The organism is Pseudocitrobacter vendiensis (assembly GCF_943590815.1).
In the GTDB taxonomy this organism is placed as follows: domain Bacteria; phylum Pseudomonadota; class Gammaproteobacteria; order Enterobacterales; family Enterobacteriaceae; genus Pseudocitrobacter; species Pseudocitrobacter vendiensis.
Window position 1 is genome coordinate 115112 of sequence record NZ_CALSBS010000009.1, and the last position, 57671, is coordinate 172782.

Below are 57671 nucleotides of genomic sequence, written 5' to 3' on the forward strand. Positions count from 1 at the left end.
GCTGAAGATGTTGTGGCGAACCATACGCTGAAGCATTACCTGCAAACCCGCCGGGATGTTGAATTCGCCATGGCGCAGAGTCTGCTGCACAACGTAACCGAAGCCACGCACCTACGCGAAGGCCCAACCATTCTCTGGAATGAATTTTGGGGAATTGAACAGCCGTCCACTGTTGTGAAGACTGGTGTTAGCGCCAACGTCATCACCGAACTACAGAAAGCAACTACGCTTCTGAAACAAAAACTTGGTGGTTGGTCATCCAGCATTAAGCAGATTTACCTGCTGGCGAGTCCGAGCCTATTCACTGCAATTCAGGCGAACCCGACCGCATATCAGGCCGCTCTATTTGGTGCTACGTCTCGCGATATCGTATTCCCGGAAACTCTGGGTGCTTATGACCGCTACAACATCGGGCGTGTAACTGTGGTTCAGGTTGATGATCCGCTATACGGCATTGCAGACGGGGAAGGTTATATGCTGGCGTCATTCTCCAACATCGTAGAAGGTGACCTGTCACCGTACATGACTTACCAGACTCCGGCGAGCCGTCATGCAGAGGTTGCAAATGGTCCGGTTTATCCGTCTTATCACTACGTTCTGCGTGATAAGTTCATGAATTATGAGGTGGTCAGCGAACTATCCCAGATTCAAATTCCTATGCGCCCGGACTTCGTTCTGAAAATCACGGGTGATTTCACCGATCAGGCTGTGATGTAAGAAGCGGAATTCCGCTGGCGGGTACATTGGGGGCGATTTGCCCCCACCGTAGCAAGGCCCTACGGGTGAACCTTTGGTTCATCTTGATTCTGTATTCCGGCATTTGAAGCCGGGGAATCAAGACCGGATGGCGAGGCAAAGAAGAGGATACATATGAAATTACAATTGATAGGCCGGGGAAACCAGCCTTTGCTCACATTCATTATGGATGGTGGTTCTGATGACTCCATTCTGAACATCAGCGCTTTGAGTCGGAAACTCGGTTGTAGTCGGTCATCATTTATTGACCGTTGTCGTGACTACGGCTTAGACAGTGCAATCAGGTACTACCTTGAAGAGCAACGAAAGAAGAAACTGAAAGAATAGAAGCCGGATTAATCCCGGCTTTTTTATGGGTTCTTGTTCGATTTTATTTACGAAAATTAACAAGATAGATAGTATGTCATATGAATTGTGATACCCCTGCCTCTGAGAGAGATAATATGAAAAGAGTACTAATGTTAGGTGGTTTTATTTGTTACCTTTTTTCAATGACTACTATGGCTTCACCTGAAACCGAGTTGCAAGTTGCTCAAGCGAAACATCAACTCGCTGAAGCCTTCATAAAAGGTGGGTTACTTACTGACTCATTAACAGAAAAGGCTCGTAGTAATCCTCAGGCCGCAGGCCAAGAAATTGCCAACAGCATGGCGCAAAATATTGATAGCATGGTTGTTCAAGGGATCAATAATGGGGAAAGCTGTGAATCAATTTCCAATCGGATATCTCAAAGAATGGCTAAGGCAATGGAGCATAGTCAACCGGATCAGCCGATATCTCCGGCAGCGAAGAAAGCAGCAGCAAAACTTCCACTGGCTGTTGCAAACTATGCAAGTGCCCAGTGTGCATATCTACTTGAGTAAACCAGAACACTTATAATGGGGTGTGTCACCACATCCTATCTCTCGATGAAGCCGGGTTAAGCCCGGCTTTTTTGTGTCTGTCGCATGAGAAACGGCTTGCCAGTGACACCATTTGGTGATACAAATTCATTGCCTCACTGCTTTTTAGTGCATTGAAAAACATAGGTTTTATTCGAAAATCCTTAGCTGGCAGGGCCCCCACCCAATTCAGCCCTCTGTCACCACGCCTCTATTCTCACATCAATAGCACGATATCTTTCACTACCCTGAATCGCAGCAACATCCTTTAAATGATTTTGCGTAATCGGCTGGTATTCTGCTGCCCGGCAAGGGTCTGCCAGAGCGGCTGTAATAATTCAAAGGCATCACGCAATGTTTCATCTGGCAGTGTAAAAGGCAGGCGCAGGTTGCGTTCAAACGCGCCCGCTAACCCGAAGCGCGTGCCTGTGCCAAGGTGTATACCCACGCTTTCCGCCCGGGCCGCAAACTGCGTGGCCAGCATCTCGGGCAGTTCAACCCAGAAAGAGAGGCCGCCTTCAGGCTGGGTAAAGTGCCACTGGGGAAAATAATCCTGCATCAATGCGGCACACATGTCGCGACGTTGCGCCAGCATCGCTCGTCTGGCAGGCAATAAATTGTCGGCGTTTTCCAGTAACCACAGGGCAGCTAACTGTTCCAGCAGCGGTGAGCCGAGATCGAGCGTATCGCGCGCCTGAATCAGCGATGCGAGCGTGCGTGTTGAAGCCCGAATCCATCCTAAACGTAACCCACCCCAGAAACTTTTTCCGGCAGAGCCGATGGTAATCACCGGGGCATCGGCATTGAATGCCGCCAGCGGCGGGGGAGGTGGGGCGTTGTACCATAAATCGACCATCGTTTCGTCGACCACCAGCGTGGTGCGCGTGCGAGCGGCGAGGTCAGCGATTGTCTGTCGTGTGGCGTGGTCCATACAGCGACCGGTAGGGTTATGAAAATCGGGCATCAGCCACGCCAGACGCGGCGCGGTTTGGGCGATGATCGCCGCCAGCCCGTCAGTATCCCAACCCTGTGGGGGCAAAGATAAGCCCACGGGGCGGCAGGATGCGCCCTGAATCGCGGCAATCGCTAACGGATAAGTGGGATTCTCAACGACCACGCGATCGCCAGGTCCGGTCATTGCGCGCAGAACCAGCGCCAGCCCGCTGAGCGCACCGTTTACCAGCATAATTTCGTCCGCTTTTGTCGGCAGGCCGCGCGCACAGTAGCGACGCGCGATGGCTTCGCGCAGTACCCTTAATCCATGCTGATCGTAGCCGGTGTGATGCAAATACTCCGGTAGCATGGTTAATGCATGGCTGTAGGCCTGATGTATTTCTGCACCGGCACTTAGCGCGGCGGTGGAGAGATCCAGCGCTTCCGGTGCCGACATGCGGGTTGGAATTTCGCGGCGGCCTTCTGGCAACATTACCCACGAGCCGCTCCCGTGGCGACTTTGCAGATACCCTTCATCTCTTAGCTGCGCCAGTGCGCTGGCGACAGTGGTACGACTGACGCCCAATACCGTGGCAAATTCACGTTCGCCGGGCAAACGGCTCTCCAGCGGTAACCGCCCATCGAGGATTAGCAAACGCAGCGCCTGTGCCAGCTGTCGCCACAGCGGGGTGCGTGAGTTGGCCTCCTGCCAGTGGCCAAGCAGGCGAACCAATGAGTGGGTGGCCGAGCGTCGTGGTGTCATATGCAGTCCACTTTTTAAAAACTGGTCATTAATCATAATGCCATTTTCACCGATGATGAAGTTCTGAACGCTTATTCTGAGGTGCATCATGCTCCGTCGTCTTATCCAGCTTTATATCGGTCTGGCCCTTTACGGTGTCTCCACAGCGATGTTTGTTCGTGCGGATTTGGGCGCCGATCCGTGGAACGTGTTTCATCTCGGCGTCGCCAGCCTGCTGTCGATGAATATCGGTCTGGTGATTATCGCCACCGGCGTCCTGGTGCTGCTGTTCTGGATCCCCCTGCGCCAGCGTCCGGGGCTGGGCACGGTCAGTAACGTGATTGTGCTGGGGCTGACCGCCGATGCGACGCTGGCTATTCTGCCGCCGCTGGAATCTTTGGTGGCGCGTAGCGCGCTGCTGGCTGCGGCAATCGTGGTGAACGCGCTGGCCACGGGGATGTATATCGGTGCGGGTTTCGGCGCGGGGCCGCGCGATGGCCTGATGACCGGACTGCACGCGCGTACTGGCTGGTCGGTACGGGGGATTCGTACCACCATTGAACTGTCAGTGCTGGTGATTGGTGTACTGCTGGGTGGAACATTTGGTGTAGGCACCGTGCTGTATGCTCTGGCGATCGGCCCACTCATTCAGCTTTGTCTGCCGTGGTTTCGTCAACCCAGCGGCACGCGCAGCGCGGCGGTAATTTCCTGAGTTCAGAGCGGCGGTTGAGCTACGCGTTTAGCTCGCAGCAGAACTAAACTTATCAACAGACGCAGTCAGGTTTTCTGGCTGCGCTGTCACTTCGGAGGATTATCTGATGAAGTATGTTGATGGTTTTGTTGTTGCTGTTCCCGTGGACAATAAGGAGGCATACCGCGAGATGGCCGCAAAAGCAGCGCCGCTGTTTAAAGAGTTTGGCGCAACCCGCATTGTCGAATGTTGGGCGGATGATGTACCCAACGGCAATCTGACCGATTTTCGCATGGCGGTGCAGGCAGAAGAACATGAAGAGGTGGTCTTCAGCTGGATTGAATACCCTTCCAAAGACATCCGCGATGCGGCAAATGAGAAAATGATGAACGACCCGCGCATGAAGGCGCTGGGGGAATCAATGCCGTTTGACGGACGACGCATGATCTACGGTGGCTTCCTGCCCATCGTCGACGAGTAGCCTGACTGGCTGTGCGGCGTGCCGCCAGCCAGATCCATGCCGGAGAATCTTCGGGCTTTCTCTTAAGCAGCGCCTGCTGAGTGCGAGCGTAAATTCTCCTCGGCCCAGAGAATAAAATCGGTTTTAGGCAGCGCTTTGCTGTACAGCCAGCCCTGGCCGTAATGCACACCGTGCTGATACAACCACTCCTGTTGGCAGGCCGTTTCAATGCCTTCCGCAACCACATCCAGCTTAAGGGTTTTCGCCATTTCGATGATGTACGGTGTTACCTGCTGATACTCCAGCGCATCCACAAATGACTTATCGATTTTCAGCGTATCGACTTCGAGATCTTGCAGGTAGCGAAGACTGGAATAACCGGTACCAAAATCATCAATATAGATAGCGTGCCCCGCTTTACGATAGCTTTCAATGGCGGGCAGTGTCGTTTTTGGGTCAGCAAATCCGCGCTCAGTCAGTTCAAGCGCAATTTGCGAGGGGGCGACTTGCCAATGGTTGAGTTGTTGACCTAGCAGCACAGGAAGCGTTGTCGACTGAATATCCTCAACCGAGAGATTAATAGAGATGTGGAGATCAGGATGAACATGCAGCCATTTCCCTAAATCCAAAAAGATATTCTTCACAACGGTTTCTGTCAGCATTGTGATGAGCCCGGTTTGCTCAGCAAGAGGAATAAAGATCTCCGGTGACAAATAGCTTCCGTCTGGTTGCTTCCAGCGGGCCAGCGCCTCCGCGCCAACAATTTTTCCACTTTTTAGTGAAACAATCGGTTGGTAGTGAACAGTAATTGCCGATTCATTCAGGGCGTCGAGCATCCGATGGTGGGGAGATTGCAAGCGTCGCAACAACCGCAGAATAAACCAGGCCGCGAGCAAACTGATTAGCATCCCGATTGGTAACCAAATCAAAAGTTGACGATGCCAGCTGGCAACCTTCGGTTGCACAGATGACCAGGTCATCACCGCCAGATCAAGCTCAGGATAATGTCGTACGGTATAAATGGTTTTGTTCGCCGTCAGCGTTTCAAGCCCCTCTTGTTGCATGCGTTTGAACACGGCGATATCAATAGGCTGGCTACTCGCCAGCACCCGATCTTTGACTGTGCCCAGAAGCGCGGACTGAATATTGCTGAGTTCAGAAGGGAGAACGTCGATAAACGATAAAGGGTCGATAATGACCATATGTTGCCTGCTTGCAATGGCAATCATGTGATAATCGAGCCCCAGATCGTTTTTTACAGTAAACCAGGTGCGGTAACCATCTTGTGTGACTCGATCGGGCTGCGGATAGGTCACGGGGGCACTTTTCACCTCCAGCGATGAGCATACCGGCGTTGATCCCTTTAGATAAAGAACCTCCTGAACATAGCGCCAGGAGTACGAAAGACGGCGCATCTCCAGAAGATGCTGCGGGTTACAACCTGGATTCTTTGAGGTGTCTATCTGAATAAGCGCGGCTTTCGCTTGATCCAGTACCCGCAGCGTGCGCGCCATCACCCGAGAAGCATAGAGTTCTTGTTCATCCCTGAACTGGGCATCTGCCTCGCGATGAGCCAGCCAGATGCTCAGTAAAATGGGCAAAAAAATCGCCAAAATGAGCACGCCCGTCACCAGACCCACCAGATGTCGTGTTGTCACAGCGTTGTCCTTAATGTGGCAAAGTACGACAAGTATATCTCATCCCAATAATAAGCTTATTAAACAATAGGGTTATTCTGAGATGGGTTGCGTAATTTATCACCAGTCAGGAAAGAATAATAACCCTGTTTTAATCAGGGTTGATCGATGTGAGAGGATGTCTTAGTATATTGTTATGTTATAACATACATGTTGAGGGCGTTATGAAAACCAATATCCATCCGCAATATCGTACCGTGGTCTTCCACGACACCAGCGCCAATGAATATTTTAAGGTCGGTTCAACGATCAAGACCGATCGCGAAATTGAACTCGAAGGAGAGACATATCCCTATGTCACTCTTGAGGTTTCTGCGAAGTCGCATCCGTTTTATACCGGGAAACAGAAGTCGTTTTCCAGCGAAGGCAGCGCCGCGAAATTCCGTCAGCGCTTTGGCCGTTTTCTGGATGTGAGAGGCCAATAATGCAGGTACTGAATTCATTACGCAGTGCAAAACAACGCCACCCGGACTGTCAGATTGTGAAGCGTAAAGGGCGGCTGTATGTCATTTGCAAGACCAATCCGCGTTTTAAAGCGGTGCAGGGTCGTAAAAAAAGACGTTAATCTTTCCCATTATTGCGCCACTGTTCCAGGGTTTTTTGCTGCTTGCCGTCGGCATCGAAGTTGTCGGCGGCAAGCCAGTGACGAAACGCCGTATCAAGCGCAGGCCATTCGCTATCCAGAATCGAAAACCAGTCCGTATCGCGGTTATGACCCTTAATCACCAGCGCCTGACGAAAGCGACCTTCAAACTGAAAGCCTAAACGTAATGCAGCATTGCGCGAGGGTTCATTCAGACTATTACATTTCCATTCGTAGCGGCGGTACCCGAGCGTATCAAAGGCGTAGCACATCAGCAGCCACTGCGCTTCCGTTGACATCGGGGTGCGGCTAAGCAGCGGCGAAAAGTGCACGTGCCCAACCTCCACCACGCCATGACTGGCATCAATGCGCATCAGCGACAGTGAGCCCACCGGCTTACCGGTTTTTTTATCAATTACCGCAAAATGAATAGGATCGCTGAGATTTTGCACACTGGCGACCCACTGGCGAAAATCGTCCACACAGCTGTCGGGTTCGCGCAGCAACCATGTCCAGCTGCGCGTATCGGCGGCAAGCTGGTGGGCGGCAAACAGTGCGTCAGCATGATGAACGGCCAGGGGCTCCAGCCGACACCAGTCGCCTTCAAGCACCACGCGTGCCGGATGAGAGCGCGGTTGCCAGTCGGGTAATGCATCACCAACGGGTTGATTAAATTGATTTAGCTGACTCATAACCTCTCCTTGCTGTAAGTGGACAAGATGAGAATAGAGACTTACTGGTTCCATAAAAAGTGCCATGGATGTATCTTTTTATGGTGCCACGAGGAGCCCTGATGAATATTCCTGACGATCCCTTTTTTACTTTCCTGCAACGCGCGCTGGCAATGCGTGGGCCGCAGACGCTACAGCGTGTCCTTTACAACGCGCTAAGAGACGCCATTTTGCAGGGGCAACTGCAGGAAAACAGCCGCCTTCCTGGTTCGCGCATCATGGCGCAGCGGCTGGCGATTTCCCGTAATACGGTCAATAGCGCGCTGGAGCAGCTGGCGCTGGAAGGCTATTTACTGCGCGACAGGCAGGGTACGCGTGTGGCATCACTCCCCAAATCGCAGGTGACTGCGTCATCGCCAACGTTACCCGCCTCCGTGGCCGGGAGGTTTCGCCAGCTACCGCCCGCGACGCCGCGTGAATCGCCGCCGATGCTCTTTACGCCGGGAACGCCCGCCATTAACTATTTTCCCTTACCGTTGTGGCGGCGGTTGCTCGATCGAACCTTGCGGGAGGAGGGGAGCTTGCTGCTGGGGTATGGTGATTCCGCCGGAGAAGCGTCGCTTCGCGAAGCGATTGCTCGTCACCTCGCGCTTTCTCGGGGAATCGATTGTGACGCCAGCCAGGTGGTTATCACCGAAGGCGCACTGGAAGGGATGAATCTTTGTACCCAGTTGTTGAGCGAGCCGGGGCAACTGGCCTGGGTAGAGGAGCCGGGTTACATTGGCGCTAAAAGCGCCTTTCTTGCGGCGGGTTTATCGCTTGAGGGGATTCCTGTGGATGATGAAGGCATGCAGTTTGCGAAGGTTTCTTCGACGCCACGTCTCATCTTCACCTCACCGTCGCATCAGTACCCCACGGGCAGCGTGCTGAGTGCGGCGCGGCGTCTGGCGCTGCTGGAGTTTGCGCATCGCGCTGGCGCCTGGATCATTGAGGACGATTATGACAGTGAGTTTCGCTACAGCGGTGAGCCGATCCCGGCGATGCGCGGAATGGTAAGAGACGCGCCGGTCGTCTATTTGGGGACCTTCAGCAAAACGCTGTTTCCGTCGCTGCGGTTGGGGTTTATGGTGCTGCCGCCTGCGCTGGTCGCTGCCGCACAACCAGCGATTCGCGCCCTGCTGCGCGGTGGGCATCGCGCCGAACAACGTACCCTGGCGACGTTTATTGAGGAGGGCCATTACGCGCGGCATCTGGCGGCGATGCGACGGCTTTATCGTAAACGGCAAACACAGCTACGCGAAGCGTTGGCGCAGGCGTTGCTGCTTCCGCATCAGGTGCTGGCCGGAGAGGGGGGACTGCACCTGACGGTACTTATCGACGGGATTGATGATGTGGCGGTGGTAAAACTTGCCCGCCAGCAGCAGATGTCACCGGCGGCGCTCAGCCAGTTTTATCTGAATGCGCAGCATCAACGTTCTGGCCTGGTGCTGGGTTATGGCAATACGTCCGCATCGCGCTTTATTCCAGCGATACGGACGCTTCAGCGGATTATTGCGTCGCTTCCGCGCGGGTCAGGGTGAAGACATCGTAGAACGAGAGTTCACCTTTTCTGGCGACCATTTTTTCAAGCTGCGCCCGGGCCTGCGCGCTGACGCGCGGTGAGTCCTTGATGGATTGAATTAACTCTTCCGGCACGAAGCGCGTGTTGTACCACTCACCGTTATAGCAGACGCGGAAATCCAGAACATCGATATCTTCGTAGTGATAACGTGGATAAACGTCGAAGAAGAAAAACGCATTCAGCAGAGCAAACAGCACCCACAAGAGCCAGACGGAACCTTCGAGTGTCTCTGAACGCATCATGACAATCAGCGTGGCGAAAAACGCCGCGTACATCGCCAGGAACAGGCCGGGGTGATTGCGGATAAAACTAATGCTAAAGCGCGGCCTGTTGTCGCGCTTTTCACGGATATTCAGTTCATTGATCGTTTGCGTAAGTAATCGCTGGATTTCTGTCATCATTAGGCTCTGCAACTCAGGGCGGATTCACCTATTCTATGTTGCATTAACCAATACAAAAAGTAACAGATTAGTTTCAAAAAAGCATAACAGTCGTATCAGCTCAGCATTTTAAGAATGCGGGCCGGATTACCCCCAACGACCGCGTTATCTGGCACATCTTTCACCACCACCGCGCCCGAAGCCACCACCACGTTATCCCCAAGAGTGACGCCAGGGTTTATTACCGCACGTCCGCCAATCCAGACGTTATTTCCGATAACCACCGGTTTGCCATATTCATAGCCGCTGTTGCGTTCAGTAGCATCCAGAGGATGGGTCGCCGTATAAATATGTACGCCCGGCGCGAGCATGCAATTATCGCCGATGGTAATGGGGCAAACGTCCAGCATTACGCAATCAAAATTGGCGTAGAAATTGGTGCCGAGAGTAATGTTATAGCCGTAGTCGCAGCGGAAATTGGGCTCAATATAAGCATCGTGGCTTTTATCGAAAAGTTCAGCCAGCAACTGATGGCGTAATGCTTTTTCGTCGGGCGACGAATGATTGTAGCGATGCAACAATTGTTTGGCGCGCAGACTATCGGCTCTGAGCGTTGCATCCGCCGGGCGATAGAGTTCGCCGGCGATCATTTTACGTTTCTCTTCACTCATTGTGACACTCCTCGTCAGTCAAGAGTGTTCACCATAAGAGGCACAGGAATAATTGGGAACGTTCCCTGTTAATCAGTGTGAAGTTAATCACAAACTTACCAGGGTAAGTGGAACGTAACGATCGTTAGTTGACTTAACGGACGCCTGAAGCAATTACAGAAAATAGCGATTAGCGAATGAATTTCCACACAGTGGATGGGATCTTGTCGTACAGCTTATTCATCGTCAATTCAGCCAGACGATGATCGGCAGCTGAGTAAAATACCGCCAGTTCATTGTCAGAAAGTTCATATTTATTTTTTTCAATGACGCGTTCCAGCGTATCAATTGACTGGCAACGGCGCAGTCGCATCAAATAATCCGTTTTAGTTAATGGTTTCTCAGACATAATTCACCCATGTGATTGTAATTATCTTAACAAGAGAGGCTAACGGGGTTAGCCCGGCTGGCGTTGACGAAACAGCGGAAAAGTTTGTTCCCGGACTTGCGCCATTTTTGCAAGTCTTCGCTATTTATACCGTAGTTACTGAACAACATGAAAGTATCATCCAGATATTCGTCAATTTGTGCAATCAATTTATTATCTTCGTTGTACTTAATTTTATAATTAAGCGCAAAGGTCGCGATATGCTCGATCAACTCATTAAGCTGAAGGTTGATAGCCGAGGTGGGGTCGTTAACCCAACCGTGGTTACTCTCTTCAAGGTTGGCGAGGCAGTCATGATAGAGCGTTTCGCAGAGGAATCTGAGTTGCGCGATATCATGCCTTTTTGGCGAGTATTCGTCCATAACACATCCCCTTATTCGTGAGTAAAACGACGAGAACAAACAGTGTGTGGGATGGGGTAACTACCGGCTAACCTGGCGCAGACGCACAGTCCTTATGTACTAACTATAATCCACTCTGAAAGAGATTTCACCGAGCTATTACGAAAAATTACAATTAAGTCTATTTTCTTAATTCCCCGGTAATGAAATGTGGCTTAGATTAAGATTTTTCAATGTATCGCCAGAGAATAATAATTGAATCATTAGAATTCATTCACTTACTCATTATCCACACGAACGTTGCGGCAGGCAGATGCCTGGATTTTCAGCAGGTCTAAGACGCTTCGCCGCGGAGTATCAGAGAAAACACCTTGCACTTCGGAGTTTTCTTAAACCTTTAACCATGGAAACCCTCACGGTGATGAAACATCACTATTAAAGATAACCGCATTTTTTAATTATAAAAATGTATTACTGCATTTTAAAAGCGTTTATAACGATAAGTGCGATTATAAAAAGGCATAAAAAAGGGCCGCATCAGCGGCCCTTTTTAGCATCGGTCAGATTTAGTGACGTTCTGCCGGTTGGCTATGCTCAGTCTCTTCAACTTTGCGGCCAAAGCGGCGGCGAACCACCACGAAGAACACCGGCACGAAGAAGATTGCCAGAACCGTTGCCGTGACCATCCCGCCCATTACGCCGGTACCTACCGCGTTCTGTGCGCCGGAGCCTGCGCCGGTACTGATAACCAGCGGCATAACCCCGAGGATGAACGCCAGCGACGTCATCAGGATTGGACGCAGACGCATACGTACCGCTTCAAGCGTTGCTTCAATCAGGCCCTTACCTTCTTTTTCCATCAGATCTTTGGCGAATTCCACGATAAGTATCGCGTTCTTCGCCGACAAGCCAATGGTTGTCAGCAGGCCCACCTGGAAGTAAACGTCGTTGGTGAGGCCACGGAAGGTTGCGGCTAACAGCGCACCGATAACCCCCAGCGGAACCACCAGCATAACGGAGAACGGAATCGACCAGCTCTCATACAACGCAGCCAGACACAGGAAGACCACAATCAGCGAGATCGCATACAGGGCAGGGGCCTGGTTACCAGAGAGACGTTCCTGGTAAGACATCCCGGTCCAGTCGTAACCGATACCCGACGGCAGTTTACCCGCCAGCTCTTCCATCAGCGTCATCGCTTCACCGGTACTTCTTCCTGGTGCAGCCTGACCGAGGATTTCCATCGACGGCAGACCGTTATAGCGTTCCAGACGCGGTGAACCGTATTCCCAGCGAGATGTTGAGAACGCGGAGAATGGCACCATCTGGCCATCAGAACCACGCACGTACCAGTTGCTGATATCTTCCGGCAACATGCGGTACTGCGCTTCGGACATCACGTACACTTTCTTCACGCGACCACGGTCGATGAAGTCGTTGACGTAGCTACTACCCCAGGCTGCGCCCAGCGTGGTATTGATGTCGCTGATAGACACGCCCAGCGCCTGTGCTTTCTCCTGGTCGATATCAATTTTAAACTGCGGCGTATCTTCCAGGCCGTTAGGACGTACACCGACTAAGAGATCCGGGTGCTTCGCCACTTCACCAAACAACTGGTTACGCGCCTGAGTCAGTTTCTCGTGACCGAGGCCGCCCTGGTCAATCAGCTGGAAGTCGAAACCGGTCGCCGTACCCAGTTCAACGATCGCTGGCAGGTTAAAGGCGAATACCATCGCATCTTTAATCTGCGAGAAAGCGCCCATCGCACGTTGCGTAATGGCTTCAACTTTATTCTCTTCACCCGGACGATCCGCCCAGTCTTTCAGAGACACGAAGGCAATACCGGTGTTCTGACCACGACCCGCAAAACCAAAGCCGTTAACCGCAAACACGGATGCAACGTTGTCTTTCTCTTTGGTGAGATAGTAATCGGTCATCTCATCCAGCACTTTCTGCGTACGCTCCTGCGTTGCCCCTGCCGGAAGCTGGGCCATACTCAGGAACACGCCCTGGTCTTCATCTGGCAGGAACGAGCTTGGCAGACGAACGAACAGGAAGGCCATGCCGACCACGATGATGATATACAGCAGCAGATAACGACCGGTGCTGCGCAGAATGTTGCCTACGCTGTCGGTGTAATGGTGCGTGCTCTTATCAAACATGCGGTTGAACCAGCCGAAGAAGCCTTTTTTGTCTTCGCCGTGATCGCCTTTCGCAACCGGTTTGAGCATCGTGGCACACAGTGCCGGAGTCAGAATCAACGCCACCAGTACGGACAGCGCCATCGCCGAAACGATAGTGATGGAGAACTGACGGTAGATTGCACCGGTAGAACCGCCGAAGAAAGCCATCGGAATAAATACCGCCGACAGCACCATCGCGATGCCCACCAGTGCGCCCTGAATCTGGCCCATGGATTTACGCGTCGCTTCTTTCGGTGGTAGCCCTTCGTCAGTCATTACACGCTCGACGTTTTCTACCACCACGATGGCGTCATCCACCAATAGCCCTATCGCCAGCACCATCCCGAACATCGTCAGGGTGTTGATGGAGAAACCAAAGGCTGCAAGGATGGCGAACGTACCCAACAAGACGACCGGTACCGCGATGGTTGGAATCAACGTCGCGCGGAAGTTTTGCAGGAACATATACATCACGATGAATACCAGAAGAATCGCTTCAACCAGCGTTTTCACCACTTCGTTAATGGAAATCTGAACGAATGGGGTGGTGTCATACGGGTAAACAATCTGCAAGCCTGACGGGAAGAACGGTTCCATTTTCTTCAGTTCGGCACGGATAGCTTTCGCGGTGTCCAGCGCGTTCGCACCGGTCGCCAGCTTGATACCCAGACCGGAAGCCGGTTTGCCGTTGAACTTCGCGATGATGTCGTAGTTCTCACCGCCGAGCTCAATCTTCGCTACGTCGCGCAGGCGAACCTGCGAACCATCCTGATTGACTTTCAGCAGAATTTTGCCGAACTCATCGGTGCTGGTCAGACGGGTTTGCGCGATGATTGAGGCGTTAAGCTGCTGGCCCTTCACCGGCGGCGTACCGCCTAATTGACCGGCTGCAACCTGGGCGTTCTGTGCTTTGATCGCCGCGATAACATCTACCGGAGTCAACTGGAAATTGTTCAGTTTGGTCGGGTCCATCCAGATACGCATCGCGTACTGAGAACCAAACAACTGAACGTCACCGACGCCTGACGTACGGCTGATCGGGTCTTTCATGTTCGCCGCAACGTAGTCGGAAATATCTTCCTGGGTCATGGTGCCGTTGGTGTTAATGACACCAACAACCATCAGGAAGCTACTGGAGGACTTTTCAACGCTGATACCTTGCTGCTGAACTTCCTGCGGCAGCAACGGCGTTGCCAGCGACAGTTTGTTCTGCACCTGTACCTGCGCGATGTCTGCGTCAGTACCGGATTCAAAGGTCAGGGTGATCTGTACCGTACCGGTAGAGTCACTGTTGGAGGACATGTACATCAGGTTATCGATACCGTTCATATTCTGTTCGATAACCTGTGTCACGGTGTCCTGCACCGTCTGGGCATCAGCACCCGGATAGGTTGCGGAGATCGTCACGGCTGGCGGCGCAATCGTTGGATATTGCGCTACCGGCAGTTTCATGATCGCGAGTCCCCCGGCAAGCATGATGATGATTGCGATCACCCATGCAAATATCGGGCGATCGATAAAGAAATTAGCCATGTCTTAACGGCTCCTGTTTAAGTTAAGACTGAGTTTTTTCTGACGCTGCGCCGGCTGCGGCTAGTTCTTTATTGTCAGACGTCACTTCCTGCGCTTTCACCTGCGCGCCGGGACGGACTTTTTGCAGGCCGGTGATAATCACACGGTCGCCGTCTTTCAGCCCTTCAGTGACCAGCCATTTATCGCCAATCGCCTGGGTTGCTTTGATATCACGCGTTTCAACTTTATCGCCTTCACCCACAACCAGCGCGGTAGCATCGCCGCGTGGCGTACGGGTCACGCCTTGCTGAGGAACCAGCAACGCATTCGGATTCACACCTTCCTGCAGGCGCGCTCGAACGAACATGCCAGGCAGCAGAGTATGGTCCGGATTCGGGAAGATAGCGCGCAGGGTGATAGACCCGGTGGTCTGATCAACCGTCACATCAGAGAACTCTAATGTGCCGCTCTGCGGATATTTAGTACCGTCATTCGTCACCAGGTCGACTTTCGCTTTGCCGTTTTCCTGCTTCAGCGTGCCGTTTGCCAGTTCCTGTTTCAGACGCAGGAAGTCGTTACTGGATTGCGTCACATCGACGTAGATCGGGTCGAGCTGTTGCACCGTTGCCAGCGCAGTAGACTGCCCGTTCTGCACCAGGGCGCCTTCCGTTACCGCGGATTTACCGATACGGCCGCTGATAGGGGAGGTGACTTTGGTATAGGCCAGGTTGATACGCGCGGTTTCAACAGCCGCTTTGGCTGCAACCACGGCCGCATTAGCCTGCTGTGCATCCGCCTGCGCGGTGTCGTAGTCCTGTTGACTGATGTACTGCGTACCCAGAAGTTTCTGGTAGCGCTTCACGGTCAGTTGAGCAATATTGGCAGCAGCCTGTGCCTTCGCCAGGTCACCTTTCGCGCTTTCGTAAGCAGCCTGATAAGTAGCAGGATCGATCTGATACAGAGACACGCCAGCCTCGATATCGCCGCCTTCAGTAAAGTTTCGCTTCAGAATGATACCGCTGACCTGCGGACGAACTTCTGCAATACGATACGCGTTGGTGCGGCCAGGGAGTTCAGTTGTGATTTGAAGAGGTTCAGATTTGAGCGTCACAACGCCAACTTCTGGCATCTGCTGTGCTCCTTGTTGAGCCCCTTTGTCGTCACATCCTGTAAGCGCTAAGCTGCCTGAGAGCATCAGAACGACCGCCAGAGGCGTTAACCCTCTGTTTTTGTTCATATGTAAACCTCGAGTGTCCGATTTCAAATTGATCAATGGTTCAGCGTCCACAAACCCATTGCTGCGTTTATATTATCGTCGTGCTATGGTACATACATTCACAAATGTATGTAAATCTAACCTCTGTAAATTCACCAACCTATGGCACGAAAAACCAAACAAGAAGCCCTTGCGACACGTCAACACATTCTTGACGTGGCCTTGCGTCTATTTTCTCAGCAGGGCGTATCCTCAACCTCGCTGGTGGATATTGCCAAAGCAGCAGGCGTCACGCGCGGCGCTATCTATTGGCACTTCAAGGACAAGTCGGATTTATTTGGTGAAATCTGGGAGTTATCAGAATCCAGTATCAGCGATCTTGAGATTGAGTATCGGGCAAAATTCCCCGACGATCCACTCTCAGTTTTAAGGGAAATATTAGTCTATATCCTTGAAGCAACGGTTGTAGAAGAGCGTAGACGCTTGATGATGGAGATTATATTCCATAAATGCGAATTTGTCGGTGAAATGGCCTTACTACAGCAGGCTCAGCGGAATCTTTGCATAGAAAGTTATGACCGTATTGAACAAGTGTTAAAGGATTGTATATCCGCGAAGATGCTGCCGGCAAAATTGTTAACCCGCAAAGCGGCTATATTAATGCGCAGCTATATCTCAGGGATCATGGAGAATTGGCTCTTTGCGCCGGGATCCTTCGACCTGAAAAAAGAGGCGCGGGATTATGTGGCTATTCTGCTGGAGATGTTTCAGTTCTGCCCGACGCTGCATGAGAAATCAGGTTAATCAGAAAATTCAGTATTACCAGGAATAATCCTGGAAGGTGGCGCTATTCCGTCGATTGCAGAAGTGCTATTCTTCGCACGCGTTTATCCCCCGGTTTTCTCCGGCTTTTGCAATCACTCATGTTAAAACTATGCTGCATAACATTCGCTCGCGGAACACATTTTTCGCTTTTATAGTCGTTATTGCATGTCTTTTCTGTGCTGTCACCGCCGCGCAGGCGCGTGCCACAAGCGGTAATGACCTTCCCGATCGTGCCGAAATTCAGGCACAAATCGATGCCATCAATAAGAAGAAAGATCCTACCCCAGCGGACAAGCTGGAGCTGCAGGATCTGACCGAGACCGTCCAGTTTCTGGATAAAATCGATCGCGTCAAAGACGAAACCGTCCAGTTGCAGAAGAGAGTCGATCAGGCTCCGGCGCAACTGCGCGAAGCCACTGAGAAACTGAATGCGCTGAGCGACGTCGACAACGACGATGAAACGCGCAAAACGCTCTCGACGTTATCGTTACGTCAGCTGGAAGCGCGCTTAACGCAGATGGTCGATGACCTGCAAAATGCCCAGAACGATCTGGCGACTTACAATACCCAGTTGGTTTCCCTACAAACTCAGCCTGAACGCGTGCAAAACGCGATGAATGCGGCGTCGCAGCAGCTACAACAAATACGTAATAGCCTGAACGGCACCACGGTAGGAGAAGGCGCGCTGCGTCCTTCTCAGCAAACCATGTTGCAGGTGCAGCAGGCGCTGCTCAATGCGGAACTCGATCAGCAGCGTAAAAGCCTGCAGGGCAACACCACTTTGCAGGATACCCTGCAAAAACAGCGCGATTACATTACCGCTTACAGCACCCGCCTTGAGCACCAGCTTCAGCTTTTACAGGAAGCGGCTAACAACAAACGGTTGACGTTAACGGAAAAAACGGCGCAGGAAACCGCCTCGCCGGAAGACACGGCGCGTATTCAGGCGAACCCACTGGTTAAACAGGAACTGGAAATCAACCACCAGTTAAGCCAACGCCTGATTAATGTTACCGAAAGCGGTAACCAACTGGTTCAGCAAAACATCAGAGTGAAGAACTGGCTCGACCGTGCGTTGCAATCCGAGCGCAATGTTAAAGAGCAGATTGCGGTTCTGAAAGGGAGCCTGTTGCTCTCGCGTATTCTTTATCAACAGCAACAGACTCTGCCCTCCGCGGATGAGCTGGAAGACATGACCAACCGCATTGCGGACCTGCGTCTGGAGCAGTTCGAAATTAACCAGCAGCGTGATGCGATGTTCCAGAGCGAAGACTTTGTCGCCAAACTGGAAGAGGGGCACGCCAGCGAGATTACGCCGGAAGTGCATGACGCATTGCTGCAATTGGTTGATGCGCGTCGTGAGGCGCTGGATTTAATTAACAAACAGCTGGGGAACCAGCTGATGATGGCTATCAACCTGCAAATTAACCAGCAGCAGTTGATGAGCGTCTCGAAAAACCTTAAAGAGATCCTTACCCAGCAAATCTTCTGGGTAAACAGCAACAAACCGATGGGGTGGGACTGGATTAAATCCTTCCCGGGCGCGCTGAAAGACCAGTTTAAGGCGATGAAAATCACCGTAAACTGGGAAAAAGCGTGGCCAGCAGTCTTCATCGCCTTCCTGGCGGGCCTGCCGCTGCTGCTGATTGCCGGGCTGATCCGCTGGAAACTGTCCTGGCTGCGCGCTTATCAGGCGCGTTTAGCGGAGCAGGTCGGGCAACTACGCAACGATAGCCAATTGCATACGCCAAAAGCGATTCTCACCGATCTGATTAGAGCCTTGCCGGTGGTATTAGTGATTCTGGCCGTTGGTCTGATTCTGCTGACCATGCAGCTCAACATCAGCGACCTGTTGTGGGCGTTCTGTAAAAAACTGGCGACCTTCTGGCTGATCTTCGGCTTGTGCTGGAAAGTACTGGAAAAAGACGGCGTCGCGGTACGCCACTTCAATATGCCAGAACAGCTCACCAGCCACTGGCGTCGCCAGATTGTGCGCATCAGCCTTGCGTTGCTGCCGCTGCACTTCTGGTCGGTCGTGGCGGAGCTTTCACCACTGCACCTGATGGACGATGTGCTGGGCCAGTTTGTTATTCTGCTGAACCTGCTGCTGATTGCTATTCTGGTGTGGCCAATGTGCCGTGACAGCTGGCGTGATAAAGAGTCGCACGGGCTGCGTCTGGTCACGATTACCGTACTGTCACTGGTACCGATTGGATTGATGGTGCTGACCGCAACGGGCTACTTCTATACCACGCTGCGCCTCTCCGGTCGCTGGATTGAAACCGTCTACCTGGTGATTGTCTGGAACCTGCTTTACCAAACCGTTCTGCGTGGTCTGAGCGTCGCGGCGCGGCGTATCGCCTATCGCCGTGCGGTCGCGCGTCGTCAGAATATCGTGAAAGAGGGTGCGGAAGGCGCGGAGCCGCAGGAAGAGCCGACCATCGCTCTGGAGCAGGTCAACCAGCAAACGCTGCGTATCACCATGCTGCTAATGGTGTGTTTGTTCGCGGCGGCGTTCTGGGGCATTTGGTCAGACTTAATCTCCGTCTTTACCTATCTCGACAGCATTACCCTGTGGCATTACAGCGGCACGGAAGCTGGCGCCAGCGTGGTGAAAAACGTCACCATGGGCAGCCTGCTGTTTGCGGTGATAGCGGCGACCATTGCCTGGGCGCTCATCCGCAACTTACCGGGCCTGCTGGAAGTGCTGGTGCTCTCGCGCCTGAACATGCGCCAGGGCGCATCCTACGCCATTACCACTATCCTCAACTACGTGATCATCGCCGTCGGCGCGATGACAGTGTTTGGCTCGCTGGGCGTCTCGTGGGACAAACTGCAGTGGCTGGCGGCGGCGTTATCGGTCGGTCTTGGTTTTGGTTTACAGGAGATTTTCGGTAACTTTGTTTCCGGCATTATTATCCTGTTTGAACGCCCGGTACGTATTGGCGATACCGTAACGATCGGTACGTTCTCGGGAACAGTCAGTAAGATCCGTATTCGTGCGACCACCATCACCGACTTTGACCGTAAAGAGGTGATCATCCCGAACAAAGCGTTTGTGACCGAGCGCCTGATCAACTGGTCGCTCAGCGATACGATTACGCGTGTGGTGATAAGCCTGGGCGTGGCGTATGGTTCCGATCTTGATAAGGTGAAAGAGATCCTGCTGAAAGCGGCGATGGAGCACCCGAAAGTGATGCACGATCCGGAGCCGATTGTATTATTCACCACATTTGGCGCCAGCACGCTGGATCACGAGCTGCGTCTGTATGTGCGTGAACTGCGCGATCGCAGCTACACCGTCGATGAGCTGAACCGCACCATCGATCGTCTGTGTCGTGAAAATAACATCAACATCGCGTTTAACCAGCTGGAAGTTCATCTGCACAATGAGAAGGGCGATGAAGTGACGGAAGTGAAGCGTGATAACAACGGTGGTAACAACCTCGCGATAGCGGATTAATTCTCTGTTGTTCGCCCGGTGAGCGTAGCGCCACCGGGCAGTTGTGCGGCGAATTTGCCGGATGGCGGCTGCGCCTTATCCGGCCTACGGAATGTGTGATTTTGTAGGCCCGGTAAGCGAAGCGCCACCGGGCGGTTGTGCGGTGAGTTTGCCGGATGGCGGCTGCGCCTTATCCGGCCTACGGAATGTGTGATTTTGTAGGCCCGGTGAGCGTAGCGCCACCGGGCAGTTGTGCGGCGAATTTGCCGGATGCAGCTGCGCCTTATCCGGCCTACGGATTATGTGATTTTGTAGGCCCGGTAAGCGCAAGCGCCACCGGGCGGTTATTCGGCGCGATTGTCCGTCGTTGTTGCCAGTTTCTTCGCGAAATCGCGTTTCACCATCTCCAGCGCGCTCAACACCACATCCGGCGCGATATCATGGCTTTCCAGCAGCATTATCAAATCCACCGCCAGCTTAACGTCATCCGGCGCATTTTCCAGCGACATACTTTCCCCTTTAGCGCGTCAGGCGCGCCAGTACGTTTTCAATGTCCTGCAAAGCCTGTCGGCAGCGAGCCAGACGGGCATCAAAGGCGGTAATTTCGCGGCCAAGCCGCTGCTGCTCTTCAAAGGTAGTCGCCTGTTGAAGCTGTTGCTCACGTGTCTGTTTCATCTCCAGCAGCCGGCGTTCAAACTCCTGAGTTTGCAGGCGCTTGCGCTGCCAGCGCGTTTGCGCAGGTGAGGCGCTATCCCAGGCACGCAGTGTCCAGGCGTCACTTTCCCTACTGATTGCCTCAATTTGCGCAGCCAGGTGTTCGGCAAGCCAGGCCACTTGTGGAAGCTGCTTTTGCTCAACGGCGCGCTGCAACTCGCTGAAATTCTTTTGCGCTTCATTCAGGCACGCCTGTAGCGTAGTGCTTCGGGTGTGAAACAATTGCCTGTCAAAGCGGGGCGTCAGGGTGGCGTGCTGCGCCAGCGGCGCGATACGCACTTGCAGTCGCGCAAGCTGGGCTTCCAGCGTTTGTAAAAGCTGCGCTATTTTCACGCCAATCTCCGTCGTATTTATTATCGACTATGCTACATTAGCCGCTGGTATTGATAACGATTCTCGCTATGCAACGCACTATTTTAATCATTATTGGCTGGCTGGCGGTAGCCCTTGGCACACTGGGCGTGGTTTTGCCGTTGCTGCCTACCACGCCGTTTATCCTGCTCGCCGCCTGGTGCTTCGCGCGCTCGTCGCCGCGTTTTCACCACTGGCTGCTTTATCGCTCATGGTTTGGTGGCTATTTGCGTCACTGGCAGAAATATCGTGCCATGCCGCGCGGGGCAAAGCCTCGGGCTATTATCCTTATTCTGGTGACCTTCGCTATCTCCCTGTGGCTGGTGAAGATGATGTGGGTACGGATCCTGCTTTTAGTGATTCTGGCCTGTTTATTGATTTTCATGTGGCGAATCCCGGTGATTGATGCGGAACAACAAAAGCCGTAAAGCGCATTAATGGTGTTGCAATTCTTATCAGCAGTCAGTAAATTCGACCGTTTTCGAGCACAGGCGCGCCGGTCAAAAGTTAATCAAATGTAACTTTGACCCCTTTTGCACGCCTCGAGTAACATCGTTTTAAGCAGGCACAAACCTATGACCGCTACTGCACAGCAGCTTGAATTTCTGAAGAACAGCATTAAAAGCATTCACGACTATCCGAAGCCGGGCATTCTTTTCCGTGATGTCACCAGTTTACTGGAAGATCCGAAAGCCTACGCCCTCAGCATTGAACTGCTGGTGAATCGCTATAAAGATGCAGGTATCACTAAAGTCGTCGGTACCGAAGCGCGTGGTTTTCTGTTTGGCGCACCGGTAGCCCTGGCGATGGGTGTAGGTTTTGTGCCGGTACGTAAGCCGGGTAAACTGCCGCGTGAAACTATCGCTGAAAGCTACGAGCTTGAGTACGGCACCGATCAACTGGAAATTCATGTTGATGCCATTAAACCCGGCGATAAAGTGCTGGTGGTGGACGATCTGCTGGCGACCGGTGGCACCATTGAGGCGACCGTTAAACTGATTCGTCGTCTGGGCGGTGAAGTCACCGATGCAGCATTCATCATCAACCTGTTCGACCTCGGTGGTGAGCAGCGCCTGGAAAAACAGGGTATCACCAGCTACAGCCTGGTTTCCTTCCCGGGCCACTAAGCAAATCCCGATACTGAGCCTCGCCGTATTGGCGGGGCTGTGATAGCATTACCCCCCTCGTGAATCCACCTTCCAACGTCTCAGAGCCAGCCAATGAGTTATCAGGTCTTAGCCCGAAAATGGCGACCACAAACCTTCGCTGACGTCGTCGGCCAGGAACATGTGCTGACTGCACTGGCGAACGGCTTGTCGTTAGGGCGCATTCATCACGCCTATCTCTTTTCCGGCACCCGTGGCGTCGGTAAAACCTCTATCGCCCGTTTGCTGGCGAAGGGGCTGAACTGCGAAACCGGTGTTACCGCTACGCCCTGTGGTGTGTGCGATAACTGCCGTGAAATCGAAGAGGGGCGTTTTGTCGATTTAATCGAAATCGATGCCGCGTCGCGTACTAAAGTTGAAGACACGCGCGACCTGCTTGATAACGTCCAGTACGCACCGGCGCGTGGGCGTTTCAAAGTCTATCTGATCGATGAAGTGCACATGCTCTCCCGCCACAGTTTTAACGCGCTGTTAAAAACGCTGGAAGAGCCGCCTGCGCACGTCAAATTCTTGTTGGCAACCACCGACCCGCAAAAGCTGCCGGTCACCATTCTTTCCCGTTGCCTGCAATTCCATCTTAAAGCGCTGGATGTCGAACAAATTCGCCATCAGCTTGAGCATATTCTCGGCGAAGAGAACATTGCCTTTGAGCCGCGCGCGCTACAACTGCTCGCCCGTTCAGCAGATGGCAGCCTGCGTGATGCGTTAAGTCTGACGGATCAAGCCATTGCCAGCGGGGAAGGTCAACTGACCACCGCGTCGGTCAGCACCATGCTGGGCACGCTCGATGACGACCAGGCGCTTTCTTTAATTGAAGCGCTGGTCGCCGCCGATGGCGAACGTGTGATGGCACTGGTCAACGAGGCCGCACAACGCGGTATCGAGTGGGAAGCGCTGCTGGTTGAAATGCAAAGCTTGCTGCATCGCATTGCGATGGTTCAGCTGTCGCCGTCCGCGCTGGGCAGCGATATGGCCACGGTCGAGCAACGAATGCGTGATTTAGCGCGTACCGTACCGCCAACCGATGTTCAGCTCTACTATCAAACCCTGCTGATTGGCCGCAAGGAACTGCCTTACGCGCCCGATCGTCGTATGGGTATTGAAATGACGTTGTTGCGCGCGCTGGCCTTCCACCCGCGTATGCCACTGCCGGAGCCAGAAGTGCCCCAGCACAACTTCGCGCCGCAGGCCGCGACGGCGATGATGACGCCACCGCCGGTTCAGTCGCAGACAGCGCCTGCGCCACGCGGGCCGGATGTACCGCTACCTGAATCGACGAATCAGGTGTTGGCCGCTCGCCGTCAGCTTCAGCAGGGTAATGCAGGAGCGCCCAAACTAAAAAAGAGTGAACCGGCAGCCGCTTCCCGCGCGCGGCCGGTGAATAACGCTGCGCTGGAAAGACTGGCTTCGGTAACGGAACGCGTTTCTTCGCGTCCTGCGCCGTCGGCACTCGAGAAAGCACCGGCGAAAAAAGAAGCCTATCGCTGGAAATCCACGATGGTGGCCCAAGAGGTCAAAGTGGAGGTTGCAACGCCGAAAGCGTTGAAGAAAGCGCTGGAACATGAAAAAACGCCGGAACTGGCCGCGAAACTGGCCGCTGAAGCCATCGAGCGCGACGAGTGGGCCGCGCAGGTGAGCCAGCTGGCACTGCCGAAGCTGGTTGAGCAGGTGGCGCTGAATGCGTGGAAAGAGCAAAGCGGCAATACGGTTTGCCTGCATCTGCGACCCACCCAGCGGCATCTGAACTCGCCGGGCGCGCAGCAAAAACTGGCCGAGGCACTGAGCACTTTAAACGGCGCACCCGTTGAATTGACTATCATTGAAGATGATAATTCAACCCAGCGAACGCCGCTTGAGTGGCGTCAGGCCATTTATGAAGAGAAACTCGCGCAAGCGCGTGAGGCGATAATCGCGGATAACAACATTCAGACTCTGCGTCGATTCTTCGATGCGGACCTGGACGAAGAGAGTATCCGCCCCATTTGATCGTGAGCCTGGCTTATGGTCGTCACCCTTGAATGAAAGAGAGAAGCCTATGTTTGGTAAAGGCGGTCTGGGTAACCTGATGAAACAGGCCCAGCAGATGCAAGAAAAAATGCAGCAGATGCAGGAAGAAATCGCGAAACTGGAAGTGACCGGTGAATCCGGCGCAGGTCTGGTAAAAGTGACCATCAACGGCGCGCACAACTGCCGTCGCGTGGAAATCGATCCAAGCCTGTTGGAAGATGACAAAGACATGCTGGAAGATCTGGTTGCTGCGGCATTCAACGATGCGGCGCGTCGCATTGATGAAACCCAGAAAGAGAAAATGGCCTCCGTGTCCTCCGGTATGCAACTGCCGCCGGGTATGAAGCTGCCGTTCTGATGCAAACCAGCCCGCTGTTAACTCAGCTAATGGAAGCACTGCGCTGCCTGCCGGGCGTTGGCCCTAAGTCGGCTCAGCGTATGGCGTTTACGCTGCTGCAGCGCGACCGCAGCGGCGGAATGCGTCTGGCGCAGTCACTGACCCGCGCCATGTCGGAAATCGGCCACTGTGCCGATTGCCGCACCTTCACCGAGCAGGAAGTGTGCAACATCTGTTCGAACCCGCGTCGCCAGGAAAACGGCCAAATTTGCGTGGTGGAGAGTCCTGCGGACATCTACGCTATTGAGCAAACCGGGCAGTATTCTGGCCGCTACTTCGTATTGATGGGTCACCTGTCTCCGCTCGACGGCATTGGGCCCGATGATATTGGCCTCGATCGCCTGGAGCAGCGTCTGGAAACGGAATCGCTCAGTGAAGTTATCCTCGCCACCAACCCGACGGTGGAAGGGGAGGCGACCGCTAACTACATCGCTGAGATTTGCGCTCAGCACGGTGTGGAAGCCAGCCGCATCGCCCACGGCGTGCCCGTCGGTGGTGAGCTGGAGATGGTCGATGGCACCACGCTGTCGCACTCGCTCGCGGGTCGCCATAAGATTCGTTTTTAATCAAACGAGAGCAGGATTTTCTGCTCTCGCTTGAAATTTTCCCCCGCTATCCCCATTTCCCTCTCAACGCATTTTTTACCTTGTAATTGGCATTGAGGTATTTTCGACATGAAAGGACAAGAAACTCGTGGTTTTCAGTCTGAAGTGAAACAGCTTCTGCACCTGATGATCCATTCCCTGTATTCCAATAAAGAAATTTTCCTGCGTGAGCTTATCTCTAACGCCTCGGATGCGGCAGACAAGCTGCGTTTCCGTGCGCTCTCCAACCCGGACCTGTACGAAGGTGACGGCGAGCTGCGCGTGCGTGTTTCCTTCGATAAAGATAAGCGTACGTTGACCATTGCCGATAACGGTATTGGTATGAACCGTGATGACGTTATTGACCATCTGGGGACTATCGCCAAATCCGGAACCAAAGCGTTCCTCGAATCGATGGGCTCTGACCAGGCGAAAGACAGCCAACTGATTGGTCAGTTTGGCGTGGGCTTCTACTCGGCGTTTATTGTTGCCGATAAAGTGACTGTACGCACCCGCGCGGCGGGCGACGCGGCAGAAAACGGTGTGTTCTGGGAATCAGAAGGTGAAGGCGATTACACCGTTGCCGACATCACCAAAGCCGATCGCGGCACCGAAATTACTCTGCATCTGCGCGAAGGCGAAGATGAATTCCTTGATGACTGGCGCGTGCGCTCTGTCATCAGCAAATACTCCGACCATATCGCACTGCCGGTTGAGATTGAAAAACGGGAAGAAAAAGACGGCGAAACCGTTATCTCCTGGGAAAAAATCAACAAAGCACAGGCGCTGTGGACGCGTAATAAGTCTGAAATTAAAGACGAAGAATACACCGAGTTCTACAAACATATCGCCCATGACTTCACTGACCCGCTGACCTGGAGCCACAACAGTGTCGAAGGGAAGCAGGAGTACACCAGCCTGCTGTACATCCCGTCTCAGGCGCCGTGGGATATGTGGAATCGCGACCATAAACATGGCCTGAAGCTGTACGTACAACGTGTGTTTATCATGGATGACGCCGAGCAATTCATGCCGAACTACCTGCGTTTTGTGCGTGGCCTGATAGATTCCAACGATCTGCCGCTGAACGTGTCCCGTGAAATCCTTCAGGACAGCGCGGTCACCCGCAGCCTGCGCGGTGCGCTGACCAAACGCGTCCTGCAAATGCTGGATAAACTGGCGAAAGACGACGCGGAAAAATATCAGACCTTCTGGAAACAGTTTGGCCTGGTGCTGAAAGAGGGCCCGGCGGAAGACAGTACGAATCAGGACGCGATTGCTAAACTGTTGCGTTTTGCCTCTACGCATACAGACTCTTCCGAGCAGACCGTTTCGCTGGCAGACTACGTTTCCCGCATGAAAGAAGGGCAGGAAAAGATTTACTACATCACTGCAGACAGCTACGCGGCGGCGAAAAGCAGCCCGCACCTGGAACTGCTGCGTAAGAAAGGTATCGAAGTTCTGCTGCTTTCTGACCGCATCGATGAGTGGATGATGAACTACCTGACCGAGTTCGACGGTAAACCGTTCCAGTCCGTGGCCAAAGCCGATGAATCCATCGACAAGCTGGCGGATGAAGTGGACGAAAGCGCGAAAGAAGCGGAAAAAGCGCTGACGCCGTTCGTTGAGCGCGTGAAAACCCTGCTGGGCGACCGCGTGAAAGAGGTACGTCTGACGCATCGTCTGACCGATACCCCGGCAATTGTCACCACCGACGCAGATGAAATGAGTACCCAGATGGCGAAACTGTTCGCTGCCGCGGGCCAGGCTGTGCCGGACGTGAAATACATCTTTGAACTGAACCCAGACCACATACTGGTGAAACGCACAGCGGACACCCAGGATGAAGCCCAGTTTAAAGAGTGGGTTGAACTGCTGCTCGATCAGGCATTGTTCGCCGAGCGTGGGACGCTGGAAGATCCGAACCAGTTTATCCGCCGTATGAACCAACTGCTGGTGTCATAAGCACTACCCCCTCACCCTAACCCTCTCCCACAGGGAGAGGGGACCGATTGTGCACGTTGTTAAGCCCTGCGCCGTTTTTCTCCCTCTCCCTGTGGGAGAGGGCCGGGGTGAGGGCATCAAACCGCAGTTTTCCCCCATTAACCGTTTCAGCCTTACCCCGCTTCCTTGAGCCAATGGCGCGTTGGTGGTATCGTTTAGCGCTTTTGAAAAATTTAGACAACCTTTGAGGGGATTTTCGCAATGCGTATCATTCTGCTTGGCGCTCCGGGCGCGGGTAAAGGAACTCAGGCTCAGTTCATCATGGAGAAGTACGGTATTCCGCAAATCTCCACCGGCGATATGCTGCGTGCAGCCGTGAAGTCCGGTTCTGAACTGGGTAAACAAGCCAAAGACATCATGGATGCTGGCAAGCTGGTTACCGACGAACTGGTTATCGCGCTGGTTAAAGAACGCATCTCCCAGGAAGATTGCCGTAACGGTTTCCTGCTGGATGGCTTCCCGCGCACTATTCCGCAGGCAGACGCCATGAAAGAAGCGGGCATCAACGTTGATTACGTTCTGGAATTCGATGTGCCGGACGAACTGATTGTTGACCGTATTGTTGGCCGTCGCGTTCACGCGGCATCTGGCCGTGTTTATCACATCAAATTCAATCCGCCGAAAGTGGAAGGTAAAGATGATGTGACCGGCGAAGAACTGACCACCCGTAAAGACGATCAGGAAGAAACCGTGCGTAAACGTCTGGTGGAATATCATCAGATGACTGCGCCGCTGATTGGCTACTACTCTAAAGAAGCGCAGGCCGGTAACACCAAATACGCGAAAGTTGATGGTACCCAGGCCGTTGCTGCCGTTCGCGCAGAACTGGAAAAAATCCTCGGCTAAGGCCGTTTTGCCGGATGGCGGTGCACGTACTTTATCCGGCCTACAGTTTTTTGTAGGCCTGATAAGCGCAGCGCCATCAGGCAACTATCCGCACCACCTCTTACAGCAATTAGTTTTTCTTCTCCGCTTTTCCGCTACAATTATCAACGATTTGAATCAATGAGAGGCGGTAATGCGTTATAAAAAGACAGGAATTCTGCTGGTAAACCTCGGTACTCCCGATGCGCCAACCACCGATGCGGTTAAACGCTATCTTCGGCAATTCCTCAGCGACCGACGCGTTGTCGATACCTCCCGCCTGTTATGGTGGCCGCTGTTACGCGGTGTGATCCTGCCTATCCGCTCACCGCGCGTGGCCAAACTCTATCAATCCGTGTGGATGGAAGAGGGCTCGCCGCTGATGGTGTATAGCCGCAGACAGCAAAAAGCACTGGCTGAACGTCTGCCAGACATGCCCGTTGCGCTGGGCATGAGCTATGGCACGCCGTCGCTGGAAAGCGCCGTTAATGATTTGCTGGCGCAGGATGTGGACCATATCGTGGTCCTGCCGCTGTACCCACAATACTCCTGCTCGACGGTCGCCGCCGTGTGGGATGAACTGGCGCGTATTCTGGGTAAAACCCGCGCCATTCCGGGCATCACGTTTATTCGCGATTACGCGACCGATCATGACTATATCAACGCGCTGGCAGGCACGGTGAAGGCCTCTTTTGCGCGCCACGGCGAACCGGATTTGTTGATGCTGTCCTATCACGGTATTCCGCAGCGCTACGCCAATGAAGGTGATGATTACCCGCAGCGCTGTCGCGATACCACGCGCGCGCTGGTTTCCGCGCTGGAAATCGACCCGGATAAAGTGATGATGACCTTCCAGTCGCGTTTTGGCCGTGAACCGTGGCTGACGCCCTATACGGATGAAACGCTGAAAATGCTGGGTGAGAAGGGCGTGAAACACATTCAGGTGATGTGCCCGGGCTTCTCCGCCGATTGTCTGGAGACGCTGGAAGAGATTGCGGTGCAAAACCGGGAAGTATTCCTTGAAGCCGGAGGGGTGAAATATGAATATATTCCGGCGCTGAACGATACCCCGGAACATATTGATATGATGCAGGCGCTGGTTACGCCGCACTGCTAGCGAGCATGCAGTTGTTCGACAAAGAAAGCTGCGCCGTCCCGCAACGCCTGGTCGGCGGTTTTCATCATCCGCGAATAGTGTAAGAACGCATGCAGCACGCCGGGATACATGACATAACGGCTGGTCTGCTGATGCGCTTGTAGCGTTTGATGCAGCAGACGGCTATCGTCAATCAGCGGATCGTATTCCGCCCCGGCGATAAAGCAGGGCGGCACGTCATGGGTGAGATCGTTATTGAACAGGCAGTACCACGGCGATTCTTTGTCCCGCTCATCCCGCAGATAAGCGTTTTCATAGCTCGCCAGATCCTCGCGTGTTAACCCATCCCAGCTTCCACCCATTAGCCGACGGCTTACCGAATCCTGTAAACCGTAGAGCCCGTACCACAACAGCGTGCTAATGACCTTCCCACAATGAATAGGGTGATCGCGTAGCCACAGGGCGCTGGCGAGCGCCAGCATTGCACCTGCAGAATCGCCCGCGAATCCGATGTTTTCCATATTGATGTGATACGCCGTGTCACGGCGCTGAAAAAACTGGCAGACAGAGACCGTCTCTTCAATCGCCTGCGGGAACCGGGCTTCCGGCGATAAGGTATAGTCGATACCAATTACCGTACAGCCAGTATATTTCGCCAGCAGACGCATGATGCGGTCGTGCGTGTCGAGATTGCCGAGAATAAAGCCGCCGCCGTGCAGATAAAACAGTGTCGCCGGGCTTTCTGGCTGCGGTGAGTAAATCCGCGTGGCTACGGTGCCGAACGGCGTGGGAACCACACATTCGACGGTGGCCATCTCGGGCGCGCCCTCGTTCCAGAATTGTCGTTCGCGCGTGTAGTAATCGCGCTGAATTTCAAGCGTTGCATCGGCGGGCCAGGGCGGCAGGTCGGGCCGCTCAAATTGCATGACCTGCTGCATTTCTTGTGAGATTTTCTCCAGTACGAGGATCTTATTTTCCGCTTTCATCACGCGCTCCTTAGTATTCTCGCGCTATTGTAGAGTTCCCAACGCGGGAAACTGCGATCCCGCAGGCCGATATTGAACGCTGACCCGCACGACGTTCGTCGCATGCGGCTGGTGGAATGTGCTACCATTTCCCGCTCGGCTATCCACCAGTAAACAGAATCATGAAATTTCCCGGTAAACGTAAATCAAAACACTATTTTCCCGTTAACGCCCGCGATCCGCTGTTAAAACAAATTCAGCCGGAAAGCGAAAATGGCGTCTCCTGGGTGGTCGGTATCGACCAAACCCTGGTGGATATCGAAGCCAAAGTCGATGACGCGTTTATCCAGCGCTACGGCCTGAGCGCCGGGCATTCGCTGGTGATTGAAGATGATGTGGCGGAGGCGCTGTATCAGGAGCTGGTGCAGAATAACCTCATCACCCATCAGTTTGCCGGGGGAACCATCGGCAATACGATGCACAACTATTCGGTGCTGGCGGACGACCGCTCGGTACTGCTCGGCGTGATGTGCCGCAATGTAGAAATTGGCGGTTACGCGTACCGCTATCTTTGCAATACCTCCAGCCGTACCGATCTTAACTATCTACAGGGTGTCGATGGCCCAATTGGCCGCTGCTTTACGCTGATTAGCGAATCCGGCGAACGCACCTTCGCAATTAGCCCTGGCCACATGAATCAGTTGCGCCCGGAAAGCATCCCGGAAGCCGTCATTGCCGGGGCCTCTGCGCTGGTGCTGACGTCTTACCTGGTGCGCTGCAAGCCTGGTGAGCCGATGAAAGACGCCACCATGCAGGCGATTGCCTACGCGAAGAAATATAACGTTCCGGTCGTCCTGACGCTGGGCACTAAGTATGTGATTGCCGATAACCCGCAGTGGTGGCAGGAATTTCTCAAAGAGCATGTCTCGATTCTGGCAATGAATGAAGAAGAGGGGCTGGCGCTAACCGGGTTGGATGACCCGCTGCTGGCGTCGGATAAAGCGCTGGACTGGGTGGATTTGGTGCTCTGTACCGCCGGGCCGGTGGGGCTTTACATGGCGGGCTTTACCGAAAACGAGGCAAAACGGAAAACCCAGCATCCGCTGTTGCCGGGAGCCATCGCCGAATTCAATCAGTATGAATTCAGCCGTGCGGTGCGTTTTAAAGATTGCCAGGACCCGCTACGAGTGTACTCGCACATCGCGCCATACATGGGCGGCCCGGAAAAGATCATGAATACCAACGGCGCGGGAGACGGCGCACTGGCGGCGCTGCTGCACGATATCACCGCCAATAACTACCATCGCAATAACGTGCCGAATTCCAGTAAGCACCAGCATCACTGGCTGACCTATTCGTCGCTGGCCCAGGTGTGTAAATATGCCAACCGGGTGAGTTATCAGGTGCTGAACCAGCATTCACCGCGCCTGACGCGCGGCCTGCCGGAAAGGGAAGATAGCCTCGAAGAGGCGTATTGGGAACGATAACGTTGTGTGTTGCCCGGTGGCGCTTCGCTTACCGGGCCTGGAACGCTTATGTGAGTTTGTAGGCCGGATAAGGCGCAGCCGCCATCCGGCACTCCGGTTTTAGCCTGTCACCGCCTCTTCAAGCGGCGGTTTCTCTAACAAGCCCAGCATGGTTTTCGCAATCTCACGCTCGCCCATCACCACCTGATTAGCGCCGCGTTCGCTGATATACGCCACTTCATCGTCATAATGCGCGCGGGCGATAATCTCAATCCCCGGGCATTTCTCGCGCGCGGTAGCGACAATCTCACCGGCTTCGTAGCCGTTCGGAATGGTCAGCAGCAGCCAGCGCGCGCAGTCCAGATGCGCCAGGTTCATGATTTCCTCGTTTGCGGCGTTGCCCAGCACCGCGCGAATACCACGTTCGCGCAGTTCATCAACGCGCGTACGTGAGGTTTCAATCACCACCAGCGGAATGCCCTGGGCCATCAGTTTCTCGCCGAGCAGGCTACCGACGCGCCCATAGCCGACCAGCAACGCATGATTACAGATATCCACCGGGATCTGCTTCTCGTCTTCAATGGCTTCTTCAAGCGTCTGCTCTTCAAGCGTCTCGGTTTTCTCGAGATATTTTTCCAGCAGCGTAAAGAGAATCGGGTTGAGCATAATCGACAGGATCGCCCCTGCCAGTACCAGGTTCTGCCCGGCCTGCGGAAGGAGATCCAGCGCCATGCCGAGCCCTGCCAGGATGAAGGCGAATTCACCAATCTGCGCCAGGCTGGTGGCGATGGTTAACGCGGTGCGCTGTGAGTGTCCGAACATACGCACCAGGAAGAACGCTGCTAACGACTTACCGAAGACGATAATGGCAAGCGTACCCAGAACTGCCAGCGGTTGTTCAATCAGAATCATCGGGTCAAACAGCATACCGACAGAGACGAAGAACAACACAGCGAATGCGTCGCGCAGTGGCAGCGTATCGTGGGCCGCGCGGTGGCTCAATTCAGACTCGTTCAGCACCATCCCGGCGAAGAATGCGCCGAGTGCGAAGGAGACATCAAACAGCTCAACCGCACCGAAGGCGATACCCAGCGCCAGCGCGAGTACAGAAAGGGTAAAGAGCTCACGAGAACCGGTAGCGGCGCTGCGGGAGAGGATCCACGGCACCAGGCGACGGCCTACCAGCATCATAATGGCGATAAAGGCGACCACTTTGCCGATGGTTATCGACATATCCAGCGCCAGCGAAGCCAGGCCAACGTTGCCTTTCTCCATCATGCCTGCGACGGCAGGCAGCAGAACCAGCGTTAACACCATCACCAGGTCTTCAACAATCAACCAGCCGATGGCGATTTGCCCGCGCTGGCTATCAATGAGTTGCCGTTCTTCCAGCGCGCGCAGTAGCACCACGGTACTGGCGGTAGAAAGACACAGACCGAACACGATACCGGTCATCAACGACCAGCCGAGCAACGACGAAAGCGCCATCCCCAGTAGTGTTGCTACTGCTATCTGTAAAATTGCACCGGGAATGGCGATGGCTTTTACCGCCATCAAATCTTTCAATGAGAAGTGCAGCCCGACGCCGAACATCAGCAGAATCACGCCCAGTTCCGCCAGTTCAGGTGCCAGTTGCGTATCGGCGACAAAACCCGGCGTGAATGGTCCGGCCAGGACGCCTGCTAATAAATAACCGACTAAAGGAGATATGCGTAATCTGTTGGCAATCATGCCAAGGAAAAATGCGAGAACAAGACCACCAACAATGGTGGTGATAAGCGGTGTGGCGTGATGCATTCCGTCTCCTTTCGTGTTGGTGCGTTGTTCCATTTTTGGCTCAGATGCGTGACATCATCCGGAAAACCAAAAAACCTTGTAATAGTTTATGACAAAATGGGTCATCATGTTTATGAATAAATGTTGAATTTTGATAAAAAAAGGAATTAATGATCGCAACAACCCCAAAAGTGGGATTGGCTGATGAATAGCAGGGGAAATGCCGCAGTGGCTGGGGAACTGCGCAGCCAAAGTTTGACTTTGGCTGCGTGAAAATTACTGTTTTTGTCGGTTATCAGGCAGGAATATGGTCAACATCCCCAGAAGTGGCAGGAAAGCACAGATTTTATAGACCAGTTCGATGCTGGTGTGGTCAGCAACCAGCCCCAGAACCGCAGCACCTAAGCCGCCCATGCCAAAGGCGAAACCGAAGAATAAACCGGAAACCATGCCAATTCGGCCAGGCAGAAGCTCCTGAGCATATACCAGAATCGCCGAAAATGCGGATGCGAGGATAAATCCAATGATCACCGTTAAAATCCCGGTCCATTCCAGCGAAGCGTAGGGTAAAACAAGGGTAAACGGTGCAACGCCGAGGATAGAGCCCCAAATAACATATTTACGCCCAATCTTATCGCCTACAGGCCCGCCAATCACGGTTCCCGCCGCGACCGCAAACAGGAAAGCAAAGAGGTGTATCTGCGCATTTTGGATGGATAAGCCAAACTTATGCATCAAATAAAAAGTGTAATAGCTGCTGATGCTCGCCATATAGAAGTATTTTGAAAAAATCAGCATCAGAAGTACGCAAACGGCCAGAATCACCTTGTTACGCGGTAGCGGATTAATAATCGCGGCTTTAGGTTTACCTTTATTAATGCGGTGCTGTGCGGCATACCAGCGGCTAATTTGCGCCAGCACAATAATTGCCAGCAGCGCTGCCAGCACGAACCAGGCGACGTTGCCTTTACCGTACGGGGCAATGATCACCGCCGCCAGCAGTGGCCCTAAAGAGCTACCAAAGTTGCCACCGACCTGGAAAATTGACTGCGCCAGGCCATGACGCCCACCGGACGCCATACGTGCCACACGTGAAGATTCCGGGTGGAAAACCGACGACCCGGTACCGACCAGCGCAGCGGCCAGCAAAACGGTATAGAAACTGCCCGCCAGCGCCAGCAGAATCAGACCGCTTAGGGTAAAGCACATGCCGATAGGCAGCGACCACGGCATCGGGCGCTTATCGGTCACGTAGCCGACCACCGGTTGAAGCAGCGAGGAGGCGAGCTGGAAGGTGAGGGTAATCATCCCGATCTGTACGAAACTGAGTGAGAAGTCAGCCTGTAGCAGCGGGTAGATAGCCAGAATTAACGACTGAATCATGTCATTAAGCAGGTGAGAGAGGCTGATGGCCCCGAGAATTTTAAACGACGTGCGTGCCTGTTGCTGGGGCGCAGAGGAGCCGGACAGCCCAGGGCTGGTTTCACTGATTGCCATAGATTCCACTTATATTTGATGGTGCGATGTCGGAGATAATCGATGTTGTAATAGTTATCAGCCTAAGATACCTGTCTGCGACGTATGAAGGAAGCCTCATTTCTAAAATGAAATTCGACTATTCTTTCAGAGCGTTGTAATTTCGGCACTTGTCATTCAATCAGGGAGTGGATCATGAAATTTGTTCGACGGGGCATAGCGCTGGCGATGCTGGCCGCGCTGTCTTTGGCAAGCACAGGCGTTCAGGCCTGGGAAAAAGATAAAACCTATAAAATCACAATATTACATACTAACGATCATCATGGTCACTTCTGGCGCAGCGAATATGGCGAGTACGGTTTAGCCGCGCAAAAAACGCTGGTGGACGGCATTCGCAAAGAAGTTGCCGCGGAAGGGGGAAGCGTGCTTTTGCTCTCCGGCGGCGATATTAATACTGGCGTGCCGGAGTCGGATTTACAGGACGCAGAGCCCGATTTTCGTGGCATGAATCTGGTGGGTTATGACGCGATGGCGGTCGGTAACCATGAGTTTGATAACCCGATGAGCGTGCTGCGCCAGCAGGAAAAGTGGGCGAAGTTCCCGTTCCTGTCGGCCAACATTTATCAAAAGAGCACTGGCGAACGTCTGTTTAAACCGTGGGCAATATTTAAGCGCCAGGATCTCAAAATCGCCGTGCTTGGCCTGACGACCGACGATACTGCCCGTATCGGCAACCCGGAAAACTTTACGGATATTGAGTTCCGTAAGCCTGCCGAAGAAGCGAAGCTGGTGATTCAGGAACTTCAGATGAATGAAAAACCTGATTTTATTATCGCCGCCACGCATATGGGCCACTACGACAACGGTAATCACGGTTCTAACGCGCCGGGCGATGTCGAGATGGCGCGCAGCCTGCCTGCCGGGGCGCTGGCGATGATTGTGGGTGGTCACTCACAAGATCCGGTTTGCATGGCGTCGGAGAATAAAAAGCAGGTCGACTATGTGCCGGGTACGCCATGTGCGCCGGATAAACAGAACGGCATCTGGATTGTGCAGGCGCACGAGTGGGGTAAATACGTTGGGCGTGCTGATTTTGAGTTCCGCAATGGCGAGCTCAAGCTGGTGCATTATCAGCTCATCCCGGTGAATCTGAAGAAGAAAGTGACTTACGATAACGGGCAAAGTGAGCGCGTACTTTACACGCCGCAAATCCCGGAAAGCGCGCAGATGCTCTCGCTGCTGAGCCCGTTCCAGAATAAAGGCAAAGCGCAGCTCGGCGTCAAAATTGGTACGGTGAATGGTCATCTGGAAGGCGACCGCAGTAGAGTCCGTTTTGTGCAGACCAACCTGGCGCGCGTGATTCTCGCGGCGCAAATGGCGCGTACCGGTGCTGATTTCGCGGTGATGAGCGGCGGCGGTATTCGTGATTCTATCGAGGCAGGAGATATCACCTATAAAAGCGTGCTGAAAGTTCAACCGTTCGGCAACGTGGTGGTTTACGCCGACATGACTGGCAAAGAGGTGACGGATTACCTCACCGCCGTAGCGCAGAAAAAGCCCGATTCTGGCGCCTATCCGCAGTTTGCCAACGTCAGTTTTGTGGCAAAAGACGGCAAGCTGACAGACCTTAAAATCAAAGGCGAACCGATTGACCCTGCGAAAAACTACCGACTGGCGACGCTCAGTTTCAATGCCAGCGGCGGTGATGGTTATCCGCAGATTGATAAATTACCGGGCTATGTGAACACCGGTTTTATTGATGCGGAAGTGCTGAAGCAGTTTATCGAGCAGAACTCACCAATCGATGTGAATGCTTACGAACCGAAAGGGGAAGTGAGCTGGGAATAGGGGCCCTCACCCTAACCCTCTCCCGCAGGGCGAGGGGACGGATTGTGCTCAATGCAAATACGAACTCGGTTTTCTCCCTCTCCCTGCGGGAGAGGGCCGGGGTGAGGGGGAAGACTAGCACTCAATCCCTGCGCGCAATATCCGCGAATTTCGCATCAAGAATTTTCGCCAGATCGCTCGCGGCGAGTTCAATATCCAGCCCGCGCTTGCCGCCTGAAACATAGATAGTGGCAAAATCCTGTGCGGGTGCGTCAATTACCGTCGGCAGGCGTTTTTTCTGCCCCAGCGGACTAATACCGCCAACCAGATACCCGGTTGTACGCTGCGCCACCATCGGGTCGGCCATATCGACTTTCTTCGCGCCCAGCGCCTTTGCCACTTTTTTCAAATCAAGCTGCCCGGCCACCGGCGTTACCGCCACGGCCAGATGTTTCATATCGCCATTTACGGCGACCAGTAACGTTTTGTAGACCTGGTCCGCATTCAGACCCAGTTTGCGCACCACTTCGTCACCAAAGTTGGTTTCGCTCGGATCGTGATCGTAGGCGTGAGTCTGAAAAGAAATTTTGTTTTTTTCGAGTAACTTAACGGCGGGAGTCATAATCATCCTTTCTTACTACTGAACAGACATGCCCTAAGCATACGCCTCTGGGCTGGCTAAAAAATAGTATTATCTTGCGCAATAGTAATGGAAGTGATGATGACTTTGAGCGACAATCAAAGGATCCGGAGTGCGAACTTCGGGATAATAATAATGATGAAATTCCTCTTTGACGGGCCAATAGAGATATTGGCCATTTTTTTATTTCAACATCTGCGCCAGGTTGCCTTCGCCATACAGATGCAGCGCGCCAACTGCCACCACATAGCGGCCCGGCGGCAGCGCCAGCAGCGTATCGCGCCACGCCTGATTACGCTGCACCATCAACACATCATACAGCGACTGGCTAAAGGTATTCGGCAGCGGTGAATTTCTGTCGATCGGCGGCTGTTCCAGCCACCAGCCAATCATGACCTGCAATAATCGCGCATTGGTATGCCAGTGAGTGAGGGTGTCTTCCAGCAGCGCCAGCCCGTCATCCGGCAGTTGCAACAACAGTTCAATCTGACTTGATGCGCCTTCCAGCTCCTGAACAGGAAGGGAAGCCTGCCGCGCTGCCTGCAGGAGTTGATAATCAATCCCGTAATCCGGGCGCAGACCCAGCTTTTGCGCCTGTGTCGCCTGCATTACCATCGCAATTTGCCACAGTGGCTGGGTATCGAAACGCGCAAGCGGTAAGCCTTGTTCATCGGCCAGTTTTTCCAGCGCGGCAAGCTGCGTCGCCGTCAGGCGTTCGGCAAGGGGAGCACAAAGAGGAAGATTGTCGAAAGGCGCTTCATTACCGGAAATATCGGCCTCAACGATCAGCGCATCGGCCTGCTGTAGCTTCTTGACCAGCTTCGGCGGCAGCGGCGACATATCGCGCGTACCCATATGAATGCTGCCGACCAGGTGAAGCTCACGACCGCCGGGCAGGGAGATATCGATGGCGGGCCAGCTATAAGGGGCGCCTCGCAGCGCGTGCCACAAGCGTTTTAGTTGATTTAACAGACCCATACGCGCTCCCTTTGAGAAAGGTTCATGCTAGCGCGCCCGTCGTAAAGGTGCAAATCTCCCTCCTGAAACGGCATCAGGAGGGAGCAGGGATCATGCCTTCGGTTTAAACCGCAGCAATCTGTTCGCGTTGCTCACAACCGTGATGGAAGAGAGCGCCATTGCCGCACCAGCAACCACCGGGTTGAGTAACGTACCCGTTATCGGCCAGAGAATACCGGCGGCGATAGGGATACCCAGCGAGTTGTAAATAAACGCACCCAGCAGGTTCTGCTTCATATTGCGCAGCGTGGCGCGGGAAATCGCCAGCGCATCCGCGACGCCCATCAGGCTGTGACGCATCAGGGTGATGGCCGCCGTTTCAATCGCCACATCACTGCCGCCACCCATGGCGATACCGACTTCAGCCTGCGCCAGCGCCGGCGCATCATTGATGCCGTCGCCGACCATCGCCACTTTTTGCCCCTGACGTTGCAGATTTTTAATGGCTTCGGCTTTGCCATCCGGCAGTACGCCTGCGATCACTTCATCAATACCCGCTTCTTTGGCGATGGCATTGGCGGTGGTTGGGTTATCGCCGGTCAACATCACCAGACGATAGCCTTCACGATGCAGGCGCTCCAGCGCCGCCACGCTGTCAGCACGCAATGGATCACGGATGGCGAACAACGCAGCGGCTTTACCGTCGACTGCCAGTAGCACCGGCGTGGCGCCCCGTGAAGCCTGCGCATTGATTTCGTTTTCCAGTTCCGCGGTTGAGATATTCTGTTCGTTGAGCAGTGCCTGGTTACCCAGCAGCAGCGTTCTACCCTCTGTCTCACCGCTCACGCCCAGCCCGCGCAGGGTGCGGAAGGCGTTGACCTGCGGCAACGTAGCATCGCCCGCTTTTTCCAGAATCGCTCGCGCTAATGGGTGGCTTGAACCTTGCTCCAGCGCGGCGGCAAGACGTAGCGCCTGCGCTTCTTCTACACCTGAGAAGGTCCTCACTGCCACAACCTGTGGCTTACCCTCCGTCAGCGTGCCGGTTTTATCAAACACCAGCGTGGTCAGTTCGCTTGCACGTTGCAGCGCGTCGGCATCACGCACCAGCACGCCGTACTCCGCGGCACGACCCACGCCAGAAATAATCGACATCGGTGTAGCCAGGCCGAGGGCACAGGGGCAGGCGATAATCAGTACGGTGGTGGCGATCACCAGGGTATAGACAATCTGCGGCGCCGGGCCAAAGAAATACCAGATGGCGGCGCTGAACAGCGCGATGGCGACCACGGCAGGCACGAACACCGCCGAGATTTTATCCGCCAGTTGGCCGATTTCAGGTTTACTGCTTTGCGCCTGACGCACCATTTTAATAATACGTGAGAGCGTCGTATGGCTACCTACCGCACTGGCACGGAACAAAACAGAACCGTCCTGTACCACCGTCCCGGCGTGAATAGCATCGCCATTGCTTTTTTCCTGCGGCACCGGTTCACCGGTGAGCATCGCTTCGTCAAACCAGGCTTCGCCCTGGGTGATTTCGCCATCGACCGGCACGCGGTCGCCGGTCGTCAGGCGCAGCGTCATACCCGGCAGAACCTCGGCCAGCGGCACGGTTTTTTCGCCGTTTTCGGTCACCACGCGGGCAGACGGTGGCGTCAAATCAAGCAGTTTCTCCAGCGCTTTAGATGAACGCTGACGGGCGCGTGCTTCCAGCATATGGCCGAGGTTAATCAGACCGATGATCATCGCGCTGGCTTCATAATAGAGATGACGCGCTTCCATCGGGAACCACTGCGGCCACAGGTTGACGCTCATCGAGTAGAGCCACGCAACGCCAGTACCCAGTGCCACCAGCGTGTCCATCGTCGCGGTGCCGTTTTTCAGGCTTTTCCATGCACTGCTGTAGAAGTGCCCGCCGGCGAAGACCATTACGGCCAGCGTCACCAGGCCGATGACAAGCCACAGCGAACGGTTGGCGTCGGTCACCATCATGTTGTCGCCAATCATTCCCCAGACCATCACCGGGATACCGACCAACAGCGCGACAATCGCCTGCCAGCGGAAGCGCTTCATGGTGGCGAGCGCGGTTTCCTGCTGGCGCTCACGACGTTTCAAGTCGTCTTCAATCGCTTCCGCGCCGTAGCCTGCTTTCTCTACAGCGTGGACTAAATCAGTAGCGGAGGCGCTGCCCATCACAAGCGCAGTGCGCTCCGCAAGGTTTACCCGTGCCTGTGCGACGCCCGGTACCGCCTGAAGGGCTTTTTGCACGCGAGAGACGCAGCTGGCGCAGCTCATTCCGTTGATCAGCAACTGCTGGCTGTCATCCAGATCCTGGGCTGCCGGAAGCTCAGGGGTGACCGCTGTCAGTGCTTCCGACGGGGTTACTGCTTCCGCCAGCGGTTTAGCCTTTGGGTGGCTTAACTCTGCACCATAACCCGCTTCAATAATGGTTTCGATCAGCGCTTCCGCGCTGGCGCTACCGGTAACGTGGGCCTCAGTAATGGTGACATCAGCCTGTTCCACATCAGGACGTTTTTCCAGGCTCTCTTTAACACGTTTAACGCAGTGGCCGCAGGAGAGGCCATCAAGCGTCAGGTCGATAGTAGTGGACATAAAAACTCCTTCTCTATGCGCTGTCCGGAAGTGGACGGCATCATCGTCATTTGACTGTTATTAAGGTTAAACCTTCCCGCAAGGGGAAGGTCAAGCATTCTGTTTGTGATAAAAAAGTTGTCTCTGCAGGGTATTAATTTAGAATTCTTTTTTTTATATCAGAACGACGAAACGTGAACTCATACTCTGAACTTAAAGAATGCATTCGCCTTGAGGTGATTGGTCGCGATAAGGCTTTCTCATGGCGCAAGGCTCTGTTCCGCACCCGGCGTAATCATAAGAAGTACTTCCTGTTCTGGTGGCGAATTGCGTCCTGGTTGTATGGGCAGGAGAGTCGATTTAAAAAACGCATAGCCCGTCGAATTGAGCATCGCCTGAAGCAGCATCACCCGGTTGATATTTCTTTATCGTGCAAAATCGGTAAGGGCCTGAATATTGCTCATTTGAATGGCATTGTCATCACGGATAACTGTGTCATTGGCGAGTACGCTGACATCAAGCAAGGTATTACGATCGGCCTGCGTACCGATAGCGCTGACGCAATGATTATCATTGGTAATCATGTGGATATTGGGTGTAATGCAACCATTCTTGGCGGGAAAGTCACGATTGGCGATAACGTGACAATCGGGGCGCACTCACTGGTACTGACTGATATTCCAGCTGATACAGTGTATAAGAACAAGATAACACCAGTAATGACACCTAAAACCGTCTCTCGTTAACTCTCCCGTACCGACTCTACGACAGAGGCATTTCAAAGCATCAATCCATTTTGGGTCCCCTTCAGAGGACATGTGAATTTTGTGCTATTGATGGCATTAATTAATCGTCGATCAATTAAGCAATCTATCCAGGTTATACTAGGGCGATCGGTCACCCTCTATACGGAGAAGAGCATGAACATCAGTGATGTTGCCAAAAAAACCGGCTTAACCAGTAAAGCGATTCGCTTTTATGAAGAGAAGGGATTGGTGACGCCGCCGCTGCGTAGCGAGAACGGTTACCGTAGTTACACGCAAAAACATATTGATGAATTTACGCTGTTACGTCAGGCCCGGCAGGTAGGATTTAATCTGGAAGAGTGCGGCGAGTTGGTAACGCTTTTCAATGACCCGAAACGGCACAGCGCGGATGTGAAAGCGCATACCCTGCAAAAAGTCGCTGAAATTGAAAAACATATCAGCGACTTGCAAGCAATGCGCGATCAGCTTCTGGCGCTGGCGGCGTCATGCCCCGGTGATGATGGCGTGGATTGCCCGATAATCGATCACCTTTCGGGCTGTTGCCAGCATAAAAAGCAGGCTTAACGTTTTGCCTGTTCAGAGAGACGAACGCGCAGCGTAATGCCCTCTACTGCGATAACTTCAACTTTTGACCCCGCAGGAAAATCGTCATCAGCAATAACCGGCCAGGCGCTATCGCCAACCCGTACTTGCCCACGCCCGTTAACCAGGGGGTTATCGAGGGTAAAACGCTGCCCCACAAGTTGTTGCCCACGTTGATTAAGCTGACTGTCTGCGGGTTTCTGCTCCTTGACCTGGCGCGCCAGCCATTTTGACCACAGCCACGCTGCCAGCAGCGTCAGGATACAGAATATGACCGCCTGCCACTCCCAACTGACGGGCAGAACCCAGGTCAGCAGGCCGGTGATCACCCCGGCAACGCCGCTCCACAGCAGATAACCGTTGCCGCCCAGCATCTCGGCGGCCAGCAACAGGCCGCCCAGGCTTAACCAGAAAATATGTGGATGAGCCAGAATCATCTCGACCATTATTTTTTCCGTTCGTTGGCGCTGTCTTTGATAAGTTCAGCCACGCCTGCAATAGAGCCCATCAGGCTGCTGGCTTCCAGCGGCATCATGACCACTTTGCTGTTACTGGATGTCCCGATCTGTTGCAGCGCTTCGGTATATTTTTGTGCAACGAAGTAGTTCACCGCCTGAATATCACCGGCGGCAATAGCTTCTGACACCATTTTGGTTGCGCGCGCTTCTGCTTCTGCGGAACGTTCACGGGCTTCCGCCTCAAGGAAGGCCGACTGACGTTCACCTTCCGCCTTGAGGATCTTCGACTGCTTTTCCCCTTCAGCTTTGACAATCTCGGCCTGGCGAATACCTTCGGCTTCGAGGATATAGGCGCGTTTTGTACGTTCGGCTTTCATCTGGGCGTTCATCGACGCAATCAGTTCTGCGGGCGGGCGGACATCGCGAATTTCAATACGGGTGACTTTAATGCCCCATGGATTGGTGGCTTCATCAACGATATGCAGCAGACGGGTGTTGATGCTGTCGCGCTGGGAGAGCATTTCATCAAGCTCCATAGAACCCAGCACGGTACGAATATTGGTCATCGTCAGGTTAATGATCGCCAGTTCCAGGTTACTCACCTCATAGGCAGCCTTTGGCGCATCAATGACCTGAATAAAACAGACGGCGTCGATGGTAACGTTGGCGTTATCTTTGGAGATAACTTCCTGAGATGGAATATCTAAAACCTGCTCCATCATGTTGATCTTACGGCCAATCCTGTCCATGAAGGGCACGACAAGGCTAAGTCCAGGCTGAAGCGTATTGGTGTAGCGACCAAAACGTTCGACCGTCCATTGATAACCCTGGGGAACGATTTTGACGCCAGCGGCAACCACCACCAGTACGACAAAAATCAAGATAGGGATAAATATCAGCATGAAACCTCCTGTTATACCGTCCTTTTATATAAGCGGTATGATGCCTTTGATGACGTTAAGTATATCGCTTACTGTAACGAAATTCGCCTGCCAGATTTCGATACTACTGCAATTTTTGCTGCTCATTCAGAATGTCACGCCATATCATCTATAAATAATTTTTTTTTTGCGCAACGTGTCTGTTCCCCTCCGCAAAATAGCCGATATTGCGGGAAATTCCTGGGCCTGACATTCCACCATTCGTGAGGCAGGTGCTGAACAACGAGCCAGCACGCCAGAAGTCTATCTTGAGCAACCGGAGTACTGGAAAGGCTATCAGCTCACAGAACATAGGGTTAATAAATATGTTCTGGAATACTTAAAAGAGAACTTTCCTGACGGTAGAGAATAAGCGTTACGCAGAGTATTAAAAAGGGGGAGGCGATATGGTCGATGAGCCCCGTTTTTAAGGCCTTATGAGAATTAGATAATTTTCGATTAACTCTTTATGCGGAAATATCGTTACACTATGTCCATCAGTCCGGAACAGGAGTTTCAAATAATCATGATGGAAAGCAACGCGATTCTGCAATTAACTGGTGTGGGTTATCGCATCGGTGAGCGGCAGGTGCTAAAGGATATCAATTTCAGTATTGCGCCGGGTGAGTTTAAGCTGATAACCGGCCCTTCGGGCTGCGGTAAAAGTACATTATTAAAAATCATCGCCTCGCTATTGAGCCCGAGTGAAGGGACGATACAGTTTAAAGGCCAGGATTACACCACTCTGTCGCCTGAGCAGTACCGCCAGCAGGTTTCCTATTGCGCGCAAACGCCTGCCTTGTTTGGCGAAACGGTCTATGACAACCTGATTTTCCCCTGGCAGATTCGTGATAAACGCACAGAGCCGGACACCTTTCTGGGGTTTCTGACGCGGTTTGGCTTACCGGAAGAAACATTGTCGAAATCAATCAACGATCTTTCTGGCGGCGAAAAACAGCGTATTTCCCTGATCCGCAACCTACAATTTTTGCCGGACGTTTTATTACTGGATGAAATTACCAGCGCGCTTGACGAAGAAAATAAGCATAACGTGAACGATATTATTCATCGCTATGTTCGGGAGAAAAATATCGCCGTGCTGTGGGTCACCCACGATAAAGATGAAATAGAACATGCGGATGATGTCATTACATTACCGCTCTCGGGACAGGATATGCAGGAGGCCGCCCATGAATGAGCATGCCATAACCAATGAGTCACTGGCGCTGTCAATGGTATTAGTGCTGGTGGCCATAGTGGTGAGCTATCGGGAAAAGCTGGCGCTGGAAAAAGATATTATCTGGAGCATTTGCCGGGCGATTGTTCAGCTTATTATTGTCGGCTATGTGCTGAAATATATATTCAATGTTAACCACGCGATTCTGACGCTGCTGATGGTGCTGTTTATCTGCTTTAACGCAGCTTACAACGCGCAAAAGCGCAGTAAATACATTAGTAAAGCGTTTGTCTCATCGTTTATTGCCATCACCACCGGGGCCGGATTAACGCTGGTCGTACTGGTCTTTTCAGGCTCGATTGAGTTTACGCCGATGCAGGTGATCCCTATTTCCGGGATGATTGCCGGCAATGCGATGGTGGCGGTGGGATTGTGTTACAACAATCTTGGGCAGCGCTTTAGCGCGGAACAGCAGCAGATTCAGGAGAAACTCAGCCTGGGCGCGACGCCTAAAATGGCCTCTGCGCGGCTCATTCGCGAAAGCATTCGTGCGTCGCTCATCCCTACGGTGGATTCGGCGAAAACCGTCGGACTGGTGAGTTTACCGGGGATGATGTCAGGTCTGATCTTTGCGGGGATTGACCCGGTAAAAGCGATTAAGTACCAGATAATGGTGACGTTTATGCTGCTTTCCACTGCCAGTCTGTCGACGATTATTGCCTGCTATCTCACGTACCGGAAATTCTACAATTCACGCCATCAACTGGTGGTGTCGCAGTTGAAGAAGATGTGAAAAAAAGCCGGATGGCGGCTGCGCCTTATCCGGCCTACACGTTCACATGTCTGTAGTCCGGATAAGGCGCAGCCGCCATCCGGCAATCAATCAGTACAGCAGCGAATACAACTTACGACGATACTTTGACGCCAGCGCATCACCGGTTCCTAACGCGGCCAGGATCTCCTGCAGCATTTTACGCGCCTGTCCGTCAGCCGCACCGAGGTCTTTTTGCAGATGGCTGAACAACAGCTCCAGCGCTTCTTCGTTACGACCTACCTGATGCAACTGTAACGCCAGCTGTGATGCCAGTGCGGCATCTTCCGGGTTCTGCGCAACTTGCTGTTGTAACTGCTGAATTTCCGGCGTATCGGCGGCCTGTTTTAGCAGTTCAATTTTCGCCAGCAGACCCTGATAGCGGGTGTCCTGATCCTGTAATGGCACGGTTTTCAGTACGGCTTCCGCGTCTTCAGAACGGTTCAGCGCGATCTGCGTTTCTGCCAGCAGCAGGCCAATCTGGCTATCCTGATTCGACATGGACCACGCATCTTTCAGCAGCGGCAGCGCGTCAGCATAGTTACCTTCCTGAATCAGTTCCATTGCCTGCTGGGCTTTCAGCTCTTCTTCACGCGGCAGCACTTTATCGAGCAGGGCACGAATGGCTTCTTCCGGCTGCGGGCCCTGGAAACCGTCCACCGGTTGACCATTCTGGAACAGGTAAACCGTTGGGATAGCGCGCAGGCCGAACTGCGAGGCCACCATCTGCTCAGCGTCGCAGTCTACTTTTGCCAGAATAAACTGACCGTTGTACTGCGCGGCCAGGTTTTCCAGAACCGGCGTCAGCTCGTGGCAGTGTTGGCTACGTTCAGACCAGAAGTAGAACAGAATCGGCGTCGTGACGGATTGTTCCAGCGTCTGGTGCAGGTTAGCTTCGGTAATATTGACGATATTCTGTACGGACATGAGCCACTCTCTTTTGTCGATTTGACTATTACATGGGGGCGCGAAGCCCGGCTTCAACTTAGCCGCGTAAAATTTTGTCCATTGCGCAGGCCGGGAGCAGGCGCTTCAGCCAGCCAACGGCGTGGGTAACCAGCGTCACCGGGTAACGCAGTTTGGGTTTGTCGCTGATAAAGGCGTGACGCACTTTTTCCACGACCGCGTCCGGGCCCAGGGTAAACCGCGCGGCAATGCCGGGGTTCTCAACCGGTTTGTCCTGCTCGATTTGATTCACGTTGTCGGTGAAGCGTGTACGAATCGGGCCCGGCTCAATCAGGCTCACTTTTATGCCCGTGGTGTGCAGTTCCATGCGCAGCGCGTCGGACCACGCTTCGAGCGCATATTTGCTGGCCGCATAGGCGCCGCGACCGGGCGTAGCGATAAGCCCCATAACCGATGACGTCATCACGATACGGCCTTCGCCATGCGGGATCATTGCCGGAAGAAGACGCTGAGTCAGTTGATGCGCGCCGAAAAAGTTGGCGGAAAATTGCTGCTCCAGCTGTGCCCGGGTAAGGGTGCTGAGCGGGCCGTAAACGCCAAAGCCAGCGTTGTTGAACAGGCCGAACAGGCGATTGCCGGTCAGGGCGATAACCTCATCGGCGGCACGGTCTACGCTTTTGGGGTCATCAAGGTCCAGTTCAATACCAACAAGCCCCATCCCGTTCATCCGCGCAACATCGGCAGGGTTGCGGCAGGCCGCCAGCACGCGAAATCCCTGGCGTTTTAGCTCAAGCGCGCTTTCCAGACCAATACCGCTTGAACATCCTGTAATTAAAACCGTTTTTTGCATAACTTTACCTGAGAACGCCCCTTTAAATTCAGGAGTCGTGATTAACTAGTGGTGCCAGGCGTGTCGCCATCCAGTCGGCGATAAACGGTTGGGCGTCACGATTGGGGTGAATACCATCATCCTGCATCCACTGCGGTTTGAGATAAACCTCTTCCATAAAGAAGGGCAGCAGTGGGATAGTGAATTCCTGGGCAAGCTGCGGATAAATCGCGCTAAAGGCCTCATTATAACGGCGTCCGTAGTTTGCGGGCAGACGAATTTGCATTAACAACGGCTCGGCGTTGGCTGCTTTAATTTGCTGCAAAATGGTGCGCAGCGTTTGCTCGGTTTGCTGAGGTTGGAAGCCGCGCAGGCCATCATTGCCGCCCAGCTCAACCAGCACCCAGCGCGGCTTATGCTGTTTCAGCAGTGCAGGCAGGCGCGCCAGCCCCTGTGCCGAGGTGTCGCCGCTGATGCTGGCGTTAATCACCTCTGTTTTCGGCTGCCACTTGCTGTTGAGCAGGGCAGGCCAGGCCGTATTGGCGGCCATACGATATCCCGCGCTCAGGCTATCGCCGAGAATCAACAATGTGTCTGCGGCGACGGCGCGGAAGCTTAACAGAATCAAAAACAGGACGGGCAAATGCCAGCGGAAAACGTGCTTGAAGTTCATCATCTTAAGAAATCCGTCGGTCAGGGAGAGCATGAGCTTTCCATCCTTACCGGAGTTAACCTGATTGTCAAACCGGCGCAGACCATTGCCCTGATTGGTGAGTCGGGGTCAGGGAAATCAACGCTGCTGGCGATTCTGGCCGGGCTGGATGACGGCAGCGATGGCGACGTGAAACTGCTAGGGCAATCGCTGTCGTCGCTGGATGAAGAAGCGCGGGCACGTTTACGCGCGCAGCATGTGGGTTTTGTTTTTCAGTCTTTTATGTTGATCCCGACACTCAACGCATTGGAAAACGTTGAACTTCCGGCGCTGCTGCGTGGCGAAAGCGACAGTCAGAGCCGGGGCGGCGCGAAAGCGTTGCTCGAACAGCTTGGCCTTGGCAAGCGTCTGCATCATCTCCCGGCACAGCTTTCGGGCGGTGAACAGCAGCGCGTGGCGCTGGCGCGCGCGTTTAATGGTCGCCCGGATCTCCTCTTCGCCGATGAACCCACCGGAAACCTCGACAGGCAGACGGGCGATAAAATTGCCGACCTGCTTTTCTCTCTCAATCGTGAACATGGTACGACGCTCATTCTGGTGACCCACGATCCGCAACTGGCGGCGCGCTGCGATCGGCGTTTGCGCCTGGTGGACGGTGAATTGCGGGAGGAAGCATGATTGCACGCTGGTTCTGGCGGGAGTGGCGCTCGCCGTCGCTACTGATTGTCTGGCTGGCGTTAAGCCTGGCCGTGGCCTGTGTGCTGGCGCTCGGCAGCATCAGCGACCGCATGGAAAAAGGTTTAAGCCAGCAAAGCCGCGAATATATGGCAGGCGATCGCGCGCTGCGTAGTTCGCGTGAAGTGCCCGCCGCCTGGCTGGACAAGGCGCGGGAAGAGGGCCTGAAGGTTGGCGAGCAGGTCAGTTTCTCAACCATGACCTGGGCGGGAAATACGCCGCAGCTCGCTGACGTCAAAGCTGTAGACAGTGTTTATCCGATGTACGGCACCCTGCAAACCAAACCGGAAGGTATGAAGCCGCAGCCAGGTACTGTACTGCTGGCACCGCGTTTGCTGGCGTTGTTAAACCTGAAGATCGGCGATCAAATTGACGTCGGTGATGCCACGCTGCGCATCGCCGGGGAAATAGTCCAGGAGCCGGATGCCGGCTTTAACCCTTTCCAGATGGCACCGCGCCTGATGATGAACATGGCTGATGTCGAAAAAACCGGGGCAGTGCAGCCTGGCAGCCGTGTGAGCTGGCGCTACAAATTTGGCGGTACGCCAGAACAGTTGGCGAGCTATGAAAAATGGCTGCTTCCACAACTGAAGCCTGAGCATCGTTGGTATGGCCTGGAGCAGGACGAAGGTGCGTTGGGCAAATCGCTCGAACGTTCCCAGCAGTTCCTGTTGCTCTCTGCGCTGTTGACGTTGCTACTGGCGGTGGCGGCCGTCGCGGTGGCGATGGGGCACTACTGCCGCAGCCGTTATGACCTGGTGGCAATCCTCAAAACCCTTGGCGCCGGGCGGGCGCAGCTACGCAAGCTAATCATTGGTCAGTGGCTTTTGCTACTCACGCTGGCGGTCATCACCGGCGGCGCGATGGGGCTGCTGTTCGAACATATCTTGTTGATTCTGCTCAAACCGGTTTTACCGGCAGCACTGCCTTCCGCCAGCCCCTGGCCGTGGTTGTGGGCTATCGGCACGATGGTGGTGATTTCGTTGCTGGTCGGTCTGCGGCCCTATCGTCTGTTATTGGCCACGCAGCCGCTGCGCGTACTGCGGCGCGACGTGGTCGCCAGCGTCTGGCCGCTGACGTTTTATATTCCGGTGATTTGCCTGGTGGTTATCGGCCTGCTTGCCTGGTTGATGGGCGGTAGCCCACTACTGTGGTCTGTGCTGGTCGGGGCGGTGGTGCTGGCGTTGCTGTGTGGCGTGCTGGGCTGGATGCTGCTTAACGTGCTCAGGCGCATAACGCTTAAGGCATTGCCGCTGCGTCTGGCGGTCAATCGTCTGCTGCGCCAGCCGTGGTCGACGCTGAGTCAGCTTGCGGCATTTTCGCTCTCCTTTATGTTACTGGCGCTTTTACTGGTACTTCGCGGCGACCTGCTTGACCGCTGGCAGCAGCAGTTACCGCCGGAAAGCCCTAACTACTTTCTGATTAACATCGCGCCGGAGCAGGTGCAGCCCGTGAAAACGTTCCTTGCGGAGCATCAGGTGATCCCTGAAGCATTTTATCCCATTGTTCGCGCGCGTCTGACGCAGATAAACGGCCAGACCACAGAAGGAAATAAAGATGAATCGCTCAATCGTGAACTGAACCTCACCTGGCAGGAGAAACAACCGGACCATAACCCTATTGTCGCCGGAACCTGGCCGCCGAAAGCGGGGGAAGTATCGATTGAAGAGGGGCTGTCGAAGCGTCTGAATATCAAACTGGGCGATAAAGTAACCTTCACTGGCGATACTCAGGATTTCAGCGCTACGGTCACCAGTTTGCGTAAAGTCGACTGGGAGAGCCTGCGGCCTAACTTCTTCTTTATTTTCCCGAACGAGGCCCTGGAGGGGCAGCCGCAAAGCTGGCTCACCAGTTTCCGCTGGGATCGCGATACGACGCTTTTAACGCAGTTGAACCGCGAGTTCCCAACGATCAGCCTGCTGGATATTGGCGCGATACTGAAACAGGTCGGGCAGGTGCTGGAGCAAGTAAGTCGGGCGCTCGAAGTGATGGTGGTGCTGGTGACCGCCTGCGGTGTGCTGTTGTTGCTGGCACAGGTGCAGGTCGGCATGCGCCAGCGGCATCAGGAACTGGTGGTTTATCGCACCCTCGGGGCCAGCAAGCCACTGTTGCGTACCACGCTGTGGGCGGAGTTCGCCCTGCTGGGGTTGGTCTCCGGGCTGGTGGCGGCCATTGGCGCTGAAACGGCGCTGGCGATGCTGCAAACGCGGGTGTTTGATTTCCCGTGGGAGCCCGACTGGCGCTTGTGGCTGGCGCTACCGCTTTGTGGCGCAGTGCTGCTTTCACTATGTGGCGGCTGGCTGGGGATTCGCCTGTTAAAAGGCAAAGCGTTGTTCCGCCAGTTCAGTAGTTAAGAGATTGCCGGATGCGCTGACGCTTATCCGGCCTACGCGGGGGCTCGGTGAGCGTTAGCGCCACCGGGCAACTGCCGTCGCTTAACGTCCATCCAGCAAAAAATCCGCGCGCTAAATCCCACTTTTCCCCCTTACCCCTATAAGTTCCATGGAATTGTTCAATAAAGGCACAAACTGTATAGAAGCGTCAGTTTAACCGCACAAATCATTAAAAAACGGTAAAGATAAGTTCATTTAGACACGATAGTATTCACTGGCTAAATAAATGGCAGTTAACCTATCCAAGGAACAACCATGTCCATAAAAATAAAAGCGCTGGCATTATCGATCGGCGCAGCAGTGGCACTGACGACTTTCGCTTCTCAAGCGGAAATCACCGTTTTAAAAGCTGACCCGCAGGCTGGCGATCCGCTGAGCCGTCTTAACTTCACCGTTGGCGGGAGTATCCGTCCTCAGTTCCAGAACATGACCGGGGATGATGGCGCGAACGGCTACAAACGTAATGGCTTCGACGGCGGCACCCGTTTCCGTTTCGCAGCAGATTACTACCTGTTCGATGATATTAGCTGGATAAGCTACTACGAACTGGGCGTTAACTTCCCGGCGATGTTCAACTGGGATAACCACTACGCCGATGGCGCAAACGACACCACCCGTCGTATGCTCTACACCGGTCTGAAAAGCGATACCTGGGGTACGCTGACCTTCGGTCAACAGAACAGCATCTACTATGATGTGGTTGGCGCGAAAACCGATATCTGGGACTACGACATGATCGGTCAGGCTCCGGGTAACGGTATCAACGGTGACTATGATGGTTCTTATCGTACCCGTAAATCTCTGAAATATAAGAAAACTGTAGGCGACGTTGATCTCTATGCGTCTTACCTGTTCAGCGATGATCTTAACCCGAACAACGGCCTGAAATACAAACGTCGTGGCGGCGGTTCTCTGGGGGTGGATTACCACATCACTAAAGACCTGACCTGGGGTACATCCTGGAACTACACCCGTGCGGAAATGCGCGGTGAAGATCAGGGCAGCAAAACTTACGATCAGAACATCGTGGGTACCGCATTTAGCTGGAAACCAGACAACTGGACCTTCGCCCTGGGCGGCGGCTGGTACCAGAACTTCATGACCACCAAGAAAATCGACGCGAAAGATTACTTCGCGGGCGACGCGTGGGGTCTGGAATACTTCGCGGGTTACACCTTCCCGATTGGTCAATACGCCGTTAAATCCATCCAGCCGTACTTCATGGGTGACCGTATTGAATACGTGAATGGTCGTAACTACCTGCGTACCGACAACGGTGTCGGTATCAGCTTCCAGCTGGATTACGGTTTCCGTGTTGACTACGAACACGTGTTTACCTCCAGCACCGACAACCTGGGTGATATGAACCTGGTTCGTCTGCGTTACGACTTCTAAGTCGTTTCGAATATCTCAAGCCGGGCACTGCCCGGCTTTTTGCTATTTACAACTAAGCATTGTTATTAAACGCATATCCCCTCTCAACGCCCCTCAAAGACATACTTCGAAATATCATGAAATAATTTCAAGGACAGCAGGTTGTGAACTGTGTCATGTTATGGATTGCCCCTTTTGTGGACATAACAACAGCGCCGCATTGCACGGCGATATGCATGACATCACAACGTTTAAAATGGAGAAGTTATGGGATTGCGTCAGAGTTTACGCGTCGCGACCGGAGCCCTGCTGCTGGCCTGTGGATTACAGTTTGCCCACGCCAACAGTGACCCGCACACCATTGTTTTCGGCGTTGCGCCGGGGCCGTATGGCGACATGGTAAAGCAGGCGATTGCGCCGTCACTGAAAGAGAAAGGGTATAAAGTCGTGGTACGCGAATTTAGCGACTACGTGCAGCCAAATATGGCACTGTCTAACGGTAGCATCGATGCCAACCTGTTTCAGCACTCGCTCTATTTCGATAAATTCACCGCAGATAAAGGTCTCAAGCTGACGAAGCTGATTGTCGTTCCCACTGCCGGGATGGGCTTCTATTCCCGTAAGGTGAAGAGCCTGGATGAGCTGAAGAAGGGCGATATCATCACGCTCTCGAATGACCCGACCAACCTGGCGCGCGGCCTGCGTTTCCTGCAGTCGCTCGACCTTATCACCATCAAACCGAATATCGACCCAACTAAAGCATCTGAGCGCGATATCGCCAGCAACCCGAAAGGGTTGGTGTTCAAACCGCTGGAAGCTGCGCAGTTGCCGCGTACGCTCGATGGCGTTACCGGTGCGCTGGTAAACGGTAACTTTGCTGTGGCGGCGGGCCTCGATCTCACCAGCGCGCTCAAGCAGGAGCATCTGGATGAGAACCTGAAAAATATCATTGCGGTGCGCAGTGAAGATGCGGATAAACCGTTCGCCAAAGATATTGTCGAGGCGGTGAAATCACCGGCTTATCGTGCAGTCATCGACGACCCGAAAAACATTTACAGCGCCTTCCAGAAACCAGAATGGATGTCTGACGCGAAGTAATCGCAGGACGCAACCTGACAGGGCAGACGTGTCTGCCCTTTTCGCATTTCTGAGGTAAGTATGATTGAGATAGAAAAGGTCTGTGTGGATTTTACCACCGGCCACGGGCCGTCCACGCGGGCGGTGAATAACGTCAACCTGCATATTGGCGCGGGCGAAATCTTCGGTATTGTTGGCACCAGCGGGGCGGGGAAAAGTACGCTGCTTCGCACGCTCAACGCCTTAACGCGCCCGAGCGAAGGCCGCGTTAAGGTTAACGGCGTGGAGATCTCCGCGCTTGAAGGCGCAAATCTTCGCAAAGCACGCCAGCGTATGGGTATGATCTTCCAGCATTTTAATCTGATGCACACTCGCACGGTGGCCCAAAACGTCGCCTTCAGCCTGAAAGCGGCTGGCTGGGATCGAGATAAAATTGCGCCGCGCGTGACAGAGATTTTGGCGCTGGTAGGGCTTGCCGATAAAGCGAACCGCTACCCGGTGCAGCTCAGCGGCGGGCAGAAACAGCGCGTGGGGATTGCCCGCGCCATCGCCAATCATCCTGACGTATTGTTGTGTGATGAACCGACTTCGGCGTTAGATCTGGAAACATCTGCCACGATTCTGGCACTGCTGAAAGAGATCAACGCAAAGCTCGGGATCACGATCGTGCTGATCACCCATGAAATGAACGTGATCAAAACCATTTGCGATCGTGTGGCGGTGATGTCCGGCGGCGAAGTGGTGGAATCCGGCGAGGTGTTTGATGTCTTCGCCCATCCACAGCATGCGTTCACCCGGCAACTGGTGTCGCATACTCTGAACCTGACGCTGCCCGAGCGCCTGCGCGAACATTTACCGGGCCAGTTGCTGAAGATTCTGTTCATTGGCGATTCCGCCGAGCAGCCGGTGCTGTCCGAAGTGGCGGTGAAATTTGGCGTGGCGGTAAACATTCTGCACGGCAAAATTGAGTATATCGCCGAGCGGGCGCTGGGGATTCTGGTGGTGCAACTGACCGCCCCGCATAACCCAACGTCCGTTGATGCAGCGGTGGCCTATATTCGGGAAAATACGGCACAGGTGGAGGTGATCCGTGGATGATTTACTGCCGGACTTAACGCTGGCCTTTAATGAAACCTTCCAGATGCTGAGCATTTCGACAGTGCTGGCGATTGTCGGCGGCCTGCCGCTCGGTTTTCTGATTTTTGTCACCGACCGCCATCTCTTCTGGCAAAACCGCTTTGTGTACCTGGTGTCGTCAGTGCTGGTGAACATTATTCGCTCGGTACCGTTTGTGATCCTGCTGGTCCTGCTGTTGCCGCTCACCCAGTTTCTGCTCGGCAACACCATCGGGCCAATTGCGGCATCGGTACCGCTCTCCGTTGCGGCGATTGCGTTCTACGCGCGACTGGTCGATAGCGCCTTGCGCGAAGTGGATAAAGGTATTATCGAAGCCGCTGAAGCGTTTGGCGCAAGCCCGATGCGGATTATTTGTACCGTGCTGTTGCCGGAAGCCAGCGCCGGGCTGCTGCGCGGCCTGACCATTACGCTGGTCAGTTTAATCGGTTACTCGGCAATGGCCGGGATTGTCGGCGGCGGCGGGGTGGGCGACCTGGCGATTCGCTACGGCTATTACCGTTACGAAACCCAGGTGATGGTCGTGACCGTTATCGCGCTGATTGTGCTGGTGCAGGTGGTGCAGATGTTGGGCGACTGGCTGGCGAAGCGGGCGGATAAACGCGAGCGGCGTTGATGCCGGATGGCGCTGCGCTTATCCGGCCTACATTTCGCATCGCTTGTCGGTCGGGTAAGCGCAGCGCCACCCGACACCCACTAATGCCCCAACAACCAATCCTCCACCGCCTCCGATGTGCCGCGAAAGACTATCTTGCTGGCCTTTTTCTCCAGTTGATAGCGGTACATCGGGTCGTAGTATTCATTAAGCAGCGGAACCAGCCAGGCAAAATGCGGTTCGGTTGAACCGCTTTGCTGTTGCTCGACAAGCGCCTGGTCGAGCTTTTGCGTCAGCTCGGCGAAGCGTTGCAGACCAAGTCGACGACGAATGGCGAACAGGCCGTGATGCAGATATTCGCTGTACTCCGCCCAGCCTTTCTCTTCGCCAAAAGCCTCAAGAAACGCCTGATGCATATGCGTAAAATACTCTTCGCGCAGACGCTCCAGGCGCAGCTCAAACGGATCGTCCACCACCGCAATGGGCGATTGCGCCATGCGTTCGCGCATGCACTCCGGCAGATGATTTGCACCAATCATATGGCCCTCATCTTCCAGCACCCAGCGCACGTTTTCCTGCCCGTGACTGCGCTGAAGCAGCGCGCTGGCCAGATGGTTTTCAAAGGTGGCTTGCTGATGCTGAGCGTCCAGCGTGCGGCCAAATGAAGAACCGCGATGATGCGCGAGGCCTTCCAGATCGATACCAAAAGGCTGATTGCGTACCAGCGGAGTTTTACCGTTTCCTGTACAGCCGCCAATCAAAATAATGGGATGCTGAACCAGCGCTTCGGTTACCTGAATCGCTGTCTGGCGTAGCATCTTGTAGCCACCAACAATCAGCGGATAATCGATGCCGCTCTCTTTTAGCCACGCCTGCACGATGTGCGATCGCTGGCCGCCACGCGCGCAGCAAAGGTAACCGTGCGGAAAACGGGCACAGGCTTCTCGCCAGGCGTCGATGCGCTGCTGGCGTGTCTCGCCTGACACTAACTGATGACCCAGCGCTAAAGCCGCGTCGGGTCCCTGGCGTTTGTAACAGGTACCAACAGCAGCACGCTCGTCATCGTTCATCAACGGCAGGTTGATTGCCGCAGGCAGCGAGCCTTGCTGAAACTCAACGGGGGCGCGAACGTCAATGATGGGGGTACCGGCGGTCAAAATGGCCCGGTAATCCGTCCCATTATTCATGGGCAAATCCTTCTGTAAAAATCGGGAGGGAAACTCGGACGGGATTCTACGCTTGTGACGAGAGCCGGGGAAGGGGAGGATCGTTCCCCGGCACGTTAGGCTTAAGCCAGTTTTGACTGCGCCCAGCTAATTCCGCTGGCGTATTCCGGCGGCAGGAGTGGTGTAAGGGCTTCAAGCGTGGCGCTTAAACGCCCGGTATCGCTGTCGTTCAGATTGAGGTGACCCACTTTACGGCCTGGGCGAACCTCTTTATCGTACCAGTGCAGATGCACCAGCGGCAGTTTCAGCCAGTCGTAGTTCAGGTCGCTGCCAATCAGGTTAACCATTACTGATGGGCTGTTGACCACCGGCGGCGGCAGCGGCAAATCGGTAATGGCGCGCAGATGCAGTTCAAACTGGCTGATAGACGCCCCGTTTTGCGTCCAGTGACCGCTGTTATGCACGCGCGGAGCCAGCTCGTTAATCAGCAGTCCGGCAGGGGTAATGAAGCACTCCATCGCCATCACGCCTACGTAGTTCAGCTCGTGCATAATTGCTGACAGCATGCTTTCGGCCTGGTTTTGCTGCTGTGCGTTCGCCTGGGGGAACGCCACGCTCATGCGCAGAATGCCATCCTGATGCAGGTTGTGGGTCAGCGGATAGAACACGGTGCTGCCATCGTGGGCACGCGCGCCAACCAGTGAGACTTCACCGGAGAAATTAATCCCCTGCTCAACAATACATTCGCCGTAACACTCTTGCGGCAATTGTGCGGTTTCATCTGCGCGCAAACGCCACTGACCGCGACCATCGTAACCGCCGGTGCGACGCTTCACGATTGCCAGCTCGCCCAGACGTTCGAAAACGTCAGGCCACTGACTTTGCTCTGCCAGCAGTTGCCACGGCGCGGTAGGCAGGCTGAGTTTGTCGAACAGCTGCTTTTGCGTCAGACGATCGGCAATAATCGGGAATACGTCGCGATTAACGAATGCCGGATGCAGCGCCAGCTCGCGGGTTAACGCGGTTTCCGGCCAGCGTTCAATTTCAGCGGTGATGACGCTTTGCTGAAAGGGCACCGCTTCCGGTGAGGCTTCCAGACCAACGGGCCACACGGCGATGCCCAGCGGCTCGCCAGCCTGACGCAGCATGCGCCCCAGTTGGCCGTTGCCCAGTACGCAAAC

General features: G+C 54.0%; 53 protein-coding genes, 1 pseudogene and 1 other annotated feature (2 of these 55 running past the window's edge). Of the genes and pseudogenes, 30 read left to right on the forward strand and 24 right to left on the reverse strand.

Annotation, left to right across the window (positions count from 1 at the left end):
- Positions 1-717, forward strand: partial view of a major capsid protein gene (locus tag NMC31_RS12005; RefSeq protein WP_253898053.1) — the 3' portion only. 312 nt of this gene lie to the left of the window's left edge; only the last 717 of its 1029 coding nucleotides appear in the window; its start codon lies beyond the left edge, outside the window; its stop codon occupies positions 715-717.
- 482 nt (positions 718-1199) lie between these two features.
- The gene (locus tag NMC31_RS12010) at positions 1200-1619 is read left to right on the forward strand and encodes a hypothetical protein (RefSeq protein WP_253898054.1); all 420 of its coding nucleotides are present in this window, start codon (positions 1200-1202) and stop codon (positions 1617-1619) included.
- 286 nt (positions 1620-1905) lie between these two features.
- Here NMC31_RS12010 and yczR read toward each other — a convergent pair whose 3' ends face one another.
- Positions 1906-3333 (reverse strand): MocR-like transcription factor YczR, encoded by a 1428-nt coding sequence (gene yczR / locus NMC31_RS12015; RefSeq protein ID WP_253898055.1) that lies wholly within the window; start codon positions 3331-3333, stop codon positions 1906-1908.
- 88 nt (positions 3334-3421) lie between these two features.
- Between yczR and yczE the strand changes: the two genes are divergently transcribed.
- Positions 3422-4024: a membrane protein YczE gene (yczE, locus tag NMC31_RS12020; RefSeq protein WP_253898056.1), complete on the forward strand. Its 603-nt coding sequence runs from the start codon at positions 3422-3424 to the stop codon at positions 4022-4024.
- A 106-nt stretch (positions 4025-4130) separates the two neighbouring features.
- A complete protein-coding gene (locus NMC31_RS12025; protein WP_149462108.1) occupies positions 4131-4484 on the forward strand; it encodes a DUF1428 domain-containing protein in 354 nt (117 codons plus the stop codon).
- A gap of 62 nt (positions 4485-4546) precedes the next feature.
- On the opposite strand, the gene NMC31_RS12030 is transcribed toward NMC31_RS12025, so the two are convergent.
- Complete coding sequence (locus NMC31_RS12030) at positions 4547-6121, reverse strand: cyclic di-3',5'-guanosine monophosphate phosphodiesterase PdeB (protein WP_253898057.1); 1575 nt, start codon at positions 6119-6121, stop codon at positions 4547-4549.
- Between the two features lie 203 nt (positions 6122-6324).
- On the opposite strand from NMC31_RS12030, the gene NMC31_RS12035 reads away from it, so the two are divergent.
- A complete protein-coding gene (locus NMC31_RS12035; RefSeq protein WP_253898058.1) occupies positions 6325-6585 on the forward strand; it encodes a type B 50S ribosomal protein L31 in 261 nt (86 codons plus the stop codon).
- Positions 6585-6725, forward strand: coding sequence for a type B 50S ribosomal protein L36 (ykgO, locus tag NMC31_RS12040; RefSeq protein ID WP_005125190.1), 141 nt, complete (start codon positions 6585-6587; stop codon positions 6723-6725). Before NMC31_RS12035 ends, ykgO begins: the two co-directional genes overlap by 1 nt.
- Here the strand turns inward: ykgO and NMC31_RS12045 are convergent.
- Positions 6722-7435: a GNAT family N-acetyltransferase gene (locus NMC31_RS12045; RefSeq protein ID WP_253898059.1), complete on the reverse strand. Its 714-nt coding sequence runs from the start codon at positions 7433-7435 to the stop codon at positions 6722-6724. The two genes, ykgO and NMC31_RS12045, sit on opposite strands and share 4 nt — an antisense overlap.
- 101 nt (positions 7436-7536) lie before the next feature.
- On the opposite strand from NMC31_RS12045, the gene pdxR reads away from it, so the two are divergent.
- A complete protein-coding gene (gene pdxR / locus NMC31_RS12050) occupies positions 7537-8994 on the forward strand; it encodes a MocR-like pyridoxine biosynthesis transcription factor PdxR (protein ID WP_253898060.1) in 1458 nt (485 codons plus the stop codon).
- Here the strand turns inward: pdxR and NMC31_RS12055 are convergent.
- The 6 genes from NMC31_RS12055 to acrA form a co-directional block, all read right to left on the reverse strand.
- The gene (locus NMC31_RS12055; RefSeq protein ID WP_253898090.1) at positions 8963-9433 is read right to left on the reverse strand and encodes a YlaC family protein; all 471 of its coding nucleotides are present in this window, start codon (positions 9431-9433) and stop codon (positions 8963-8965) included. The genes pdxR and NMC31_RS12055 overlap by 32 nt on opposite strands.
- A gap of 98 nt (positions 9434-9531) precedes the next feature.
- Complete coding sequence (maa, locus tag NMC31_RS12060; RefSeq protein ID WP_253898061.1) at positions 9532-10086, reverse strand: maltose O-acetyltransferase; 555 nt, start codon at positions 10084-10086, stop codon at positions 9532-9534.
- A gap of 169 nt (positions 10087-10255) precedes the next feature.
- On the reverse strand, positions 10256-10474 hold the full coding sequence (gene hha, locus NMC31_RS12065) for a hemolysin expression-modulating protein Hha (RefSeq protein WP_015965534.1): 219 nt from the start codon (positions 10472-10474) through the stop codon (positions 10256-10258).
- A gap of 26 nt (positions 10475-10500) precedes the next feature.
- Positions 10501-10875 carry an Hha toxicity modulator TomB gene (tomB, locus tag NMC31_RS12070; protein ID WP_015965533.1) on the reverse strand — a complete coding sequence of 125 codons (375 nt, stop codon included), beginning with the start codon at positions 10873-10875 and terminating at the stop codon, positions 10501-10503.
- 545 nt (positions 10876-11420) lie between these two features.
- Complete coding sequence (gene acrB / locus NMC31_RS12075; protein WP_149462104.1) at positions 11421-14570, reverse strand: multidrug efflux RND transporter permease subunit AcrB; 3150 nt, start codon at positions 14568-14570, stop codon at positions 11421-11423.
- Positions 14571-14592: 22 nt separating this feature from the next.
- The gene (acrA, locus tag NMC31_RS12080) at positions 14593-15786 is read right to left on the reverse strand and encodes a multidrug efflux RND transporter periplasmic adaptor subunit AcrA (RefSeq protein WP_253898062.1); all 1194 of its coding nucleotides are present in this window, start codon (positions 15784-15786) and stop codon (positions 14593-14595) included.
- 141 nt (positions 15787-15927) lie between these two features.
- Between acrA and acrR the strand changes: the two genes are divergently transcribed.
- Positions 15928-16569: a multidrug efflux transporter transcriptional repressor AcrR gene (acrR, locus tag NMC31_RS12085; RefSeq protein ID WP_149462102.1), complete on the forward strand. Its 642-nt coding sequence runs from the start codon at positions 15928-15930 to the stop codon at positions 16567-16569.
- 130 nt (positions 16570-16699) lie between these two features.
- Positions 16700-20053: a mechanosensitive channel MscK gene (mscK, locus tag NMC31_RS12090; protein WP_253898063.1), complete on the forward strand. Its 3354-nt coding sequence runs from the start codon at positions 16700-16702 to the stop codon at positions 20051-20053.
- Between the two features lie 323 nt (positions 20054-20376).
- Here mscK and rsmS read toward each other — a convergent pair whose 3' ends face one another.
- Together rsmS and priC are read right to left on the reverse strand one after the other, a co-directional pair.
- On the reverse strand, positions 20377-20541 hold the full coding sequence (gene rsmS / locus NMC31_RS12095; RefSeq protein ID WP_253898064.1) for a pleiotropic regulatory protein RsmS: 165 nt from the start codon (positions 20539-20541) through the stop codon (positions 20377-20379).
- A 10-nt stretch (positions 20542-20551) separates the two neighbouring features.
- Positions 20552-21079, reverse strand: coding sequence for a primosomal replication protein N'' (priC, locus tag NMC31_RS12100; RefSeq protein WP_149462099.1), 528 nt, complete (start codon positions 21077-21079; stop codon positions 20552-20554).
- 68 nt (positions 21080-21147) lie between these two features.
- Here priC and NMC31_RS12105 point away from each other — a divergent pair, with 68 nt between their 5' ends.
- The 8 genes from NMC31_RS12105 (at position 21148) to hemH (ending at position 29236) form a co-directional block, all read left to right on the forward strand.
- Positions 21148-21525, forward strand: a complete 378-nt coding sequence (locus NMC31_RS12105) for a DUF454 family protein (protein ID WP_041686299.1) — start codon at positions 21148-21150, stop codon at positions 21523-21525.
- Between the two features lie 147 nt (positions 21526-21672).
- The gene (gene apt, locus NMC31_RS12110; protein WP_015965525.1) at positions 21673-22224 is read left to right on the forward strand and encodes an adenine phosphoribosyltransferase; all 552 of its coding nucleotides are present in this window, start codon (positions 21673-21675) and stop codon (positions 22222-22224) included.
- Between the two features lie 93 nt (positions 22225-22317).
- The gene (gene dnaX / locus NMC31_RS12115; RefSeq protein ID WP_253898065.1) at positions 22318-24249 is read left to right on the forward strand and encodes a DNA polymerase III subunit gamma/tau; all 1932 of its coding nucleotides are present in this window, start codon (positions 22318-22320) and stop codon (positions 24247-24249) included.
- Positions 23583-23646: a sequence feature (DnaX frameshifting element), on the forward strand. (Overlaps the previous gene by 64 nt.)
- Positions 24250-24298: 49 nt before the next feature.
- Positions 24299-24628 (forward strand): YbaB/EbfC family nucleoid-associated protein, encoded by a 330-nt coding sequence (locus NMC31_RS12120; protein WP_015965523.1) that lies wholly within the window; start codon positions 24299-24301, stop codon positions 24626-24628.
- On the forward strand, positions 24628-25233 hold the full coding sequence (gene recR / locus NMC31_RS12125; protein WP_149462097.1) for a recombination mediator RecR: 606 nt from the start codon (positions 24628-24630) through the stop codon (positions 25231-25233). Before NMC31_RS12120 ends, recR begins: the two co-directional genes overlap by 1 nt.
- A gap of 108 nt (positions 25234-25341) precedes the next feature.
- Entirely contained in the window at positions 25342-27216 is a 1875-nt protein-coding gene (gene htpG, locus NMC31_RS12130; RefSeq protein ID WP_253898066.1) for a molecular chaperone HtpG, read from the forward strand.
- Positions 27217-27456: 240 nt separating this feature from the next.
- Positions 27457-28101, forward strand: a complete 645-nt coding sequence (gene adk / locus NMC31_RS12135; protein ID WP_149462095.1) for an adenylate kinase — start codon at positions 27457-27459, stop codon at positions 28099-28101.
- Between the two features lie 172 nt (positions 28102-28273).
- Positions 28274-29236, forward strand: a complete 963-nt coding sequence (gene hemH / locus NMC31_RS12140; RefSeq protein ID WP_253898067.1) for a ferrochelatase — start codon at positions 28274-28276, stop codon at positions 29234-29236.
- Here hemH and aes read toward each other — a convergent pair.
- Complete coding sequence (gene aes, locus NMC31_RS12145; RefSeq protein WP_253898068.1) at positions 29233-30201, reverse strand: acetyl esterase; 969 nt, start codon at positions 30199-30201, stop codon at positions 29233-29235. The two genes, hemH and aes, sit on opposite strands and share 4 nt — an antisense overlap.
- A gap of 161 nt (positions 30202-30362) precedes the next feature.
- On the opposite strand from aes, the gene NMC31_RS12150 reads away from it, so the two are divergent.
- A complete protein-coding gene (locus NMC31_RS12150) occupies positions 30363-31667 on the forward strand; it encodes an inosine/guanosine kinase (RefSeq protein WP_149462092.1) in 1305 nt (434 codons plus the stop codon).
- Positions 31668-31766: 99 nt separating this feature from the next.
- On the opposite strand, the gene ybaL is transcribed toward NMC31_RS12150, so the two are convergent.
- Both ybaL and NMC31_RS12160 read right to left on the reverse strand, forming a co-directional pair.
- Entirely contained in the window at positions 31767-33443 is a 1677-nt protein-coding gene (gene ybaL, locus NMC31_RS12155; protein WP_149462091.1) for a YbaL family putative K(+) efflux transporter, read from the reverse strand.
- A gap of 255 nt (positions 33444-33698) precedes the next feature.
- Positions 33699-34919, reverse strand: coding sequence for an MFS transporter (locus tag NMC31_RS12160; RefSeq protein ID WP_253898069.1), 1221 nt, complete (start codon positions 34917-34919; stop codon positions 33699-33701).
- A gap of 174 nt (positions 34920-35093) precedes the next feature.
- On the opposite strand from NMC31_RS12160, the gene ushA reads away from it, so the two are divergent.
- The gene (gene ushA, locus NMC31_RS12165) at positions 35094-36746 is read left to right on the forward strand and encodes a bifunctional UDP-sugar hydrolase/5'-nucleotidase UshA (protein WP_253898070.1); all 1653 of its coding nucleotides are present in this window, start codon (positions 35094-35096) and stop codon (positions 36744-36746) included.
- Between the two features lie 121 nt (positions 36747-36867).
- Here ushA and ybaK read toward each other — a convergent pair whose 3' ends face one another.
- The 3 genes from ybaK to copA form a co-directional block, all read right to left on the reverse strand.
- Complete coding sequence (gene ybaK / locus NMC31_RS12170) at positions 36868-37347, reverse strand: Cys-tRNA(Pro)/Cys-tRNA(Cys) deacylase YbaK (RefSeq protein ID WP_149462088.1); 480 nt, start codon at positions 37345-37347, stop codon at positions 36868-36870.
- Between the two features lie 201 nt (positions 37348-37548).
- Entirely contained in the window at positions 37549-38343 is a 795-nt protein-coding gene (locus tag NMC31_RS12175) for a TraB/GumN family protein (RefSeq protein WP_253898071.1), read from the reverse strand.
- A gap of 90 nt (positions 38344-38433) precedes the next feature.
- Positions 38434-40935 (reverse strand): copper-exporting P-type ATPase CopA, encoded by a 2502-nt coding sequence (copA, locus tag NMC31_RS12180; RefSeq protein ID WP_253898072.1) that lies wholly within the window; start codon positions 40933-40935, stop codon positions 38434-38436.
- Between the two features lie 173 nt (positions 40936-41108).
- On the opposite strand from copA, the gene NMC31_RS12185 reads away from it, so the two are divergent.
- On the forward strand, positions 41109-41660 hold the full coding sequence (locus tag NMC31_RS12185) for a serine acetyltransferase (RefSeq protein ID WP_253898073.1): 552 nt from the start codon (positions 41109-41111) through the stop codon (positions 41658-41660).
- Between the two features lie 174 nt (positions 41661-41834).
- The gene (cueR, locus tag NMC31_RS12190) at positions 41835-42245 is read left to right on the forward strand and encodes a Cu(I)-responsive transcriptional regulator (protein ID WP_015965507.1); all 411 of its coding nucleotides are present in this window, start codon (positions 41835-41837) and stop codon (positions 42243-42245) included.
- On the opposite strand, the gene NMC31_RS12195 is transcribed toward cueR, so the two are convergent.
- Both NMC31_RS12195 and NMC31_RS12200 read right to left on the reverse strand, forming a co-directional pair.
- A complete protein-coding gene (locus NMC31_RS12195; protein ID WP_149462084.1) occupies positions 42242-42709 on the reverse strand; it encodes an NfeD family protein in 468 nt (155 codons plus the stop codon). The two genes, cueR and NMC31_RS12195, sit on opposite strands and share 4 nt — an antisense overlap.
- Complete coding sequence (locus tag NMC31_RS12200) at positions 42709-43623, reverse strand: SPFH domain-containing protein (protein ID WP_253898074.1); 915 nt, start codon at positions 43621-43623, stop codon at positions 42709-42711. Before NMC31_RS12200 ends, NMC31_RS12195 begins: the two co-directional genes overlap by 1 nt.
- Positions 43624-43897: 274 nt before the next feature.
- On the opposite strand from NMC31_RS12200, the pseudogene NMC31_RS12205 reads away from it, so the two are divergent.
- From NMC31_RS12205 to fetB, 3 genes and pseudogenes are all read left to right on the forward strand, one after another.
- Positions 43898-44014 (forward strand): annotated as a pseudogene (locus NMC31_RS12205) (hypothetical protein); the annotation flags it as partial.
- Between the two features lie 153 nt (positions 44015-44167).
- On the forward strand, positions 44168-44839 hold the full coding sequence (gene fetA, locus NMC31_RS12210) for an iron efflux ABC transporter ATP-binding subunit FetA (RefSeq protein ID WP_253898075.1): 672 nt from the start codon (positions 44168-44170) through the stop codon (positions 44837-44839).
- Positions 44832-45611, forward strand: a complete 780-nt coding sequence (gene fetB / locus NMC31_RS12215) for an iron efflux ABC transporter permease subunit FetB (RefSeq protein WP_253898076.1) — start codon at positions 44832-44834, stop codon at positions 45609-45611. The genes fetA and fetB overlap by 8 nt, the downstream gene beginning before the upstream one ends.
- 90 nt (positions 45612-45701) lie before the next feature.
- Here the strand turns inward: fetB and NMC31_RS12220 are convergent, their stop codons facing one another.
- The 3 genes from NMC31_RS12220 to tesA are packed head-to-tail and all read right to left on the reverse strand — an operon-like array spanning position 45702 to position 48040.
- Entirely contained in the window at positions 45702-46556 is an 855-nt protein-coding gene (locus NMC31_RS12220; protein ID WP_253898077.1) for a co-chaperone YbbN, read from the reverse strand.
- Positions 46557-46614: 58 nt separating this feature from the next.
- Positions 46615-47385, reverse strand: coding sequence for an SDR family oxidoreductase (locus tag NMC31_RS12225; protein ID WP_253898078.1), 771 nt, complete (start codon positions 47383-47385; stop codon positions 46615-46617).
- 28 nt (positions 47386-47413) lie between these two features.
- The gene (gene tesA, locus NMC31_RS12230; protein ID WP_144052258.1) at positions 47414-48040 is read right to left on the reverse strand and encodes a multifunctional acyl-CoA thioesterase I/protease I/lysophospholipase L1; all 627 of its coding nucleotides are present in this window, start codon (positions 48038-48040) and stop codon (positions 47414-47416) included.
- On the opposite strand from tesA, the gene ybbA reads away from it, so the two are divergent.
- The 6 genes from ybbA to NMC31_RS12260 all read left to right on the forward strand — a co-directional run bounded on the left by ybbA (position 48008) and on the right by NMC31_RS12260 (position 55345).
- The gene (gene ybbA / locus NMC31_RS12235) at positions 48008-48694 is read left to right on the forward strand and encodes a putative ABC transporter ATP-binding protein YbbA (RefSeq protein ID WP_149462078.1); all 687 of its coding nucleotides are present in this window, start codon (positions 48008-48010) and stop codon (positions 48692-48694) included. The genes tesA and ybbA overlap by 33 nt on opposite strands.
- On the forward strand, positions 48691-51105 hold the full coding sequence (gene ybbP, locus NMC31_RS12240) for a putative ABC transporter permease subunit YbbP (RefSeq protein WP_253898079.1): 2415 nt from the start codon (positions 48691-48693) through the stop codon (positions 51103-51105). The genes ybbA and ybbP overlap by 4 nt, the downstream gene beginning before the upstream one ends.
- A gap of 294 nt (positions 51106-51399) precedes the next feature.
- A complete protein-coding gene (locus tag NMC31_RS12245) occupies positions 51400-52539 on the forward strand; it encodes a porin (RefSeq protein ID WP_253898080.1) in 1140 nt (379 codons plus the stop codon).
- A gap of 246 nt (positions 52540-52785) precedes the next feature.
- Complete coding sequence (locus NMC31_RS12250; RefSeq protein WP_253898081.1) at positions 52786-53616, forward strand: MetQ/NlpA family ABC transporter substrate-binding protein; 831 nt, start codon at positions 52786-52788, stop codon at positions 53614-53616.
- A gap of 60 nt (positions 53617-53676) precedes the next feature.
- Positions 53677-54693 carry a virulence-associated ABC transporter ATP-binding protein SfbB gene (gene sfbB, locus NMC31_RS12255; RefSeq protein WP_253898082.1) on the forward strand — a complete coding sequence of 339 codons (1017 nt, stop codon included), beginning with the start codon at positions 53677-53679 and terminating at the stop codon, positions 54691-54693.
- Positions 54686-55345, forward strand: a complete 660-nt coding sequence (locus NMC31_RS12260) for a methionine ABC transporter permease (RefSeq protein ID WP_015965490.1) — start codon at positions 54686-54688, stop codon at positions 55343-55345. Before sfbB ends, NMC31_RS12260 begins: the two co-directional genes overlap by 8 nt.
- Before the next feature lie 80 nt (positions 55346-55425).
- Here NMC31_RS12260 and mnmH read toward each other — a convergent pair whose 3' ends face one another.
- Positions 55426-56511, reverse strand: a complete 1086-nt coding sequence (gene mnmH, locus NMC31_RS12265) for a tRNA 2-selenouridine(34) synthase MnmH (protein WP_253898083.1) — start codon at positions 56509-56511, stop codon at positions 55426-55428.
- A gap of 101 nt (positions 56512-56612) precedes the next feature.
- A protein-coding gene (gene purK, locus NMC31_RS12270) for a 5-(carboxyamino)imidazole ribonucleotide synthase (RefSeq protein WP_253898084.1) crosses the window boundary here: on the reverse strand, positions 56613-57671 show its 3' portion. The gene runs 9 nt beyond the window's last position; the window shows 1059 of its 1068 coding nt (coding positions 10-1068); its start codon lies off the right edge, out of view; the stop codon is at positions 56613-56615.

Bases quoted from the DNA above. Each gene is read 5' to 3' on its own strand.
- ybaK (WP_149462088.1), bottom strand. From the start codon at position 37,347: ATGACTCCCGCCGTTAAGTTACTCGAAAAAAACAAAATTTCTTTTCAG.
- ykgO (WP_005125190.1), top strand. From the start codon at position 6,585: ATGCAGGTACTGAATTCATTACGCAGTGCAAAACAACGCCACCCGGAC.
- ushA (WP_253898070.1), top strand. From the start codon at position 35,094: ATGAAATTTGTTCGACGGGGCATAGCGCTGGCGATGCTGGCCGCGCTG.
- apt (WP_015965525.1), top strand. From the start codon at position 21,673: ATGACCGCTACTGCACAGCAGCTTGAATTTCTGAAGAACAGCATTAAA.
- pdxR (WP_253898060.1), top strand. From the start codon at position 7,537: ATGAATATTCCTGACGATCCCTTTTTTACTTTCCTGCAACGCGCGCTG.
- mnmH (WP_253898083.1), bottom strand. From the start codon at position 56,511: ATGAATAATGGGACGGATTACCGGGCCATTTTGACCGCCGGTACCCCC.
- cueR (WP_015965507.1), top strand. From the start codon at position 41,835: ATGAACATCAGTGATGTTGCCAAAAAAACCGGCTTAACCAGTAAAGCG.
- yczE (WP_253898056.1), top strand. From the start codon at position 3,422: ATGCTCCGTCGTCTTATCCAGCTTTATATCGGTCTGGCCCTTTACGGT.
- ybbP (WP_253898079.1), top strand. From the start codon at position 48,691: ATGATTGCACGCTGGTTCTGGCGGGAGTGGCGCTCGCCGTCGCTACTG.
- NMC31_RS12195 (WP_149462084.1), bottom strand. From the start codon at position 42,709: ATGGTCGAGATGATTCTGGCTCATCCACATATTTTCTGGTTAAGCCTG.
- hemH (WP_253898067.1), top strand. From the start codon at position 28,274: ATGCGTTATAAAAAGACAGGAATTCTGCTGGTAAACCTCGGTACTCCC.
- NMC31_RS12105 (WP_041686299.1), top strand. From the start codon at position 21,148: ATGCAACGCACTATTTTAATCATTATTGGCTGGCTGGCGGTAGCCCTT.
- rsmS (WP_253898064.1), bottom strand. From the start codon at position 20,541: ATGTCGCTGGAAAATGCGCCGGATGACGTTAAGCTGGCGGTGGATTTG.
- NMC31_RS12160 (WP_253898069.1), bottom strand. From the start codon at position 34,919: ATGGCAATCAGTGAAACCAGCCCTGGGCTGTCCGGCTCCTCTGCGCCC.
- NMC31_RS12035 (WP_253898058.1), top strand. From the start codon at position 6,325: ATGAAAACCAATATCCATCCGCAATATCGTACCGTGGTCTTCCACGAC.
- NMC31_RS12150 (WP_149462092.1), top strand. From the start codon at position 30,363: ATGAAATTTCCCGGTAAACGTAAATCAAAACACTATTTTCCCGTTAAC.
- recR (WP_149462097.1), top strand. From the start codon at position 24,628: ATGCAAACCAGCCCGCTGTTAACTCAGCTAATGGAAGCACTGCGCTGC.
- NMC31_RS12025 (WP_149462108.1), top strand. From the start codon at position 4,131: ATGAAGTATGTTGATGGTTTTGTTGTTGCTGTTCCCGTGGACAATAAG.
- NMC31_RS12120 (WP_015965523.1), top strand. From the start codon at position 24,299: ATGTTTGGTAAAGGCGGTCTGGGTAACCTGATGAAACAGGCCCAGCAG.
- ybaL (WP_149462091.1), bottom strand. From the start codon at position 33,443: ATGCATCACGCCACACCGCTTATCACCACCATTGTTGGTGGTCTTGTT.
- NMC31_RS12200 (WP_253898074.1), bottom strand. From the start codon at position 43,623: ATGCTGATATTTATCCCTATCTTGATTTTTGTCGTACTGGTGGTGGTT.
- dnaX (WP_253898065.1), top strand. From the start codon at position 22,318: ATGAGTTATCAGGTCTTAGCCCGAAAATGGCGACCACAAACCTTCGCT.
- NMC31_RS12220 (WP_253898077.1), bottom strand. From the start codon at position 46,556: ATGTCCGTACAGAATATCGTCAATATTACCGAAGCTAACCTGCACCAG.
- NMC31_RS12225 (WP_253898078.1), bottom strand. From the start codon at position 47,385: ATGCAAAAAACGGTTTTAATTACAGGATGTTCAAGCGGTATTGGTCTG.
- sfbB (WP_253898082.1), top strand. From the start codon at position 53,677: ATGATTGAGATAGAAAAGGTCTGTGTGGATTTTACCACCGGCCACGGG.
- NMC31_RS12055 (WP_253898090.1), bottom strand. From the start codon at position 9,433: ATGACAGAAATCCAGCGATTACTTACGCAAACGATCAATGAACTGAAT.
- hha (WP_015965534.1), bottom strand. From the start codon at position 10,474: ATGTCTGAGAAACCATTAACTAAAACGGATTATTTGATGCGACTGCGC.
- tesA (WP_144052258.1), bottom strand. From the start codon at position 48,040: ATGATGAACTTCAAGCACGTTTTCCGCTGGCATTTGCCCGTCCTGTTT.
- acrR (WP_149462102.1), top strand. From the start codon at position 15,928: ATGGCACGAAAAACCAAACAAGAAGCCCTTGCGACACGTCAACACATT.
- fetB (WP_253898076.1), top strand. From the start codon at position 44,832: ATGAATGAGCATGCCATAACCAATGAGTCACTGGCGCTGTCAATGGTA.
- aes (WP_253898068.1), bottom strand. From the start codon at position 30,201: ATGAAAGCGGAAAATAAGATCCTCGTACTGGAGAAAATCTCACAAGAA.
- NMC31_RS12250 (WP_253898081.1), top strand. From the start codon at position 52,786: ATGGGATTGCGTCAGAGTTTACGCGTCGCGACCGGAGCCCTGCTGCTG.
- acrA (WP_253898062.1), bottom strand. From the start codon at position 15,786: ATGAACAAAAACAGAGGGTTAACGCCTCTGGCGGTCGTTCTGATGCTC.
- NMC31_RS12245 (WP_253898080.1), top strand. From the start codon at position 51,400: ATGTCCATAAAAATAAAAGCGCTGGCATTATCGATCGGCGCAGCAGTG.
- mscK (WP_253898063.1), top strand. From the start codon at position 16,700: ATGCTGCATAACATTCGCTCGCGGAACACATTTTTCGCTTTTATAGTC.
- copA (WP_253898072.1), bottom strand. From the start codon at position 40,935: ATGTCCACTACTATCGACCTGACGCTTGATGGCCTCTCCTGCGGCCAC.
- adk (WP_149462095.1), top strand. From the start codon at position 27,457: ATGCGTATCATTCTGCTTGGCGCTCCGGGCGCGGGTAAAGGAACTCAG.
- NMC31_RS12010 (WP_253898054.1), top strand. From the start codon at position 1,200: ATGAAAAGAGTACTAATGTTAGGTGGTTTTATTTGTTACCTTTTTTCA.
- fetA (WP_253898075.1), top strand. From the start codon at position 44,168: ATGATGGAAAGCAACGCGATTCTGCAATTAACTGGTGTGGGTTATCGC.
- htpG (WP_253898066.1), top strand. From the start codon at position 25,342: ATGAAAGGACAAGAAACTCGTGGTTTTCAGTCTGAAGTGAAACAGCTT.
- NMC31_RS12175 (WP_253898071.1), bottom strand. From the start codon at position 38,343: ATGGGTCTGTTAAATCAACTAAAACGCTTGTGGCACGCGCTGCGAGGC.
- tomB (WP_015965533.1), bottom strand. From the start codon at position 10,875: ATGGACGAATACTCGCCAAAAAGGCATGATATCGCGCAACTCAGATTC.
- ybbA (WP_149462078.1), top strand. From the start codon at position 48,008: ATGCCAGCGGAAAACGTGCTTGAAGTTCATCATCTTAAGAAATCCGTC.
- acrB (WP_149462104.1), bottom strand. From the start codon at position 14,570: ATGGCTAATTTCTTTATCGATCGCCCGATATTTGCATGGGTGATCGCA.
- yczR (WP_253898055.1), bottom strand. From the start codon at position 3,333: ATGACACCACGACGCTCGGCCACCCACTCATTGGTTCGCCTGCTTGGC.
- NMC31_RS12045 (WP_253898059.1), bottom strand. From the start codon at position 7,435: ATGAGTCAGCTAAATCAATTTAATCAACCCGTTGGTGATGCATTACCC.
- maa (WP_253898061.1), bottom strand. From the start codon at position 10,086: ATGAGTGAAGAGAAACGTAAAATGATCGCCGGCGAACTCTATCGCCCG.